General features: G+C 65.1%; 57 protein-coding genes (2 of these 57 cut by a window edge). 28 read left to right on the plus strand and 29 right to left on the minus strand.

Annotated features, from left to right (window positions below; genetic code table 11):
• Both AC59JP_RS08535 and AC59JP_RS08540 read right to left on the minus strand, forming a co-directional pair.
• A protein-coding gene (locus tag AC59JP_RS08535) for a dienelactone hydrolase family protein (RefSeq protein WP_497325321.1) crosses the window boundary here: on the minus strand, window positions 1-507 show its 5' portion. The gene continues 393 nt to the left of window position 1, outside the view; 507 of the gene's 900 nt are visible here — the first part of the coding sequence; the start codon lies at window positions 505-507; its stop codon lies off the left edge, out of view.
• A gap of 21 nt (window positions 508-528) precedes the next feature.
• Window positions 529-1,431 carry an oxidoreductase gene (locus tag AC59JP_RS08540; RefSeq protein ID WP_497325322.1) on the minus strand — a complete coding sequence of 301 codons (903 nt, stop codon included), beginning with the start codon at window positions 1,429-1,431 and terminating at the stop codon, window positions 529-531.
• 53 nt (window positions 1,432-1,484) lie between these two features.
• Between AC59JP_RS08540 and AC59JP_RS08545 the strand changes: the two genes are divergently transcribed.
• Window positions 1,485-2,567, plus strand: a complete 1,083-nt coding sequence (locus tag AC59JP_RS08545) for a PLP-dependent cysteine synthase family protein (RefSeq protein WP_497325323.1) — start codon at window positions 1,485-1,487, stop codon at window positions 2,565-2,567.
• Here the strand turns inward: AC59JP_RS08545 and AC59JP_RS08550 are convergent.
• A complete protein-coding gene (locus tag AC59JP_RS08550) occupies window positions 2,553-3,353 on the minus strand; it encodes an alpha/beta fold hydrolase (protein ID WP_497325324.1) in 801 nt (266 codons plus the stop codon). The genes AC59JP_RS08545 and AC59JP_RS08550 overlap by 15 nt on opposite strands.
• A gap of 10 nt (window positions 3,354-3,363) precedes the next feature.
• Complete coding sequence (locus tag AC59JP_RS08555) at window positions 3,364-3,996, minus strand: DUF2461 domain-containing protein (RefSeq protein WP_497325325.1); 633 nt, start codon at window positions 3,994-3,996, stop codon at window positions 3,364-3,366.
• Window positions 3,997-4,049: 53 nt separating this feature from the next.
• On the opposite strand from AC59JP_RS08555, the gene AC59JP_RS08560 reads away from it, so the two are divergent.
• Complete coding sequence (locus AC59JP_RS08560; RefSeq protein ID WP_497325326.1) at window positions 4,050-4,523, plus strand: VOC family protein; 474 nt, start codon at window positions 4,050-4,052, stop codon at window positions 4,521-4,523.
• Here AC59JP_RS08560 and AC59JP_RS08565 read toward each other — a convergent pair.
• The 3 genes from AC59JP_RS08565 to AC59JP_RS08575 are packed head-to-tail and all read right to left on the minus strand — an operon-like array spanning window position 4,520 to window position 5,529.
• Window positions 4,520-5,251 carry an enoyl-CoA hydratase/isomerase family protein gene (locus tag AC59JP_RS08565; RefSeq protein WP_497325327.1) on the minus strand — a complete coding sequence of 244 codons (732 nt, stop codon included), beginning with the start codon at window positions 5,249-5,251 and terminating at the stop codon, window positions 4,520-4,522. The two genes, AC59JP_RS08560 and AC59JP_RS08565, sit on opposite strands and share 4 nt — an antisense overlap.
• A 42-nt stretch (window positions 5,252-5,293) precedes the next feature.
• On the minus strand, window positions 5,294-5,422 hold the full coding sequence (locus AC59JP_RS08570) for a hypothetical protein (protein WP_497325328.1): 129 nt from the start codon (window positions 5,420-5,422) through the stop codon (window positions 5,294-5,296).
• Entirely contained in the window at window positions 5,419-5,529 is a 111-nt protein-coding gene (locus tag AC59JP_RS08575; RefSeq protein ID WP_497325731.1) for a type IV toxin-antitoxin system AbiEi family antitoxin domain-containing protein, read from the minus strand. The genes AC59JP_RS08570 and AC59JP_RS08575 overlap by 4 nt, the downstream gene beginning before the upstream one ends.
• Window positions 5,530-5,683: 154 nt before the next feature.
• Here AC59JP_RS08575 and AC59JP_RS08580 point away from each other — a divergent pair, with 154 nt between their 5' ends.
• The 5 genes from AC59JP_RS08580 (at window position 5,684) to AC59JP_RS08600 (ending at window position 10,442) form a co-directional block, all read left to right on the plus strand.
• Window positions 5,684-6,271 (plus strand): DJ-1/PfpI family protein, encoded by a 588-nt coding sequence (locus tag AC59JP_RS08580; protein ID WP_497325329.1) that lies wholly within the window; start codon window positions 5,684-5,686, stop codon window positions 6,269-6,271.
• Entirely contained in the window at window positions 6,268-6,753 is a 486-nt protein-coding gene (locus AC59JP_RS08585; protein ID WP_497325330.1) for a MarR family winged helix-turn-helix transcriptional regulator, read from the plus strand. Before AC59JP_RS08580 ends, AC59JP_RS08585 begins: the two co-directional genes overlap by 4 nt.
• Before the next feature lie 9 nt (window positions 6,754-6,762).
• Window positions 6,763-7,758, plus strand: coding sequence for a helix-turn-helix domain-containing protein (locus AC59JP_RS08590; RefSeq protein WP_497325331.1), 996 nt, complete (start codon window positions 6,763-6,765; stop codon window positions 7,756-7,758).
• Between the two features lie 98 nt (window positions 7,759-7,856).
• Window positions 7,857-9,317, plus strand: coding sequence for an aldehyde dehydrogenase (locus tag AC59JP_RS08595; protein ID WP_497325332.1), 1,461 nt, complete (start codon window positions 7,857-7,859; stop codon window positions 9,315-9,317).
• Window positions 9,318-9,329: 12 nt separating this feature from the next.
• A complete protein-coding gene (locus tag AC59JP_RS08600) occupies window positions 9,330-10,442 on the plus strand; it encodes an NDMA-dependent alcohol dehydrogenase (RefSeq protein WP_497325333.1) in 1,113 nt (370 codons plus the stop codon).
• Here AC59JP_RS08600 and AC59JP_RS08605 read toward each other — a convergent pair.
• Entirely contained in the window at window positions 10,429-11,310 is an 882-nt protein-coding gene (locus AC59JP_RS08605) for a cytochrome c oxidase assembly protein (protein WP_497325334.1), read from the minus strand. The genes AC59JP_RS08600 and AC59JP_RS08605 overlap by 14 nt on opposite strands.
• Before the next feature lie 130 nt (window positions 11,311-11,440).
• On the opposite strand from AC59JP_RS08605, the gene AC59JP_RS08610 reads away from it, so the two are divergent.
• On the plus strand, window positions 11,441-12,919 hold the full coding sequence (locus AC59JP_RS08610) for an LCP family protein (protein ID WP_497325335.1): 1,479 nt from the start codon (window positions 11,441-11,443) through the stop codon (window positions 12,917-12,919).
• 12 nt (window positions 12,920-12,931) lie between these two features.
• On the opposite strand, the gene AC59JP_RS08615 is transcribed toward AC59JP_RS08610, so the two are convergent.
• The 3 genes from AC59JP_RS08615 to AC59JP_RS08625 all read right to left on the minus strand — a co-directional run bounded on the left by AC59JP_RS08615 (window position 12,932) and on the right by AC59JP_RS08625 (window position 16,708).
• Window positions 12,932-13,966 carry a 2-oxoacid:ferredoxin oxidoreductase subunit beta gene (locus tag AC59JP_RS08615; RefSeq protein WP_497325337.1) on the minus strand — a complete coding sequence of 345 codons (1,035 nt, stop codon included), beginning with the start codon at window positions 13,964-13,966 and terminating at the stop codon, window positions 12,932-12,934.
• Complete coding sequence (locus AC59JP_RS08620) at window positions 13,966-15,819, minus strand: 2-oxoacid:acceptor oxidoreductase subunit alpha (RefSeq protein ID WP_497325732.1); 1,854 nt, start codon at window positions 15,817-15,819, stop codon at window positions 13,966-13,968. The genes AC59JP_RS08615 and AC59JP_RS08620 overlap by 1 nt, the downstream gene beginning before the upstream one ends.
• 109 nt (window positions 15,820-15,928) lie before the next feature.
• Complete coding sequence (locus tag AC59JP_RS08625) at window positions 15,929-16,708, minus strand: putative protein N(5)-glutamine methyltransferase (RefSeq protein ID WP_497325338.1); 780 nt, start codon at window positions 16,706-16,708, stop codon at window positions 15,929-15,931.
• A 188-nt stretch (window positions 16,709-16,896) separates the two neighbouring features.
• Here AC59JP_RS08625 and AC59JP_RS08630 point away from each other — a divergent pair, with 188 nt between their 5' ends.
• Complete coding sequence (locus tag AC59JP_RS08630) at window positions 16,897-17,610, plus strand: YoaK family protein (RefSeq protein WP_497325733.1); 714 nt, start codon at window positions 16,897-16,899, stop codon at window positions 17,608-17,610.
• 10 nt (window positions 17,611-17,620) lie between these two features.
• Here AC59JP_RS08630 and AC59JP_RS08635 read toward each other — a convergent pair whose 3' ends face one another.
• From AC59JP_RS08635 to AC59JP_RS08645, 3 genes are all read right to left on the minus strand, one after another.
• A complete protein-coding gene (locus AC59JP_RS08635; protein ID WP_497325339.1) occupies window positions 17,621-18,130 on the minus strand; it encodes a CsbD family protein in 510 nt (169 codons plus the stop codon).
• Window positions 18,131-18,212: 82 nt separating this feature from the next.
• Entirely contained in the window at window positions 18,213-19,499 is a 1,287-nt protein-coding gene (gene nhaA, locus AC59JP_RS08640) for a Na+/H+ antiporter NhaA (protein WP_497325340.1), read from the minus strand.
• 96 nt (window positions 19,500-19,595) lie between these two features.
• Window positions 19,596-20,234 (minus strand): DUF1275 family protein, encoded by a 639-nt coding sequence (locus AC59JP_RS08645; protein WP_497325342.1) that lies wholly within the window; start codon window positions 20,232-20,234, stop codon window positions 19,596-19,598.
• A 64-nt stretch (window positions 20,235-20,298) separates the two neighbouring features.
• Between AC59JP_RS08645 and AC59JP_RS08650 the strand changes: the two genes are divergently transcribed.
• From AC59JP_RS08650 to AC59JP_RS08705, 12 genes are all read left to right on the plus strand, one after another.
• Window positions 20,299-20,757: a Fur family transcriptional regulator gene (locus AC59JP_RS08650; protein ID WP_497325343.1), complete on the plus strand. Its 459-nt coding sequence runs from the start codon at window positions 20,299-20,301 to the stop codon at window positions 20,755-20,757.
• 25 nt (window positions 20,758-20,782) lie between these two features.
• Window positions 20,783-22,960: a catalase/peroxidase HPI gene (katG, locus tag AC59JP_RS08655; RefSeq protein WP_497325734.1), complete on the plus strand. Its 2,178-nt coding sequence runs from the start codon at window positions 20,783-20,785 to the stop codon at window positions 22,958-22,960.
• Between the two features lie 103 nt (window positions 22,961-23,063).
• Window positions 23,064-24,068, plus strand: a complete 1,005-nt coding sequence (locus AC59JP_RS08660; RefSeq protein ID WP_497325344.1) for an aldose epimerase family protein — start codon at window positions 23,064-23,066, stop codon at window positions 24,066-24,068.
• 113 nt (window positions 24,069-24,181) lie between these two features.
• On the plus strand, window positions 24,182-25,183 hold the full coding sequence (locus AC59JP_RS08665) for an ABC transporter substrate-binding protein (RefSeq protein ID WP_497325345.1): 1,002 nt from the start codon (window positions 24,182-24,184) through the stop codon (window positions 25,181-25,183).
• An 11-nt stretch (window positions 25,184-25,194) separates the two neighbouring features.
• Window positions 25,195-26,811, plus strand: coding sequence for a sugar ABC transporter ATP-binding protein (locus tag AC59JP_RS08670; RefSeq protein WP_497325346.1), 1,617 nt, complete (start codon window positions 25,195-25,197; stop codon window positions 26,809-26,811).
• Window positions 26,808-27,875 carry an ABC transporter permease gene (locus AC59JP_RS08675; protein WP_497325348.1) on the plus strand — a complete coding sequence of 356 codons (1,068 nt, stop codon included), beginning with the start codon at window positions 26,808-26,810 and terminating at the stop codon, window positions 27,873-27,875. The genes AC59JP_RS08670 and AC59JP_RS08675 overlap by 4 nt, the downstream gene beginning before the upstream one ends.
• 71 nt (window positions 27,876-27,946) lie before the next feature.
• Complete coding sequence (yjfF, locus tag AC59JP_RS08680) at window positions 27,947-28,909, plus strand: galactofuranose ABC transporter, permease protein YjfF (protein ID WP_497325735.1); 963 nt, start codon at window positions 27,947-27,949, stop codon at window positions 28,907-28,909.
• Window positions 28,906-29,961, plus strand: coding sequence for a LacI family DNA-binding transcriptional regulator (locus tag AC59JP_RS08685; RefSeq protein WP_497325351.1), 1,056 nt, complete (start codon window positions 28,906-28,908; stop codon window positions 29,959-29,961). Before yjfF ends, AC59JP_RS08685 begins: the two co-directional genes overlap by 4 nt.
• Window positions 29,951-31,621: a ribulokinase gene (gene araB / locus AC59JP_RS08690; RefSeq protein ID WP_497325353.1), complete on the plus strand. Its 1,671-nt coding sequence runs from the start codon at window positions 29,951-29,953 to the stop codon at window positions 31,619-31,621. Before AC59JP_RS08685 ends, araB begins: the two co-directional genes overlap by 11 nt.
• A complete protein-coding gene (locus AC59JP_RS08695; protein ID WP_497325355.1) occupies window positions 31,618-32,295 on the plus strand; it encodes an L-ribulose-5-phosphate 4-epimerase in 678 nt (225 codons plus the stop codon). The genes araB and AC59JP_RS08695 overlap by 4 nt, the downstream gene beginning before the upstream one ends.
• A 38-nt stretch (window positions 32,296-32,333) precedes the next feature.
• The gene (gene araA / locus AC59JP_RS08700; RefSeq protein ID WP_497325356.1) at window positions 32,334-33,818 is read left to right on the plus strand and encodes an L-arabinose isomerase; all 1,485 of its coding nucleotides are present in this window, start codon (window positions 32,334-32,336) and stop codon (window positions 33,816-33,818) included.
• Between the two features lie 53 nt (window positions 33,819-33,871).
• On the plus strand, window positions 33,872-34,537 hold the full coding sequence (locus AC59JP_RS08705) for a class I SAM-dependent methyltransferase (RefSeq protein ID WP_497325357.1): 666 nt from the start codon (window positions 33,872-33,874) through the stop codon (window positions 34,535-34,537).
• A gap of 1 nt (window position 34,538) precedes the next feature.
• On the opposite strand, the gene AC59JP_RS08710 is transcribed toward AC59JP_RS08705, so the two are convergent.
• The 3 genes from AC59JP_RS08710 to AC59JP_RS08720 form a co-directional block, all read right to left on the minus strand.
• On the minus strand, window positions 34,539-35,003 hold the full coding sequence (locus AC59JP_RS08710; protein WP_497325359.1) for a (2Fe-2S)-binding protein: 465 nt from the start codon (window positions 35,001-35,003) through the stop codon (window positions 34,539-34,541).
• Window positions 35,004-35,009: 6 nt separating this feature from the next.
• Window positions 35,010-37,151, minus strand: coding sequence for a molybdopterin cofactor-binding domain-containing protein (locus tag AC59JP_RS08715; RefSeq protein ID WP_497325360.1), 2,142 nt, complete (start codon window positions 37,149-37,151; stop codon window positions 35,010-35,012).
• A gap of 152 nt (window positions 37,152-37,303) precedes the next feature.
• Window positions 37,304-37,936 (minus strand): TetR/AcrR family transcriptional regulator, encoded by a 633-nt coding sequence (locus AC59JP_RS08720; RefSeq protein WP_497325361.1) that lies wholly within the window; start codon window positions 37,934-37,936, stop codon window positions 37,304-37,306.
• Window positions 37,937-38,060: 124 nt separating this feature from the next.
• On the opposite strand from AC59JP_RS08720, the gene AC59JP_RS08725 reads away from it, so the two are divergent.
• Genes AC59JP_RS08725 through mhpA form a run of 3 tightly spaced genes read left to right on the plus strand, consistent with a single transcriptional unit; the run spans window position 38,061 to window position 41,619 of the window.
• Window positions 38,061-39,185 (plus strand): VOC family protein, encoded by a 1,125-nt coding sequence (locus AC59JP_RS08725; RefSeq protein ID WP_497325362.1) that lies wholly within the window; start codon window positions 38,061-38,063, stop codon window positions 39,183-39,185.
• Window positions 39,182-40,117: a fumarylacetoacetate hydrolase family protein gene (locus AC59JP_RS08730; protein ID WP_497325363.1), complete on the plus strand. Its 936-nt coding sequence runs from the start codon at window positions 39,182-39,184 to the stop codon at window positions 40,115-40,117. Before AC59JP_RS08725 ends, AC59JP_RS08730 begins: the two co-directional genes overlap by 4 nt.
• Complete coding sequence (gene mhpA, locus AC59JP_RS08735; protein WP_497325364.1) at window positions 40,114-41,619, plus strand: bifunctional 3-(3-hydroxy-phenyl)propionate/3-hydroxycinnamic acid hydroxylase MhpA; 1,506 nt, start codon at window positions 40,114-40,116, stop codon at window positions 41,617-41,619. The genes AC59JP_RS08730 and mhpA overlap by 4 nt, the downstream gene beginning before the upstream one ends.
• Here the strand turns inward: mhpA and AC59JP_RS08740 are convergent.
• The 9 genes from AC59JP_RS08740 to AC59JP_RS08780 form a co-directional block, all read right to left on the minus strand.
• Complete coding sequence (locus AC59JP_RS08740; protein ID WP_497325365.1) at window positions 41,597-42,223, minus strand: luciferase domain-containing protein; 627 nt, start codon at window positions 42,221-42,223, stop codon at window positions 41,597-41,599. The two genes, mhpA and AC59JP_RS08740, sit on opposite strands and share 23 nt — an antisense overlap.
• Window positions 42,224-42,271: 48 nt before the next feature.
• Window positions 42,272-43,294, minus strand: coding sequence for a class II fructose-bisphosphate aldolase (gene fbaA / locus AC59JP_RS08745; RefSeq protein ID WP_497325366.1), 1,023 nt, complete (start codon window positions 43,292-43,294; stop codon window positions 42,272-42,274).
• Between the two features lie 11 nt (window positions 43,295-43,305).
• Window positions 43,306-44,307 carry a LacI family DNA-binding transcriptional regulator gene (locus tag AC59JP_RS08750; RefSeq protein ID WP_497325736.1) on the minus strand — a complete coding sequence of 334 codons (1,002 nt, stop codon included), beginning with the start codon at window positions 44,305-44,307 and terminating at the stop codon, window positions 43,306-43,308.
• Between the two features lie 5 nt (window positions 44,308-44,312).
• Window positions 44,313-45,005 carry a nucleoside/nucleotide kinase family protein gene (locus AC59JP_RS08755; protein WP_497325367.1) on the minus strand — a complete coding sequence of 231 codons (693 nt, stop codon included), beginning with the start codon at window positions 45,003-45,005 and terminating at the stop codon, window positions 44,313-44,315.
• Window positions 44,966-45,784, minus strand: coding sequence for a PfkB family carbohydrate kinase (locus AC59JP_RS08760; protein ID WP_497325368.1), 819 nt, complete (start codon window positions 45,782-45,784; stop codon window positions 44,966-44,968). Before AC59JP_RS08760 ends, AC59JP_RS08755 begins: the two co-directional genes overlap by 40 nt.
• A gap of 107 nt (window positions 45,785-45,891) precedes the next feature.
• Window positions 45,892-46,689, minus strand: coding sequence for an ATP-binding cassette domain-containing protein (locus AC59JP_RS08765; RefSeq protein WP_497325369.1), 798 nt, complete (start codon window positions 46,687-46,689; stop codon window positions 45,892-45,894).
• Entirely contained in the window at window positions 46,686-47,681 is a 996-nt protein-coding gene (locus AC59JP_RS08770) for an ABC transporter permease (RefSeq protein ID WP_497325370.1), read from the minus strand. Before AC59JP_RS08770 ends, AC59JP_RS08765 begins: the two co-directional genes overlap by 4 nt.
• An 8-nt stretch (window positions 47,682-47,689) precedes the next feature.
• Window positions 47,690-48,688: a substrate-binding domain-containing protein gene (locus AC59JP_RS08775; protein WP_497325371.1), complete on the minus strand. Its 999-nt coding sequence runs from the start codon at window positions 48,686-48,688 to the stop codon at window positions 47,690-47,692.
• Between the two features lie 145 nt (window positions 48,689-48,833).
• Window positions 48,834-49,604 (minus strand): SDR family NAD(P)-dependent oxidoreductase, encoded by a 771-nt coding sequence (locus AC59JP_RS08780; RefSeq protein WP_497325737.1) that lies wholly within the window; start codon window positions 49,602-49,604, stop codon window positions 48,834-48,836.
• A 187-nt stretch (window positions 49,605-49,791) separates the two neighbouring features.
• Here AC59JP_RS08780 and AC59JP_RS08785 point away from each other — a divergent pair, with 187 nt between their 5' ends.
• From AC59JP_RS08785 to AC59JP_RS08800, 4 genes are read left to right on the plus strand one after another with little or no spacing between them, the layout of a single operon-like run.
• Window positions 49,792-51,147, plus strand: coding sequence for an MFS transporter (locus AC59JP_RS08785; RefSeq protein WP_497325372.1), 1,356 nt, complete (start codon window positions 49,792-49,794; stop codon window positions 51,145-51,147).
• A gap of 56 nt (window positions 51,148-51,203) precedes the next feature.
• Window positions 51,204-52,058: a transketolase gene (locus AC59JP_RS08790; protein WP_497325738.1), complete on the plus strand. Its 855-nt coding sequence runs from the start codon at window positions 51,204-51,206 to the stop codon at window positions 52,056-52,058.
• Complete coding sequence (locus tag AC59JP_RS08795) at window positions 52,055-53,044, plus strand: transketolase family protein (protein WP_497325373.1); 990 nt, start codon at window positions 52,055-52,057, stop codon at window positions 53,042-53,044. The genes AC59JP_RS08790 and AC59JP_RS08795 overlap by 4 nt, the downstream gene beginning before the upstream one ends.
• 43 nt (window positions 53,045-53,087) lie before the next feature.
• A complete protein-coding gene (locus AC59JP_RS08800) occupies window positions 53,088-53,747 on the plus strand; it encodes a GntR family transcriptional regulator (RefSeq protein ID WP_497325374.1) in 660 nt (219 codons plus the stop codon).
• A 28-nt stretch (window positions 53,748-53,775) separates the two neighbouring features.
• Here AC59JP_RS08800 and AC59JP_RS08805 read toward each other — a convergent pair whose 3' ends face one another.
• From AC59JP_RS08805 to AC59JP_RS08815, 3 genes are all read right to left on the minus strand, one after another.
• On the minus strand, window positions 53,776-55,239 hold the full coding sequence (locus tag AC59JP_RS08805; RefSeq protein ID WP_497325375.1) for a protein adenylyltransferase SelO: 1,464 nt from the start codon (window positions 55,237-55,239) through the stop codon (window positions 53,776-53,778).
• Window positions 55,240-55,704: 465 nt separating this feature from the next.
• Window positions 55,705-56,895: a CaiB/BaiF CoA transferase family protein gene (locus AC59JP_RS08810; RefSeq protein ID WP_497325376.1), complete on the minus strand. Its 1,191-nt coding sequence runs from the start codon at window positions 56,893-56,895 to the stop codon at window positions 55,705-55,707.
• A protein-coding gene (locus tag AC59JP_RS08815; RefSeq protein WP_497325377.1) for a dihydroorotase crosses the window boundary here: on the minus strand, window positions 56,892-56,990 show its end. It continues 1,365 nt past the right edge of the window; the window shows 99 of its 1,464 coding nt (coding positions 1,366-1,464); its start codon lies off the right edge, out of view; the stop codon is at window positions 56,892-56,894. The genes AC59JP_RS08810 and AC59JP_RS08815 overlap by 4 nt, the downstream gene beginning before the upstream one ends.

Genomic DNA, 56,990 nt, shown 5'->3' on the forward strand with positions numbered 1-56,990 from the left:
GGCTTTCATGTCCGCGGTGAACCGTTCCGTCGTGATGTCGGAGAGCTTCGCCGTCGCTTCCGCGGGGTCGGTGAAGGACGCGGTCCCACCCTCCTCCGACAGGAGGTCGATGGCCAGTGACGAGTACCCCGCACCTGCCAAACGTCCTGCGATGGAACGGATGTGGTCCGTCAGACCTTTGTTCTCGTGGAGAACGAGAACAGCGCCCTTGGGGTTCGCGGCGGCCGCCCACGAGCCCTGCAGCGTTGCCGTCGGGCCGGGGAACGTGATCGCCTCGGTGTCCACGGCAGTCGCCATCCCGGGCGGCAGCGAAGCCGTCGTCGGCTCGGTAGTCGAAGTCTGCGCACCCGGACTGCTGTCGGTGGAGCATGCGGCGAGCAGCGTCGTGGCGGCCCCGGCGGTGATACCCATCAGGGCCAGGCGTCGCAACGCTTCGCGGCGCGTGAACAGCCCCTCCGCATGATCGACAGCGATTTCCTCTGCGATGTAGCGCTTGAACGGCGTCATGACTCGATAGTGCCCGAACGGTCAGGCGATGGGCGGATCTCGTCGCAAACTCGTGTAAGTCACACCGGTCAGCTTCTCGGAGAGGTTCCAGAGCTCGGTCGCGACCTTGAGGTCACGAGAGGCCCGGTTCGACGAGACGACCTTCGGGTAGCCCCGCATTTCGCGGAATCCACTGGGTCCGATGTACGACCCGCCCTCGACACCGGGCGCGGTGGCGGCGTACAGCTGGGGCAGCGCGCCGAAGTACGCGTTCTGGGCGAAGAACTTCGCTCCGAAGGTCAGCACGGCGTCCTGAATGGATTCGGTATGCGTCGTCAGATTGGTCGCGGAGATACCGGGGTGCGCAGCGACGGAGATGACGGACGACTTGGCCTCCGCCAGGCGGCGCTGGAGCTTGTAGGCGAACATCAAGTTGGCCAGCTTGGACTGACCGTATGCCGACCAGCGGCTGTAGCGACGGTGATCGTAGTTGGGGTCCTCCAACGAGATCGAGCCCGACTTGTGGGCAATCGAGGACAGCGTCACCACGCGGCTCGCGATCCGGCCGATCAGCAACCCGGTCAGCGCGAAGTGCCCCAGATGATTGGTGCCGAACTGCATTTCGAAACCGTCGGCCGTGCGCTTCTTCGGCAGCGCCATCACGCCGGCGTTGTTGATCAAAACGTCGAACTGCTCGGTGGACTCCGCGAACCGGCGCACGGACCCCAGGTCGGCAAGGTCGAGTTCACGCACCGATGCGTTGGGGCCGATCTCGCGCGCCACCGCCTCACCCTTCTCGGTGTTCCGACACGCGAGGACGACCTCCGCTCCGGCGTCACCGAGGGCGCGGGCGGTCGCAGCACCGAGCCCGCTGTTTGCGCCGGTCACGACGAATCGTCGACCGGTCTGATCGGGCATGTCGGCGGTGGTCCACTTGGCAGTCACCCCCGCGACTGTACCCGGGCGTGACAGAGCACCGTTCGTGACAGAGTGCAGGCATGGAACTCTCAGCCGACCGCGCATGGGTGGAGAACGCACTTCGACTGGTCGAAGCCGACGCGAACCGCAGCGCCGACACCCACCTGCACTCGTTCCCGCTTCCCGCGGACTGGGGTATCGATCTGTATCTGAAGGACGAGTCGGTGCATCCCACCGGATCGCTCAAGCACCGCCTCGCGCGCTCGCTGTTCCTCTTCGGTCTCGCGAACGGTGACATCGGTCCGCGCACAACACTTGTCGAGGCATCGAGCGGTTCGACCGCGGTGTCGGAGGCATATTTCGCTCGACTGATCGGGCTGAAGTTCGTCGCTGTGATGCCCGCCTCGACCTCACCGACCAAAATCGCCCTCATCGAGCGCTACGGCGGCCTCTGCCAGCTGGTCGACGTGGCCGGCATGGTCTACGAAGAGGCGGAACGGTTGGGTGCGCAGGACAATTGGTTCTATCTCGATCAGTTCAGCAATGCCTCGGTCGTGACCGACTGGCGAGGCAACAACAACATCGCGTGTTCGATCTTCGACCAGATGGCGCTCGAACGTCATCCTGTTCCCACGTGGATCGTCGTCGGCGCGGGTACCGGAGGCACGAGCGCCACCATCGGTCGCTACTGCCGATACAAGCGCGTCCACACGCGCGTCGCCGTCGTCGACCCCGAGGGATCGGCCTTCCACGAAGCCTGGGTGACGGGTCGACGCGACGTCACCGGAACCGGCTCGCGCATCGAAGGAATCGGCCGTCCCCGCGTCGAACCGTCGTTCGTTCCGGCGGTGATCGGCGAGATGATGAGAATTCCCGACGACGCGTCCGTTGCCGCAATGCGGTTGCTGGACAGCATCACCGGACTGCACGCGGGAGGATCGACGGGCACCAATCTCGTCGGCGCCTTCCGCCTCGCAGCCGCGATGAAGGCGCGAGGCGAACAGGGCAGCATAGTCACGCTGGTCTGCGACGGCGGCGAGCGTTACGAGGGAACGTATTACAGCGACGCGTGGGTTGCCGCGCAGGGCATGGACCTTGCAGCCCGACGCGCAGAACTCGACGCGTTCCTCGCAGAGGGTACGTGGAGCTCAGCGGCCGACTGACGGAAGCGTGCTTCCCGCCAACAGGATCGACGCGATCAATTCGGGGTTGTCGCTCATCGGTACGTGACCGACCCCCGGTACCGAAATCAGTCGCGCGTGAGGGAAATGGCGTAGCACGTTCACTCGATTGCGGTGCGGGAGAATGAAATCGCGAGTACCCCAGGCGACCGTGACGGGCGCGGGAGGGTCCGTGAGCGGAGGGAGCGCGAACGGCGCGTCGACGCCCGACGCGAGGGTCGTGTTCGTCAGCAGTGACTGCATGTCGACCACCGCTGTGCCGTACGAGATGCGACTCGGGTGCGCGAAGAACGGTGCCAGGGACGGGTAGCGGACCAGCCGACTGCGGAACGCCGTCTGAGCCTTGTTTCCCAACGCGCCGGCCGCGGCCCGTAGAGCACCGAACTTGGCCAGGGTGCGCGCCTGACTCGACGGGCCGTTCCAGAAGCCGGCGGGCGAGAGTGCAGTCGCCGTTGCCACGTCTCCGCGAGCGGCCAAACACAGAGACAGATACCCGCCCAACGAGTTTCCGGCAACGTGGACCGGCCCACCGGCGGGACCGACGTCCCGGATCAGCTCGGCCAGGGCCTCGACGAACGCGTCGAGTCGCTCGGCTCCGAACACGTCGAGATCGTCGGATTCACCATGGCCCGGGAGGTCGACGGTGACCACCCGGCGGTAGGGCGTCAGCAAGTCGAGAACCGGGTCCCAGGCCTGGCGACGATGCACCACGCCGTGCACGAGGAGCAGCGTGTCACCGGTGCCGGCGATGTCGTGAGTGAGGCTCATGCCGCAGAGACTAGTTCCCCAGCACTTGACCGGACCACTCCACCAACGGAGTCAGCTTCCGCCATTCGGCGCGAATAGTGCTCAGCGCCTTCGGTGTTTCGAGCCACGGCGGACTGCCGAACTTCTTGCTCGCGGTCAGCGACTTGTGACGCAGCAGATCGATGCGCGGATGGTCCACCTCGTAGCCGCGGGGTTTCGTCTTGAGTTGGTCGCCGCCGCGCTCGAAACCCTTCTTTTCGACGGCGCGCATGATCGACTCGAGTTCGGCTCCGCGGACGTCGTCGTCTACTGCTGCACGGAATCGAGCGATGGTTTCCGGTGTGCTGGCGTAGAAACCGCCCGCGATGAAGAGCCCTTCCGCGTCGATGTGAAGGTAGTACCCGACCGACGGCAGCACGTCGACGAACAGACCCTGATGTGTTTTGAAGGGCGTCTTGTCCTTCGAGAATCGGACGTCGCGGTAGGGCCGGAACAGCTTGGCCGTTCCGAATTCCTTCTCCAGCTCTGCCGCCAGGGCAGCCATGGGTGCGCGCACCGACTCGTCGTAGATCGCCTTGTGCGCGGTCCACCACGGCTTGCTGTTGTCGGCTTCCAGATCCTCGTAGAAGTCGAGTGCGGCGAAAGGTATCCCGGTGAACGCCATAGCAGCGACGATACGACGCGATGAGTTTCCACAGGAGTGAGAGTCGACACGACATGCAAAAAATAACCACGTCCCTATGGTTCGACTCCCACGCTGAAGAGGCCGCCAACTTCTACGTGTCCGTCTTCGCGAACTCGAAGATCCTCGACACGAGCCGCTACGGGGAAGGGAGCATGGGACAGCCGGGAAGTGTGATGACCGTCGACTTCGAACTGTTCGGCCAGCGGTTCAACGCGATCAACGGCGGCCCGATGTTCACGTTCTCGGAAGCCATCTCGCTCTCCGTCAGTTGCGCCGACCAGAACGAGGTCGACGACTACTGGAACAAGCTGACCGCCGACGGAGGATCGGAATCACAGTGCGGGTGGCTGAAGGACAAGTTCGGATTGTCCTGGCAGATCGTGCCCGTTCAATTGATGGAACTGATGGGTGACCCCGATCCGGCGAAGTCCCAGCGGGTCATGAAAGCCATGCTCGGAATGCGCAAGATCAGCGTGCCGGACCTGCAGGCTGCGTGGGAGGGTTAGCGCCCCTCGAGGAACTCCGTCATGCGGCGGTGTTTCTCGTCGTCGGTGAACAGCATTGCCTGGGCCAAGAGGTCGATCTGCGGGTGCGCAGCCGGGTCGGCGTCGGTGACCAACTTGGTGGCGCGCAGCGCGATTGGTGAGAGCTTCTGCATCTTCTGCGCGAGCGCCGTGGCCGCCGCGAGTAGTTCGGACGGATCTACGACGGAGTGCAGTAGTCCGAGTTGCAAGGCGCGGTCCGCGTTCAGCCGGTCCCCGGCGAGCAGGATCTGCTTGGCGACGCTTTCGCCTACCAGTCGCACGAGCCGAAACGTTGCGCCCGCCCCGGCGGTGATACCGAGGCCGGGCTCGGGCTGCGCGAAAAATGCTCTCGGCGTTGCGATTCGGATGTCGCAGGCGTAGGTCAGTTCGGCGCCGCCTCCGATGGCGTATCCGTCGACAGCGGCGATGGTGGGCATCGGCAGCCGCCTGACGCGCTCGAACGCGGTGAGGTTGATGCCCTGCAGAGCCTCGTGACGCCCGCGGTCTCGCATCTGCGCGATATCGGCCCCTGCGGCGAACATTCCGTCCGCTCCGCCCGTCACGATGGCGATGCGTGGGTGCGCTTCGAGGTCGGCGCACACGTCGTGAAGCTCACCGATCATCGCCGCGTCGATGGCGTTGCGTCGGTCGGGGCGGTTCAGCAGGACGGTGACGATGCCGTCCGTCTCGGTGATCTCCAGTGCGGTCATCCATGCACGGTAATCCGGTGCCAACAACCGCGGCAGGCGCGGTCAGTGGCACCGGATTCGGTTCAGAGTTGCCACGATCTGAGCTACGACGTGCTCGGGGCGCTCGGTCAGGTCTGCCCAGGTGTATCGCAGATCGGTCCAACTCTGGGCGATGACGTTCTGCCGCGTCACGCACCGGATCGCACGAGTCGGTCGATCGAGTCGTCGCTCAGGCCGCAGCTGCGCGCTTGGGCACGCGAGATCACTCCGTCGTGACGGATCAGGAACGGGACGAGCATGCCTGGTTGGACGCCGGCCCACCGAGGACGGTTCCGTCCGCGGAATCGGGTGCCAATAACCGCGGTGAGCGCGGTCAATGACACCGGATTTCCGTTGACAGCATCCTGTCAACTCGGTAAATTGACAGCACACTGTCAACCAAAGGGAGCGGACATGAAAACCGTGGCGCTGTACGCAACAGACACGATCGCCGACTGGGAGTACGGCTACGTCGTCGCGGGCCTGAGCAAGGCCGACGGGTTTCGTCTCGTCGTTGCGAGCGATGGACCGACCGACGAGGTCAGGACGATGGGCGGCCTGCGAATCCGGCCCGACACAACGCTCGAAGACGTACGCAATGCAGATGCGCTGATCCTCCCCGGCGCTCAGACGTGGGATCACGGCCACGACGCCGCTCTGTCGCTGGCCGCATCGGTGCTCGACGACGGGGTTCCGGTCGCGGCAATCTGCGGCGCGACTCTCGGACTCGCCCGAGCAGGCATTTTGAACGATCGCCGTCACACCAGCAATGCCGCCGAATTCCTCACGCAGGCAACGGAATACGCAGGCGCCGACCACTACGTCGAGGCACGGACTGTCAAAGACGGCGCGCTCATCACCGCGCCGGCGACCGCTCCGGTGGATTTCGCGAAGGCCGTGTTCGAAGCACTCGACGTGTTTCCGCAGCACATCACCGACGCCTGGTACGGGCTGTACACCACCGGCGATCGGAAGTACTACGACCAGCTCGCGTCCGCATGAGATCGCCCGACGGCGACGCCCTCACCGATCTCGTCCTCCCGGTCTTCGAGCTGAACGGCGAATTCCTCGCTGCCGCACAGGACATCACCGAACCGTCCGGCCTCACCCCGGCGTGGTGGCAGGTTCTCGGTGCGACGATGAAGGAACCACTGACGGTCGCGGACATCGCGCGTCGTGTCGGCCTGGGTTTGGCCAGGCAGAGCGTGCAGCGCACCGCGGACATTCTCGTCGACAAGGGATGGGCCGAATACGTCGACAATCCGAAACACAAGCGGGCGAAACTGCTGCGGCCCACCGCGACGGGGATGGCGACGGTCCGGGAGCTCGGTGACCGTCAACACGCGTGGGCCGACGCAGTAGGGCGCGCGGTGGGCGCCGCGGAGTTGCAGGCGTTCGCTACGACGCTGGAGAAAATAGTCGACGCATCGCGTGCGTACCGGAAGGACGCGATAACCGACATGGGAACCACACGACGCATCTAGGCTCCGATCATGACCGAGGTTTTGCGCGCGGAGATCGCGAGGTCGTGGCAGCGGTCGCGGTCGAGCGGCCTCGAGCCGGCGGATTCGCTCGATCGCATCAGCGTGTCCGACGTCGACCGGCGCAGCCGTTTGCTGGCCGCCGCCAATCCGGTGCTCGACCGGATGGAAAGTGTGCTGGCGGGTAGCGGGTACTGCGTCCTTCTCGCCGATCGCGACGCCCGGTTGGTCGACATGCGCTTCGGCACCCATCGGCTTCGCGACGCTGTGACCGCGACGGGCGCCGTGGTCGGTCGACCGTTCACCGAGCAGACCTCGGGCACCAATTCCATTGCGACGGTTCATCAGACGCGTACGCCCCTGGCCGTCCGGGGCGAGGAGCACTACATCGAGGGCATGAGAGGGTTCAGCTGTTACGGCTACCCGCTGCTTCACCCGATGACCGGCAGCATCGAGGGCGTTCTGGACATCACGTTCCTCGCCGACGAGGACAATCCTCTGCTCGAACCGATGCTCGTCTACGCTGCGCGCGACATTCAAGGCCGCCTCGTCGAGGTCACGCGCACCAGTGAACAGAGACTGTTCGCCGAGTTCCAACGTGTGTCGAGCCGGCGACGCGGCGCTCCGGTCGTTGCCATCGCCGAGGAGCTCCTCCTCGAGAACACTGCGGCCGGACGGTTGGTGGGCACCGCTGATCACAACGCGCTCCGCGCCCTGACGGACGGTGCCGTTCACCGACGCGGATCCGTCCCCTGCATCGAACTGAGTTCCGGAGTCCACGCCGCGGTGCGATGGGAACGTCCGGAGGCGGGGGTGGGAATCGTCATCGAGATCGATCCCATCGACGACGGCAACGCGCATCTGACCGTGCTGGATCGTGCCATGCGCGAGGCCATCGTTGCGGAGCTGGACCGCCACGACGGCAACAAGCGGACGACGGCGGAAACCCTCGGAATCAGCCGCACGACGCTGTACAAGCGGATGCGCGAACTCGGGATCGACGGCTGAGCGATTCATTCGTGCCGGCGATCAATCGGCCCGTAGTTCGTTCGAGAATGTCCAGAACCTGAACACACTCGAAGAGTGATCCAGGTCACGATGGGTACATGACCCAAACCATGGAGCAGTTGCACATCGACACGTTGTTCATCGGCGGTGAGAACGTCGCCCCGCAGTCCACCGGCCGCATCGAGGTTCGCTCGGCCAGTTCGGAAGACGTGATCGGATCGGTCCCGGAAGCGTCGGAAGCCGACGTCGACGCAGCGGTGGCCGCAGCCCGCCGGGCGTTCGACGACCCGAACGGATGGAGCCAGTGGGAGCCCGCACGACGGGCCGACGCGTTGGACAGGCTGGCCGACGAGGTCGAGCAGCGCGGCGAACGCATCGCACAACTGGTGTCGGCCCAGAACGGGATGCCGATTTCCATCGCCATGCAGCTCGAGGCCGGCTTCCCCGTCGCCCTGATTCGGTACTACGCCGGCCTGGCACGGGAAGCGACCTTCGAGGAGACGCATCCGCACCTGATAGGCGGAACCACCACTGTTCGACGTGAACCCATCGGAGTGGTGGGTGCGATCGTCCCGTGGAACTTTCCGCAGACCTTGGCCGCCTTCAAGCACGCTCCCGCTTTGGCGGCGGGCTGCACCATCGTGATCAAGCCGTCGCCGGAAACCGTGCTCGACGGAGTCCTGTTCGCCGAGGCCGTGCAGGCTGCGGGCATTCCCGCCGGAGTGGTCAACATCGTTCCCGGAGGCCGTGAGATCGGCTCCTACCTCGTGTCGCACCGTGACGTCGACAAGGTGGCATTCACGGGCTCGACCGCCGCGGGACGGTCGATCGCGGAGACCTGCGGTCGACTACTGCGCCCCGTCACCCTCGAATTGGGCGGTAAATCGGCATCGATCATTCTCGAGGACGCGAACCTCGATCTCGCCAGCATCGGTGAAAACCTCTTCGGCGCAACGCTTCTGAACAACGGGCAGACCTGTTTCCTCGGCACCCGAATTCTCGCGCCGCGCAGCCGGTACGACGAAGTGGTGGGCATGTTCGAGGCGTTCGCCAACTCGCTCGCCGTCGGCGACGCGTTGGATCCGGCCACCCAGATCGGACCGATGGCCAGCGAACGTCAACGTGACCGCGTCGAGGGCTACATCGCCAAGGGCACCGGCGACGGTGCGCGACTCGTCACCGGCGGTGGCCGACCGCAGAACCTGGACAAGGGCTGGTTCGTACAACCGACGATCTTCGCCGACGTCGACAACGGCCAGACCATCGCGCAGGAGGAGATCTTCGGCCCCGTCCTGGCCGTCATTCCGTACGGCGACGAGGACGAAGCCATCCGCCTCGCCAACGATTCGGACTTCGGGCTCGGCGGCAGCGTCTGGACGGCGGACGACGACCACGGTTACGAGGTGGCGAAGAAGATCCGCACCGGCACGATCGGCATCAACCACTACATGGTCGACCCGTCCTCACCGTTCGGCGGCGTGAAGGACAGCGGGATCGGGCGCGAACTCGGACCCGACGCCCTGAAGAACTTCCAGCAACTCAAGTCCATCTACCGGTAGAGGGGATCACACATGAAGACCAAGGCAGCAGTGCTGTTCGAAGCTCACAAGCCGTTCGAGATCCTCGAACTCGACCTCGACAAGCCCAAACCCGGTGAGGTGCTGATCAAGTACACCGCTGCCGGACTGTGCCACTCGGACCTGCACCTGTTGGACGGCGACCTTCCCCCGCGCTTCCCCATGGTCGGCGGGCACGAGGGCTCCGGCGTCATCGAAGAGATCGGCGAAGGCGTCACCAAGGTGAAGGTCGGTGACCACGTCGTCTGCTCGTTCATCCCGAACTGCGGTACGTGCCGCTACTGTTCGACCGGCCGCCAGAGCATCTGCGACATGGGCGCGACCATTCTCGAAGGCTGCCTACCCGACGGGACGTTCCGCTTCCACGACGGCAAAGGTTCCGACATCGGCGGAATGTGCATGCTGGGAACGTTCTCCGAGCGCGCCGTCATCTCCGAGCACTCCGTGGTCAAGGTCGACGACTGGCTGCCGCTCGAGACAGCGGTGCTCGTCGGATGCGGTGTTCCGTCGGGCTGGGGCACTGCGGTCTACGCGGGCGGTGTGCGAGCCGGTGATTCGGTGATCATCTACGGCATCGGCGGACTCGGCATCAACGCCGTCCAAGGCGCGGTGATGGCCGGCGCACGGCACATCGTCGTGGTCGACCCTGTGCAGATGAAGCGTGACCAGGCCATGAAATTCGGTGCGACACATGCCTTTGCCGATGCGGCGTCCGCTCAGGAGAAGTTGACCGAGCTCACCTGGGGCCAGGGCGCCGATCAGGCGCTGATCCTCGTGGGCACCGTCGACGAGGACGTCGTGACCGCGGCGGTTGCGGCCGTCGGCAAGGGCGGAACGGTGGTCATTACCGGCCTCGCCGATCCGACGGCACTGACTGTGCACGTTTCGGGTACCGACCTGACACTGAACCAGAAGACCATCAAGGGTGCACTCTTCGGATCGGCCAACCCGCAGTACGACATCGTGAAGCTTCTGCGCATGTACGACCAGGGTCAGCTGAAGCTGGACGAACTCATCACCACGACCTACTCGCTCGAACAGGTCAACGAGGGCTACCAGGATCTGCGCGACGGCAAGAACATTCGCGGGGTGATCAACTTCGCCTGAACCGCTCCTGCAACTGAGGGTCGCTGAGCCACCAGGGTGTCGACGCCGCCGTATCCGATTCGGGTGCGGCGGCGTCGAGCTGTAGGTCGACGGCTACCGCCTTCTCCTTCTCGTCGCTGCTGAACGCACGCAACAATGCGAGCAGAAACGGCATACCGAGCACGTCGCCGAGGATCCAGAACACTCCGGCACCGATGATCTGATCCGTCTGAACCGACGGTCCCCAGGCACGGCCGAGTCCGGTGTAGTACTCGAGCTGCACGATCGGGCCGAGCCACAACACGATGCCCAGAACGCCGTCACCGAGCATCTCGACGATGGTGATCAGCAGTGACACCAATTGCGAGTATCGCCGCGGCACCGGGTCGGCCTGCAACCGAGCGTAGAAGTAGCCGAACCCCACCACCACGAGCAGCAGCTGCGTTGCGAGGTCGACGAGCCCGTTCGTCAGCGCGGCGTGCAGCCACGGGGTCACGAACAGCAGCCAGGGAGTGGCGAGCATCGCGATGGATGTGGTGACGGGGTGCGCGAGCGTCCGCCACATCCGTGTGTCGAGCCGGCTCTGCGGCACACCCAGCACGGTCAGCGGTCTGCCCATCGCCAGCCCGAACGGGACCACCATCATCAGCAGAATCACCTGCAGCGCCCGGACCCAGAAGAGAGTGTCCGCGTAGACGCCGACGAACGAACACGTCGCGACGACGAACACCGCCAGTCCGAGAACGAGGAAGGACAGGCGTCTCGCGAGGGTCACCGACGGTCCCCGACCTCGCACGTACGCGACACCGGCGACCGCGGTGAACAGTATCGGCACGGGTGCGGCGCGCCACGACGTCAGGGCGGTCTCGAGGGTGAGCGGGTCGACCATGAAATCCAGTGTGCACGCGACTGTGTGGGCCGACTTCCGTTGTGTCCCAGTACGTCCCGAAAGTCCGTTATGCGCTGCGGTCACACACTTTTCTCAGCTTGCGCTCGTAACCTCGGCCTTCGGAGAGACGATGACACCACACAAGCAGGCGAGACATCGCCACGAGGCACCGCGACGGACGTTCCGCATCGTGGGTCGCGTTGCCACGTCCGTGTTGGCGGTCTCCGCTCTCGTCGTCACCGGAATCGGCTGGTGGGGAGTCGGAAGCGCGGGCTCGAGTATCACCACCTCCGATGCCCTCCCCTCGGGCGCTCCGACCACCGACTCCACCGGAGCGATGAACATTCTCCTCATGGGGCTCGATACCCGTAAAGATCAGGACGGCAACGATCTTCCGATCGCCATCCTCGATCAGCTACACGCGGGCGACGGCGAGGAGGGTGGCTACAACACCAACACCCTGATCCTCCTTCACGTCCCGGCGGGTGGCGGCAACGTGACCGCGTTCTCCATACCGCGTGACGATTACGTTGCGGTGTCGGGCATTCCGGGCAACGACCATGTCAAGATCAAAGAGGCCTACGGGTTGAAGATGGCGGCGACGCAGCAGCAGCTCATCGACGAGGGCGTGACCGACCCACACACGCTCGAGACGGAGGGCCGCGAAGCCGGGCGCAAGGAAACCCTGCAGACCGTCAGCGACTTCACCGGCGTCCCCATCGACCACTTCGCCGAAGTCACTCTGGCCGGATTCTACGATCTCGCAACAGCTCTCGGCGGCGTGCAGGTGTGCCTGAATCAACCCGTCGACGACTCGGCCTACTCGGGAGCGGTGTTCCCGGCCGGAGTCCAAACTCTGAACGGATCGCAGGCCCTCGCGTTCGTACGGCAGCGGCACGGCCTGACGAACGGTGATCTGGACCGAACTCACCGGCAGCAGGCGTTTCTGGTGTCGGTGATGCACTCGCTGGAATCGGCCGGCACGTTCGGTGACGTGAGCAAGCTGTCGTCGCTGTTGGACGTCGTCCACCGCGATGTGGTGGTGTCGTCAGGATGGGATCTCGAATCGATTGCGTCGCAGGCCAACGCGCTCGGTAGCGCGACGGTGAGCTTCTCGACTCTGCCTATCGAGCGATACGACACCATCGACGGTCAGGACGTGAACATCGTCGACCGATCGGTCGTGCGGCACACCGTTCTCACGGCGTTAGGGCTGCCCGACACCACTCCCCCTCCCACGAGCACCGTCGACGTGATCAACGCCGACGGGCGGCCCGGACTGGGCGGACAGACGATGTCGACCCTCACCGCGCAGGGGTTCAGGGCCGGCACCGTCCAGAACGGATCGTCGTCGTACACGACCGTCCACTACGGAACCGGCGCCGACGAGGACGCGACGACGGTGGCCACCGCCCTGGGCGGGGTCACGGCGGAAGCCGACGAGTCGGTGCCGGCCGGGCACATCAGGGTGACGCTCGGCCGGGGTTATCAACCTCCGAGCGCGCAGGCCCCGAGCACGCCGGCGTCACCGGCCCCCGTTCGGTTGGCGACCAACCAGGACAACGGAAACCCGGTCAGCAGCAACAGCCCCGTACCGTGCGTCGATTGAGACCGGCGTCGATCAGACCGTCCAGGTGTCGCGGCCCAGAAGCAGTTGCTGCAGTGACGAATCCGACGTCGGCTGATCCGCCTTCGCCTGCGCGACCTGGTCCCGCGCCGCGTCGTCGTAGGTGGCGCGCGAGACGCTACGGAACACTCCGGTCAGGGTGTGTGTGAGGTCCTGATCCGAGAGCCTCGACAACGCGTAGGCGTACTCCGGGTCGTCGGTGTGCGCGTCGTGCACCACGATGTCGGCCGCGTCGACGTCTGCGGTCGAGCGCACCGCAAGCCCGAAACCTTCTCGTACGACGCAGAATTCCCCGTTCGCCCCGAACACGATGGGCTCTCCGTGTACCAGGGGAATCAGGCGCTGCTCGTACCCTTCCTTGCGCAGAACGTCGAACGAGCCGTCGTTGAAGATGGGGCAGTCCTGGAAGATCTCGACGAACGCAGTGCCGCGATGCTGGGCGGCCTCGCGCAGCACGGCGGTCACGCCCTTGCGGTCCGAGTCGAGGGCACGCGCTGCGAACGTCGCTTCGGCACCCAACGCGAGGGACAAGGTGTTGAACGGGTGGTCCAGTGATCCCATAGGAGTCGACTTGGTGACCTTGCCGACCTCCGAGGTCGGGGAGTACTGGCCCTTGGTCAGACCGTAGATCCTGTTGTTGAACAACAGGATCGTCATGTTCACGTTGCGGCGCAACGCATGGATCAGGTGGTTGCCGCCGATCGACAGCGCGTCACCGTCGCCGGTGATCACCCACACCGCCAGATCCGGGCGAGTGACCGCGAGTCCGGTGGCGATCGCGGGTGCACGGCCGTGAATGGAGTGGATGCCGTACGCATCCAGGTAGTACGGGAACCGGCTCGAGCACCCGATACCCGAGACGAACATCATGTTCTCCTTGCGGAGCCCGAGCTCGGGAAGGAAGCTCTTGATGGTCGCGAGGATGACGTAATCGCCGCACCCCGGGCACCAGCGCACTTCCTGGTCGGATGCGTAATCCTTTGCCTTGAGCACGGTGTCGGTTGTCGGCACACCCATGAACGCAGTCATCACTTCACCTCCGCCGACGCCAGTGCGCGGCTCCGTTTGTCGTGTTCCTTCTCGCGCAGCGTGCCGTCCACGGCAGCGGAGATGACGTCTGTCAGTTCGTCTCCGGTGAAGGCCATACCCTCGACCTTGGTGACCGAGACGATGTCGACGAGGTATCGCGCTCTCAAAATCAAGGCCAGCTGACCGAGGTTCATCTCGGGGAGCACGACCGTGTCGTATGCACGCAGCACATCACCGAGGTTGGCGGGCAACGGATTCAGTGATCGCAGCTGAGCGTGCGCCACGGACGTTCCGGCACGCCGCGCGCGACGGCACGCCTCGCCGATGGGTCCGTAGGAGCTGCCCCACCCGATCATCAGGACGCGGGCGTCACCGCTGGGATCGTCGACAACGATGTCGGGCACCTCGATGCCGTCGATCTTCGCCTGGCGCAGCCGGACCATCAGGTCGTGGTTGGCGGGGTCGTAGGAGATGTCGCCGGACCCGTTGGCCTTCTCGAGACCGCCGATGCGGTGCTCGAGCCCGGCGACGCCGGGCAGTGCCCATGCCCGTGCCAGCGTGCGTGGGTCACGGGCGTACGGCTTGTAGCTGCGGGAAGGCCGGAGGCCGGTCGGAATGTCGGCGTCCTGCGTGGTGAATTCGGGGTCGATGGGGGCCAGATCGGCAACGTCCGGAACCGACCACGGCTCACTGCCGTTCGCGATGGCGCCGTCCGAGAGGATGATCACCGGCGTGCGGTAGGTGAGCGCGATCCGGGACGCCTCGACGGCGATGTCGAAGCAGTCGGCGGGAGACCTCGGCGCCAGCACGGCGACCGGCGACTCGCCGTTACGGCCGAACAGCGCCTGCAGGAGGTCGGCCTGCTCGGTCTTGGTGGGCAGGCCGGTGGAGGGCCCACCGCGCTGCACGTCGATGATGACCAGAGGAAGCTCGGTCATCACCGCGAGGCCGATCGTCTCGCTCTTGAGCGCGAGTCCCGGACCCGACGTGCTGGTGACTCCGAGCGCGCCTCCGAACGACGCCCCCAGTGCCGCACCGATTCCTGCGATCTCGTCCTCGGCCTGGAACGTGGTGACACCGAAGTGCTTGTGCTTGCTGAGCTCGTGCAGAATGTCCGACGCCGGCGTGATCGGGTACGTCCCGAGGAACACCTGTAGTCCCGAAAGTTGGCCCGCAGCAACGATTCCGTACGACATGGCCGTGTTACCGGTGATCTGTCGGTAGGTGCCGGCGGGCAGAGAGGCGGCCGCCACTTCGAAGGTGGCACCGAAACTTTCGGTCGTCTCGCCGTAGTTCCACCCCGCGCGGAACGCGAGCAGGTTGGCCTCGGCGATGTCTGGCTTGGAGGCGAACTTCTCGCGCAGGTAGCGCTCGGTGTTCTCGGTGGGCCGGTGATACATCCAGCTCAGCAGACCCAGCGCGAACATGTTCTTCGCGCGTTCGCCGTCCTTCTTGCTGACCCCGGACGGCTCGACCGCGCCGATGGTGAGCGTAGCCATGGGAACGTCGTGCACCACGTACTCGCTCAGCGACTCGTCGTCGAGCGGGTTGACCTCGTATCCCACCTTGGTGAGATTGCGCTTGGTGAACTCGTCCGAGTTGACGATCAACATGCCGCCGCGAGGAAGGTCCGCGATGTTGGCCTTCAGCGCCGCCGGATTCATCGCGACGAGAACATCCGGCCGGTCCCCTGCCGTCAGGATGTCGTAGTCCGCGATCTGAATCTGGAACGAGGAGACGCCGGGAAGAGTGCCCTGAGGGGCCCGGATCTCGGCGGGGAAGTTGGGCTGCGTGGCAAGGTCGTTGCCGAAGGCCGCGGCCTCCGATGTGAACCGGTCTCCCGTGAGCTGCATTCCGTCGCCGGAATCGCCCGCAAAGCGGATGACCACCTTTTCCAATTTTGTCGATGACACGGGCCCACCCTCCAGTGACGTTTCTCACCTCGACAATGGCACACCCGGATCAGGCAGTCGGTACCGACCCGATCACCACCGTGCTCCCGAACTCCTCGGACGACGCAATGCGTGTACTCAATCCGCCGGCCTCGAGCGCAGCCGCCGTCGCGGACGCCTGCTGCACACTCGACTCGATCAACACGTGACTCCCCGCCGCCAGCCACCGACGCGCCTCGGCAGCGACCCGCCGATGGACGTCGACACCGTCGTCTCCCCCGTCGAGCGCCACCCGCGGTTCGTGATCACGCGCCTCCGGCGGCATGTGCTCGATCTCGTCCGACGGAACGTAGGGCGCATTCACCAGCAGAAGCGCCACCCGGCCGACCAACTCGCGCGGTAGCGCGTCGAAGAGGTCGCCCTCGAACACACGGCCACCCACCGGCTCGACGTTCGCACGGGCGCACTGCACGGCCGCCGGGTCCACGTCGGAGGCGACCAGGGCAATACCGTCGATCATGCGGGAGAGGGCGACCCCCAGCGCGCCGGTGCCGCAGCACAGATCCACCACGAGGTCACCGGCAGCGGCCATCGATGCGGCGCAGTGAACCAGGAACTCGGTTCGTTTGCGCGGCACGAACACCCCCGGTTGCACGACGATGCGGAGTCCGCAGAACTCGGCCCACCCCAGGATCTGCTCGAGTGGCAAGCCGTCGACGCGTCGACGCACCTTGTCGGCAAGGTCGAGCTCCGACGTCGAGGACTCGATCAACAGACGCGCTTCGTCTTCGGCGAAGACACACCCGGCGCGTCGAAGTGTTGTGACGATGTCGTGCTGAACGAAGGACACAAGGAAGAATATCGAATCAGTCGGTACTGTTGAGCTGAATCCAAAACAGACAAATTCGACAGGGGGCGAGCTGCATCATGGGAATTCGCCGGCGGGTGATTCTTCGGAAGTCGAAAAGGGTCTTGGGAAGTGGAGTCGGGTCCACGAAAGAGGTCGTCGTCACGACGGTCGTGTCCACGAAAGACGTCATTGCCGATCTCACGGTCGGTGAACACAAAGAAACAACCGAAGTTCGTCTGTCGTCGGTATTGGCCGTCCTCGCGGGTTTCGTGGGCGCCGCGTCGTTCATTCACTCGGCCGGCTACTTCGTCACCTTCATGACCGGCAACACCGAGCGCATGGTTCTCGGCTGGTTCGTCGGAGATGCCGTACTTGCTTACGGCGCAATGGCTCTCGTTGCCATGTTCATCGCCGGAGTGGTGATCGGATCGCTGTGCAGACGACATCTGTGGTCGAACCACCCGCACGGCGCGACCAACCTGACCGCGTTGGCGCTCTTCATAGCCGTGATCTTGGACATTCGGTTCAGCGGAGCCAATACTTCGTTCTCACCGTCGATCAGCTTGCTGTCGATATCGTTCGTCGCATTTGCGATGGGCGCATTGAACACGTCGTTCGTGAAGAACGGGGAAGTGTCGATACCGCTGAGTTACGTCACCGGAACACTGGTGAAACTCGGGCAGGGTATCGAGCGACATATCAGCGGCGGCACCATCAAAGAGTGGTCCGATTACGGAATTCTCTACGCCTCGTTCGCGGCCGGTGCATTGTTGGGCGGAATTGTCGGAGTGGTCGTCGGCGGCGGGTGGATGCTGTTGTCCGCAGCGATTGCAGCCACGGCCACCAGCATCTACACCTACCGACGCGACGCCAAGACCGAACCCTTGGCGCCGCTGAAGTAAGACGGTTGCGTCAGGAAGCGGACTTCCAGCCAGTTGCGAACGCCTCGGCGATACCGGGGAGGCTGGCAGCACGCTTCTTGGCGCGACGGCGGCGAATCACGACGGCCACCACGACAGCGGCGGCAGCGGCTGCTACGCCCGCGATGACGTTCTTGTTGTTCGAGGCAGCTTCGGCGACATCGTTGGCATCGAGATCCCGAACGGCCGACTTGACCTCGGACTTCACCTCGGCAGCCTTGTCCTTGGCGGCATCGGCAACCTCGGACGCCTTCTCCTTGACGTCTCCCGCAACGTCCTCGGCCTTCGCCTTTGCGTCGTCGGCCTTGTCCTTGGCCACCTCGGCCACGTCCTCGGCGGTGTCGCTCACGGAGTCGCCGACCTGCTTGCCCTTGGCCTTGGTCTGATCGGCAGCGCCCTCGGCCTGCAGATCCTTGTTGTCGGTCACGTCGCCGACCGTCTCCTTGGCCGAACCGGCCACTTCTTCAGCCTTGTGCTTCGCCTTGTCGATGAAGTCAGCCATGGTTGTCATCCCTTCGTTGCGGTGTCGTCTACTTGGTCGGCACTTAGTACCCGAACCGCACGTATTCAATCGGTGACGTAGATCACCGTTGGAACACGTCAGGGATTCCGTCGTTGTCGTCGTCTCGCGTTTCCACTTCCTCCAGGCGCCTGTACGCCCCGTTCCGGGCCCTCAGTACGAGCGACGCCAACGTCGCGGCGACCACCGATCCGACCAGCACACCGACCTTGACGTGATCGTCTCGTTCGGTTCCGGCGCCGAACGCAAGGTCCCCGATCAGCAGCGACACCGTGAATCCGATGCCGGCAAGCATCGCCAGTCCGAGAACGTCCACCCAGGTGATGCCGTCGTCGAGGGAGGCCCGGCTGAATTTCGCGACGAGGTAGGTCGTGACGAAGATGCCGAGCGGTTTGCCGACCACGAGTCCGAGGACGATGCCGATCGCGATCGGGTCGGTCAGTGCACGTGCCAGGCCGGACCCGCCGCCGACGGCCACGCCCGCGGCGCAGAACGCGAACAGCGGTACAGCGACGCCCGACGAGATCGGGCGGACGCGATGCTCGAAGTGCTCTGCCATTCCGGGCCGTTCGTCGCTCCGGTCTCTGCGCAGAACCGGGACCGCGAATCCGAGGAGCACGCCGGCAACGGTCGCGTGTACACCCGATTCGTGGACCAGCACCCAGGTCACCGCAGCCAACGGAAGCAGGATCCACCACGACCGATTGCGCTTCTGGACGGCGAAGGCAAACAGGGCGAGCGGAATGACGGCCAACCCGAGAGCGACGAAATTCAAGTTGTCGCTGTAGAAGATCGCGATGACGGTGACCGCCAGAAGGTCGTCCACCACGGCGAGCGTCAGAAGGAACGTGCGCAGCGCCGACGGAAGGTGGGTGCTGATGACCGCGAGGATCGCAACGGCGAACGCGATGTCGGTGGCCGTCGGAATCGCCCAGCCCCGCAGTGCCCCGTCACCCGTACCGAGATTCACGAGCACGAAGACCAGCGCGGGGACCGCCATTCCTCCCACCGCCGCAGCGATCGGCAGAGCCGCTCGCGCAGGGTTGCGGAGGTCCCCGGCCACGAACTCTCGCTTGAGTTCGACGCCGACCACGAAGAAGAAGATGGCCAGCAGGCCATCGGCGGCCCAGGTGGAGATCGTGAGATCGAGGTGGAGCGACGACGGTCCGACGGTCGTCTGCATCAGCGAGAAATAGGCGTCGGACCACGGGGAGTTCGCCCAGACCAGAGCAACCACGGTGGCAACCAGCAGCAGCGCACCGCCGACGGTTTCCCTGCGCAGGATCTCCGCGATGCGTGCGCTTTCGGACCATGATCCGCGAGAGAACAGCGGGAGGCGATCGGATGACATGGGAGCCCTTCGTTTCGGCAGCACAAATTCGTTGCCGACCAGACTTCCCGGCGCACCGGTTACAGAGCCTATAGAAGTCGGAGTTCGAGCGCGCGTTCAGCGCTTGCGGTTGATGGACACTCGGTTGATCGACACGAAGGCCACGAGAACGAGGAAGAACGGCACGAGCACTGCGTACACATCCGCGTACATGACAGCCACACCCGTACAGATCGCGCCGATCAGCAAGGCGCACAACGCCATGGCGGCCGCACGGTTGACGGTCCGCTCGGACACCAGCCCGCTCACCAGACCGGTGAGGGTGCCGGTGAAGTAGGTGGTGCTCACGCCGGGCAGGTGGACGCGGGTGAACGCGGCGCTCTGCACGCCCATCGCCGTGGCGGCGAGTGACAGAGCGGCGTACTGCGCCGCGCCGCTGGGGTGCGCGTTCGACCCGATCCACATCACCGCAAGAGCGAGCACGAGTCCGAATTCCAATCCGATTGCGGCGGAACGGAACCGGACAACGGTGTGGCCGACGGCGACGCCGAGAGCGTATGCGAGAACCGCAACGGCGGCGTGGGAGAGTGCAGTCCAGTTCTGCACACCCACGGACGCCCCCACGACGACCACGTTGCCGGTGATGACGCTGGCGAACGCTCCGCCGAGTCTCGTCAGGGCCAACGCGTCGACCGATCCCGACGCGGCGGAGAGCGTGAGTCCCAGCATCAGGTCCGATCGCTTGGGCTCTGTCACCGAAGCATCTTCTCATCACCACGAAGTCTTGACTTGATCCAGAAAAGGAGGCCATAGTGGTGGCGTGGCCTCGAGCGATTCCTATGCGGAGCAACTGCGCTCCGCGGAACTCCGCGTAACCCGCCCGCGGGTCGCGGTGCTCGAGGCTGTGGGCGCACATCCGCACGCTGATACCGAGACAGTTCTCGCAGCTGTACGTACCTCGCTGCCCGAGGTGTCTCGGCAGGCCGTCTACGACGTCCTGAACGCACTCACCGTGGCTCGCCTAATACGCCGGATACAGCCGTCCGGTTCGTCGGCGCGCTACGAAACACGAGTCGGTGACAACCACCACCACGTCGTCTGCAGATCGTGCGGAAACATCGCCGACGTGGACTGCGCGGTGGGTGAGGCACCGTGCCTCACCGCCTCGGAACCTCATGGCTTCACGATCGACGAAGCCGAGGTCATGTACTGGGGTCTGTGCCCCGATTGCTCGGCCCAACACGCAAATGTCAACGCTCGGAAGGACAGTCGTGACTGAAGACCACACAACACGCGAAAAAGAGATGAACGAGGACCAGCCGCAGGATGCTGCCGCCGGCTGTCCCGTCATGCACGACAAGATGCCGATGCCGGTCGAGGGTGGCTCGAACCACGAGTGGTGGCCCCAGGCCCTCAACCTCAAGATCCTGAAGAAGAACCCGGCCGTCGGCGATCCGATGGGCGCCGACTTCGACTACGCCGCCGAGTTCAACTCTCTCGACCTCGCCGAGGTCAAGCGTGACATCGAAGCGGTCATGACCAACTCGCAGCCGTGGTGGCCCGCCGACTTCGGTCACTACGGCCCTTTCTTCATTCGCATGGCGTGGCACGCGGCCGGCACCTACCGCAAGCAGGACGGACGCGGCGGCGCCGGAGCCGGCATGCAGCGCTTCGCACCGCTGAACAGCTGGCCCGACAACGCATCGCTCGACAAGGCGCGTCGCCTGATCTGGCCGGTCAAGCAGAAGTACGGCAAGAAGCTCTCCTGGGCCGACCTCATCGTGCTCACCGGCAACGTTGCCATCGAGTCGATGGGACTGCCCACCTACGGATTCGGCGGCGGACGTGAAGACGTCTGGGAGCCCGAAGAAGACGTGTACTGGGGCCCCGAGCAGACCTGGCTGGGCGACGAGCGCTACCACGGTGATCGCACGACCCTGGACAACCCGCTTGCCGCAGTGCAGATGGGCCTGATCTACGTCAATCCCGAAGGCCCCAACGGCAACCCGGATCCCGTGCAGTCCGCGCTGGACATTCGCGAGACCTTCGGCCGCATGGCCATGAACGACATCGAGACCGCAGCCCTGGCCGTCGGCGGACACACCTTCGGCAAGACGCACGGTGCAGCCGACCCCGACAAGCACATCGGTGCGGAGCCCGAGGGCGCCCCCATCGAGCAGATGGGCCTGGGCTGGAAGAACAGCTTCCAGAGCGGTGTCGGCGCCGACGCCATCACCAGTGGCCTCGAGGTCATCTGGACCCCGACACCCACGCAGTGGGACAACAGCTTCCTCGAGACGCTGTACGGATTCGAGTGGGAGCTCTACAAGAGCCCCGGCGGCGCGCACCAGTGGCGTCCCAAGAACGGCGAAGGCGCGGACCTCGTTCCCGACCCGGCCGACCCGTCCAAGCGTCGCCACCCGTCGATGCTCACCTCGGACATCGCGATGCGCGTCGATCCGATCTACGAGCAGATCACCCGTCGCTGGCTCGACCACCCCGAGGAACTCGCAGAAGAGTTCCAGAAGGCGTGGTTCAAGCTCACCCACCGCGACATGGGACCGGTCTCGCGGTACCTCGGCCCCGAGGTTCCCGCCGAGCCCCTGATCTGGCAGGACCCGATCCCGGCCGTCGATCACGAACTGATCGGTGACGCCGAGATCGCCGAGCTGAAGTCGAAGATCCTCGACTCCGGTCTCACGACGCAGCAGCTCATCTCCACCGCATGGGCCGCGGCATCGTCCTTCCGCATCAGTGACAAGCGTGGCGGCGCCAACGGTGGCCGTCTGCGCCTGCAGCCCCAGGCGGGCTGGGAGGTCAACGAGCCCGACGAGCTGGCACAGGTCATCCGTGTCCTCGAGGGAATCCAGGAATCGTTCTCCGGAACGGTGTCCTTCGCCGACCTCGTCGTCCTCGGTGGCGTTGCCGCACTGGAGAAGGCCTCCGGCGTCTCGGTGCCCTTCACTCCCGGTCGCACGGACGCGACGCAGGAGCAGACGGACGTCGACTCGTTCTCCGACCTCGAGCCCAAGGCCGACGGCTTCCGCAACTTCCTCGGCAAGGGGCAGAAGCTGCCGGCGGAGTACTCGCTCGTCGACCGGGCGAACCTGCTCTCGCTCAGCGCACCCGAGCTGACCGTCCTCGTCGGTGGTCTGCGCGTTCTCGGTGCGAACTACCAGAACTCGTCGCACGGCGTCCTGACCGACAAGGTCGGCACGCTCACCAACGACTTCTTCGTCAACCTCCTCGACATGGGTACCGAATGGGTTCCCACCGCCGAGGACGGCATCTACGAAGCCAAGGATGCCGCCACCGGTGAGAAGAAGTGGACGGGAACGCGCAACGACTTGGTGTTCGGCTCCAACTCCGAATTGCGTGCCGTCGCAGAGGTTTACGCGTGCGACGACGCCAAGGACAAGTTCGTCGCCGACTTCGTCGCCGCATGGGACAAGGTCATGATGCTGGACCGCTACGAGCTCTGAGTATCGGTTCCACACGACGCCCCGCGAGCCGCATGGCTCGCGGGGCGTCGTGCTGTGTGGAGTTCTCGCACGGAGGCCCTGCCCGGGCTTTACTGTCGTCGGCGTGAACCCAGACCCGAAGAACACCGTCACCATCGGCTCCGAATCCGGCATCGAAGTCGACGTGCTCCCTTACGGCGCGACGCTGCAGCGAATGGCGGTGACCTGCGGCGACGGGGTGCGTCGCGACATCCTCGTCGGAGTGGCCGGCGAAGCCGAACTACGTTCGTCGACAGCATATTTCGGCTCGACCGTCGGTCGATACGCCAACCGCATCGCACACGGTCGCTTCGATCTGGACGGTCGCGACATCGTGCTGACCGTGAACGACGGCGAACATCATCTGCACGGCGGCACCGATGGATTCGACTCCCGCCCGTGGACGGTCACGCAGCGGACAGCCGATGCAGTCACGCTCGAACTCGTCAGCCCCGACGGAGATCAGGGTTACCCCGGGGAGGTCCATGCGCGCGCCGCGTTCTCCGTCACCGGAACCACGGTGCGCCTCGAACTGACCGCGACGACCACTGCACCGACGGTGGTCAACCTGACCAGCCATGCCTATTTCGATCTCGACGGCACCGGAACGGACGATCACGAACTCCAGGTGTTCGCATCGTCCTTCGTTCCGGTGGGCGTCGGCGCAATTCCAACCGGTGGCACCGACGATGTCTCGGGCACGGCCCTGGATCTGCGCACGGCGAGTCGCGTCGGCGACCGGGCACGGGCGGCGGATGCGAAACTGTCGGCGACCCGCGGAATCGACCACAACTACGTCGTCGACGGGAGCGGTTTTCGCCGCGCTGCCCGGCTGAGTTCGGCCAGAAGCAGGACCGCACTCGAGGTGTGGAGCGATCAACCGGGCCTGCAGGTCTACACCGGTAATTTCCTCGACGGCGGCGACATCTCGCGCCGCGGCACCAGGCTGCGACAAGGCGACGGGATCGCTCTCGAGCCGCAGTTGTTCCCCGACAGCCCCAACCAGCCGGCGTTTCCGTCCGCGGTACTGCGACCTGGTGAAACATACCGTTCGGTCATCGAATGGAGGTTCTCGACGCTCCAAGAGTGAGCGTTAACATTTTTCCCGACCAATGTTCGCAAAGGTCTTGACGGCGCCCAATGTTAACGCTCACACTCTGTTGCACACGTCACAGTGGAGTGGCGAATTATCGAGGAGAACCCATGGCGTCGAAGAAGCTTTGTGCAGTCAGCGCACTCGTCCTGAGTAGCGCGCTCGCGCTCGGTGCGTGCAGCAGCGGAGGAGGAGATTCCTCGGGCGGGGGCGGAGCAGGCGCCACCGTACTGGGCTTCTCGCAGGTCGGCGCGGAGAGCGGCTGGCGTACGGCGAACTCGACGTCCATCCAGGAAGCCGCTACCGCTGCCGGAATCGATCTGAAGTTCTCCGACGCCCAACAGAAGCAGGAAAACCAGATCAAGGCCATTCGCACCTACATCCAGCAGAAGGTCAGCGCCATCGCGTTCAGCCCGGTCGTCGAGACCGGTTGGGAACCGGTGCTCCAGGAAGCCAAGCGCGCGAACATTCCCGTCATCCTGACGGACCGAGCGGTCGACACCACCGACGATTCGCTTTACGCCACGTTCCTCGGGTCGGACTTCGTCGAAGAGGGCAAGAAAGCCGGAGATTGGCTGGTGCAGAACAGCGCCGTTGCCGATACCACCGGCGACGGCAAGATCAACGTCGTCGAACTGCAGGGCACAACGGGGGCCGCGCCGGCCATCGACCGCGCAGAGGGATTCCGGGATGCCATCGGCAGCGATTCGAAGATCGCCATCACGGCCTCTCAAACCGGAGACTTCACCCGCGACGGCGGCAAGCAGGTCATGGAGTCCTTCCTGAACTCGAACCGCGGACAGATCGACGTGGTCTTCGCTCAGAACGACGACATGGGACTCGGCGCAATCCAGGCCATCGAAGCAGCCGGCCTCGTTCCCGGAAAAGACATCAAGATCATCACCGTCGACGCGGTCAAGGACGGAATGCAGGCACTGGCCGACAAGAAGATCGACTTCATCGTCGAATGCAATCCTCTGCTCGGGCCGCAACTGATGGACCTCACGAAGAAGGTCATCAACGGCGAGGAGGTTCCCAAGCGAGTCGTCACCGAGGAAACCACGTTCACGCCCGAACAGGCAGCCTCGGTTCTCGCCGACCGCCAGTACTAGAAAGTTCCGATATGACCACCGACGTCGTTCTCGACACACCCATCGTCGAGATGCGGGACATCTCGATCACTTTCGGATCGGTACGGGCGCTCGACGGGGTGTCGCTTCGCCTGTTCCCCGGTGAAGTTCACTCGCTGATGGGCGAGAACGGCGCCGGGAAATCCACCCTCATCAAGGCGCTCACCGGCGTCTACCCCATCGACGGCGGAACCGTCACGGTCGACGGAAGACAGCGTGAGTTCGGGAACCCGGCCGCGGCTCGAGAAGCCGGAATCAGCACGGTCTACCAGGAAGTGAACCTGCTTCCCAATCTGAGCGTGGCCGAGAACATGCTTCTGGGACGCGAGCCGAGGCGCCTCCCCGGCGCGTTTCTCGGAGCCATCGGCGGTATCGACCGGCGTGCGATGAACCGACGGGCGAAGACGACGCTGGACCGACTCGGACTGAACATCGACCCGTCGTCGATCCTCGGTGACCACCCGATCGCCATCCAACAGCTGGTGGCCATCGCACGGGCGGTCGATGTCCAGTCACGGGTACTCATCCTCGACGAACCCACCTCGAGCCTGGACAAGGACGAAGTCGAGACGCTCTACGGTGTCATCGATCGCCTACGCAGCGAAGGCACGTCGATCGTCTTCGTGTCCCACTTCCTCGACCAGGTCTACCGAATCTCCGACCGCATGACCATCTTGCGGAACGGTCGCCTGGTCGAGGAGCGCTCCGTCGCAGACACCCCGCAGCTCACCCTCGTCGAATTGATGATCGGCCGGGAGCTCGACACCTTGCGTGAACTCGACAGTCGCGAACCCGTCGTGGTCCCCCGCGACGCAATGCCGGTCATGGAAGTACTCGGCCTGAGCCGCAAGGGCGCTCTGGAAGCGACCGACCTGCGTCTGCATGCGGGGCAGGTCGTGGGCGTCGCAGGTCTGCTGGGATCCGGGCGCACCGAACTCGCCCGACTGCTGGCCGGCGCCGACCGAGCCGACTCGGGATCGGTGGAAGTGCATTCGATTCGGAGCCGCATCCGCACACCCCGACAGGCTGCCGACCGGCGCATCGCACTGACCAGCGAAGACCGCAAGGCGGATGGTGTCGTCGGTGATCTCAGCGTGGCGGACAACATGATGCTCGCGCTCCAGGCCAAGCGCGGGTGGCTTCGACCCATCCCGCGGTCGACGCGCAACGCCCTCGTTCGCAAGTACATGGAGGCGTTGGACATCAGGCCGGCCGACCCGACCACTGCGATGCGCAACCTGTCGGGAGGCAATCAACAGAAGGTGCTGCTCGCGCGCTGGCTGGTGACCGAGCCGGAGCTGTTGATTCTCGACGAACCGACGCGCGGAATCGACATCGGCGCGAAGGCACAGATCCAGACACTCGTGGCCGACCTCGCGACGCGGGGAATGTCCGTCGTCTTCATCTCCGCCGAACTGGAAGAGATCCTGCGTCTGAGCGATCGCATCGTCGTCATGCGCGATCACCGCAAGATCGACGAGAGGGTCAACGACGGGGTCTCCGTCGGCGACGTGCTCGCCACCATCGCGGCCGGCGTCCGCACGGACGAGTCGGCGCGACCCGAGTCATCCTCCATGACAACAACTCTCGACAGGAACGCCGCATCATGACCCAGACCGTCCCCCCGTCGACCACCGCGCCGAAGCCCGTCGTCACGCGGGTCCTCGCGCAACCCATCGTCTGGCCCCTGCTCGCCCTGCTGGCTCTGGTCGTCGTCAATGTAGTTGTCACACCGGACTTCCTGGACATCCGCATCGAGAACGGTGGGCTGTTCGGCAATCCGGTCGACATCGTCCGGAACTCGGCGCCGCTGGTTCTCGTCGCACTCGGAATGACACTGGTGGTCGCCACCCGCGGAATCGACCTGTCCGTCGGTGCCGTCGCCGTGATCGCCGCGGCGGTGGCGTGTACACGAATCGCAGCGGCGCCCGACGAGGGCGCCACCACGACGATGATCATGGCCGTGGTCTGGGCACTCGCCGCCTGCCTCCTGCTCGGCCTGTGGAACGGACTCCTCGTGTCCGTCTTCGGTATTCAGCCGATCATCGCGACGCTGATCTTGATGGTGGCGGGCCGAGGCCTTGCCATGCTGATCACCGACGGACAGATCACGACGGTCAACAACTCCGCGTTCACCGAGCTCGCGTCGGGAACGCTTCTGGGGCTTCCCATCGCGGTGCTCATCGCCGCAGCCGTCGTCGCGGCGACGGCTCTGCTCACCCGCAGAACCGCTCTGGGAATGCTCGTCGAGGCGGTCGGAATCAACCCCGAGGCGAGCAGACTCGCAGGGGTTCGTTCGCGGACCATCGTCTGGACCGTCTACGTCTTCGCTGCGGTCTGCGCCGGCATTGCGGGACTGATCATCGCGGCCAACACGAACTCGGTGAACGCGAACAGCCTCGGTCAGTGGATCGAGCTGGACGCCATTCTCGCCGTCGTCATCGGAGGCACCGCACTGACGGGTGGTCGATTCTCGATCGCCGGAACCGTCGTGGGCGCACTGCTGATCGGCACACTGACCCGCACCATCACCAACGTCGGCATCCCGTCCGAGGCCAACTACCTGTTCAAGGCGATCGTCATCGTCGTGGTCTGCCTGCTCCAGTCACCACGAGCGCGAGCGTCGCTGCGCACCCTCCTGCGTCCCACCACTGCGAAGGCGGCACGATCGTGAGCGATCTCCTGACAGCACCACCCGCGTCAACCCCACCCGCATCTCCCCCGGACCGATCCCTCGTCGATCGTGTGCGCCGATACTCGCCACCGTCACGATTCCTGCCGGTGATCGCCACGATCGCCCTGTTCGTCGGACTCTTCGGGCTGGGTGAGTTCCGCTACCCGGGATTCGCGGATCCGCAGGTCTTCCTGTCGCTCCTCATCGACAACTCGTTCCTCGTCGTGCTCGCGGTGGGAATGACCTTCGTCATCCTGACCGGCGGCATCGACCTCTCCGTGGGATCGGTTGTCGCGCTGTCGACCATGATCGCCGCTCGCACTCTGCAGCTGGGCTGGCCGCCACTGCTCGTCATGGCAGTCGTGCTGCTCTGCGGACTCCTGCTCGGCACCACGATGGGCGTCCTGATCCACTACCTGCAGATCCAGCCTTTCGTCGCCACGCTGGCCGGAATGTTCCTCGCGCGCGGGCTCTGCTACATGATCGGGGTCGAGTCGATTCCGATCACGGACGACACGTTCTCGTCCATCGCATTCGCCGTGATCGAACTCCCCGGCGGCTACACGATCACCTGGAGCGTCGTCATTGCGCTCGTGACCGTCGCGATCGCCGCATACGTGCTGGCGTGCACACGGTTCGGGCGGTCGGTGTACGGCATCGGAGGCAACGAAGCGTCGGCGGTCCTGATGGGGCTGCGGGTCGCGGCCGTGAAGGTCGGCGTCTACGCGATCAGCGGATTCTGCGCGGCGCTCGGCGGCCTGCTGTTCTCCTTCTACGCCCTCTCGGGCTACAGCCTCCACGCGGTGGGCATGGAACTCGATGCCATCGCAGCAGTGGTGATCGGCGGAACGTTGCTCACCGGTGGTCGTGGTTACGTGATCGGATCCCTCATCGGCGTCCTGATTCTCGGTGCCATACAGACTTTCATCGCTTTCGACGGAACACTGAGCTCATGGTGGACACGAATCGCGATCGGGATCCTGCTTCTGGTGTTCGTGGTGGCGCAACGCCTGATCACGGTGAGGCGCAGATGACCACGGACAGCATCGACGGAGCAACGCTTCCCTCGACACGAACGCCCGTCATGGCCGACGTCGCCCGCCTCGCCGGCGTCTCTCATCAGACGGTCTCGCGCGTCATCAACGGACAGACCAATCTACGTCCGGAGACACGCGATCGAGTTCAGCGCGCGATCGACCAGCTCGGTTACCGGCCGAACAGGGCAGCTCGAGCGCTGGTGACCAGAAGGTCTGCGACCATCGGGATCATCGGTTCCAAGGGCGGCTTCTGGGGACCGAGCACCACGCACCGCACCGTCCAGAGTGCGGCGCGCGAAGCCGGATACTCGGTCAGCGCAGTCAGTTTGAGCACCCTGTCGCGTGACGAGCTCGTCGGAGCACTGCACCACCTCCACGACCAGGGTGTGGAAGGAATCGTCCTCATCGCCGCCACCGACGACGCTGTCGCTGCGGCGCGTTCGGAAGAATCCGTCGTTCCCGTCGTGGTAGTCGAAGGGGATCCGGCCGTGTCGCGCTGGACCGTCGGCATCGACCAGACGGGCGGCGCGCTGCTCGCGACCCGACACCTGGTCGACGCAGGCCATCAGCGCATCGTCCATCTCTCCGGTCCGCACGGCTGGACGGAATCCCGAGGCCGCGAGCAGGGATGGCAACAGGCACTCGACGAGGCCGGTCTGCCCTGGACCCCGGTGCTGCGCGGCGACTGGTCGGCGCGCAGCGGATACGAATGCGGGTTGCGTCTTGCGGAGGACCACACGGTCACCGCCGCCTTCTGTGCGAACGACCAGATGGCGCTCGGTCTTCTGCGCGCGTTTCACGAAAGCGGCCGCCGCGTGCCGCAGGACTTCAGCGTGGTGGGCTTCGACGACATTCCCGAGGCGGCGTACCTCATCCCACCCCTGACCACGATCCGGCAGGACTTCACCGAAGTCGGGCGGCGCGCAATCGGAATTCTGCGCGCAGCCCTCGACGGCTCCACACCCCCGCAACGATCGATCGCACCGGAACTCGTGATCCGCTCGAGTTCCGGTGCGGCACCACATCGAGGAGATCCAGATGTCGGATGACCGATACACAGTCGGAGTGGACTTCGGCACTCTCTCCGGGCGAGCCGTCGTCGTTCGGGTGTCCGACGGAGCCGAAATGGGTTACGCCGTGCATGAATACGCGCACTCCGTGCTCGAGGAGACACTTCCGGGTGGATCGGCTCGCTTGCCGGACGCCTGGGCCCTGCAGGTTCCCGACGACTACCGTCAAGTCCTTCGCCACGCGGTCCCCGCGGCCCTCGAAGTCTCAGGAGTCGATCCGGGACACGTGGTCGGTATCGGTACCGACTTCACGGCCTGCACGATGGTGCCGACGTACGCGGACGGCACTCCTCTCAGCGAGGACCCGCGGTTCGAGGATCGTCCGCACGCCTACGTGAAACTGTGGAAACACCATGCAGCGCAGTCCCAGGCGGACCGAATCAACGAGCTGGCGGCCCGACGAGGTGAGACTTGGCTTCCCCGATACGGAGGCTTGATCTCCTCGGAGTGGGAGTTCGCGAAGGCCCTGCAGATTCTCGAGGAAGACCCCGAGATCTTTTCTGCGATGGACAGGTGGGTCGAGGCTGCGGACTGGATCGTGTGGCAGTTGTGCGGCACCTACGTCCGCAACGCGTGCACCGCCGGATACAAGGGAATGTTGCAGGACGGGCAGTACCCGTCGGAAGACTTCCTCGCCGAACTCGATCCGCGTTTCGCCTCGTTCGTCGAGGACAAACTGGACCAGCCTCTCGGCGAATTGGGTTCGAGCGCCGGGACCTTGACCGCAGAGGCAGCCGCGTGGACTGGGCTCACCGAGGGCATCGCCGTCGCAGTCGGCAACGTCGACGCCCACGTCACCGCGCCCGCAGCGGCCGCCGTGGAACCTGGCCGAATGGTCGCCATCATGGGAACCTCCACCTGCCATGTGATGAGTTCGACCGTCCTGCAGGACGTTCCGGGAATGTGCGGAGTGGTCGACGGCGGCATCGTGGCCGGCTTCTTCGGCTACGAAGCCGGCCAGAGCGGGGTCGGTGACATCTTCGGATGGTTCACTCGCACCGGCGTTCCCGCGTCCTACACCGACGCCGCGTCGGAGGCGGGCGAATCAGTACACGACCACCTCACCCGTCTGGCCGGAGCTCAGGAGGTGGGTGAGCACGGCCTCGTGGCGCTCGATTGGCACAGCGGCAACCGATCCGTCCTCGTCGACCACGAGTTGTCCGGCCTGATCATCGGAACCACCCTCGCGACGAAACCCGAGGACACCTACCGAGCGCTCCTCGAGGCCACCGCCTTCGGGACGCGTGTCATCGTCGAAACGTTTCGGGAAAGCGGTGTGCCGGTGGATGAGTTCGTCGTCGCCGGCGGTTTGGCTCGCAACCCCCTGCTGATGCAGATCTACGCCGACGTGTTGCGAATGCCCCTGTCCGTCATCGCGTCCGAACAAGGGCCCGCCCTGGGGTCGGCCATCCATGCCGCTGTGGCCGCGGGGTGTTACTCCGACGTACCGTTGGCATCGAAATCGATGGGCAAGGTTCGTCGAGCAGCGTATGTTCCCGACGATTCGCGCTCGGCCCGCTACGACGACCTGTACGCGGTGTATCGGGAGCTACACGATCGGTTCGGCCGCGACCCGGTGACGATGCGGCGCCTGCGCGCACTCCGACGCGACGCACTCGCTCTGGCGGCCACGCGATGACCGCGGTCGACGAGGTACAGCAGACCATCGCCGCGGTTCGCAGCGATGTGTGCGCTCTACACTCCGAACTCGTCCGTTATCAGCTCGTGGTGTGGACCGCCGGCAACGTCTCCGCACGCGTACCCGGCCGGGATCTGATGGTGATCAAGCCGAGCGGAGTGTCCTACGACGACTTGACTCCCGAGAACATGGTGGTGTGCGACCTGCACGGTCGCGTTGTCGACGGCGAACATTCACCCTCGTCCGACACCGAAGCGCAGGCGTACGTGTATCGCCACCTTCCGCACATCGGCGGTGTGGTGCATACACATTCGCCGTACGCGGTGGCCTGGGCCGCGAGGGGAGCCTCGATTCCGGTCGTCACGACGATGTGTGCCGACGAGTTCGGCGGCGACATCCCGGTGGGTCCGTTCGCGACGATCGGCGACGATTCCATCGGCCGCGGAATTGTGGACACCCTCGCCGGCAGCCGCTCGCCCGCTGTCCTCATGCAGAACCACGGCGTATTCAGTGTCGGGCCCACGGCCCGCGCCGCCGTCAAGGCAGCCGTCATGTGTGAAGACGTCGCACGGTCGGTGCACCTGTCCTACCAACTCGGACGACCGCTCTCGATCCCGGCAGCGGCGGTCGACGCACTCTACGACCGCTATCAGAACGTGTACGGCCAGCGCTGATTCGGCGCATCACACACTTACTTCACGGAGGTTCACACATGTCCGAAGTCTGGTTCCTCACCGGCAGCCAAGGCCTCTACGGTCCCGATACTCTCGATCAAGTTGCCGTCCAATCACGAGAAATAGCAAGCAAACTCGACACCGCTCTCCCTCTCTCGGTGGTGTGGAAGCCCGTATTGCTCGATGCCTCGTCGATCCTGCGCTGCATGCGCGAGGCCAATGCCGCCGACGAATGCGTCGGCGTCGTGACCTGGATGCACACGTTCTCGCCCGCCAAGATGTGGATCGCGGGACTCGATGCGCTCGACGTTCCCCTCCTCCACTTGCACACGCAGGCCGGAATGTCGTTGCCCTGGTCGACGATCGACATGGAGTTCATGAACCTGAACCAGGCCGCACACGGTGACCGGGAATTCGGTCACATCGAATCCCGCGTCGGTGTCCTGCGAACCACGGTTGCGGGACACGTCGACAATCCTGCGGTACTCCTGCGCGTCGAGCAGTGGGCACGAGCGGCGTTGGGCCGCGCCGAACTTCGGTCTCTGTCGTTGGCTCGGTTCGGCGACAACATGCGCGACGTGGCCGTGACCGAAGGCGACAAGGTGGAGGCGCAGTTGCGCTTCGGAGTGTCGGTCAACACATACGGCGTCAACGACCTCGTCGAGGTGGTCGACGCGGTGAACGAAGCGGACGTGCTTGCGCTCGTCGACGAATATACCGACCTTTACGACGTGGATCCGTCGCTGCGCAAAGGCGGTGACCGTCACGAATCGTTGCTGTACGGAGCCCGCGTCGAAGCCGGCCTCCGTCGGTTCCTCACCGACGGTGGATTCAATGCCTTCACGACGAACTTCGAGGATCTGGGCGGGCTCCGGCAGCTACCGGGACTTGCCGTGCAGCGCTTGATGGCCGACGGGTACGGATTCGGCGGCGAGGGTGACTGGAAGACCTCGATGTTGTTGCGCGCCATGAAGGTGATGGCCGACGGTCTCGACGGCGGTACATCATTCATGGAGGATTACACGTATCACCTGGTTCCCGGGGAAGAGAAAATCCTGGGCGCCCACATGCTCGAGGTGTGTCCGTCGATCACCACAGCCAGGCCGACTCTGGAGATCCACCCACTGTCGATCGGCGGACGAGAGGACCCGGTTCGGTTGCGATTCACCGCGGACCCCGGCCACGGGATCGTGGTGGGGCTATCGGACGTCGGAGAGCGATTCCGTCTGACGGCCAACGTGATCGACGTGGTCGAGCCGGACGAAGCACTTCCGAAACTCCCCGTTGCGTGCGCGGTCTGGGAACCGCAACCGTCGCTGTCCGTCTCTGCCGAATCCTGGCTCACCGCCGGCGCTCCCCACCACACCGTTCTGAGCACGGCCATCGGTCTTCCTGTGCTCGAGGCGTTCTCGGACATGATCGGAGTCGAGCTATTGACCATCGATTCCGGAACGACCACCCGAGGATTCGCGCAGACGCTGAGGTGGAACGCGGCGTATCACCGGCTCGCTGCTGCGCTGTAGCAATCTGGAGCCTATCGGGCGACGACCGCCTCACCGCCCGTTAGGCTCCACGCGTGGACGTTCCCGCGGCATACGACGCCATCGCCCGCGACTACGCCGCACATTTCGACGGCGCCCTGGCCGGGAAGCCCTTCGACGTCGCGATCCTGCGCTCGTTCGCCCGATCCGTGCGCTCGTCGCAGGGCCGCACCGTTCTGGACGTCGGATGCGGGCCGGGTGATGCCACCGCGATCCTCACGGACTGCGGCCTCGCGGCGGAGGGCATCGATGCCTCGCCCGCGATGGTCGAGATCGCGCGGACAGCACACCCGGATGTGACGTTCGCGGTTGCGGACATGACCGCGTTGCCGTTCGACGACGATTCGTTCGACGCGGTCTGCTCCTGGTACTCCATCGTCCACACTCCCACCGACGAATTGCGGCGCGTTCTCGTCGAGCTTCGCCGCGTCCTGTCGGAGGACGGTTGGCTACTGCTCGCGTTTCAGACCGATGCGCCGAACCTGTTGCTGAGCAATGTTTTCGAGTCGAATGTCGATCTCGAATTTCTTCGGCACGACGTCGATACGGTCCAGGAATTACTGATGGAGTGCGGCTACGTGCTGCACCGGGACGCCCTCCGCACCGCGGACAAGTCGTCGGGTGAAACCGCCTCCCAGGCGTTCGTGATCGCGCGCGCAGCCGATCATTTCGCAGAACCTGTTGTGCGGCAGAGCTGTTGAGCTAGCCCTCCTGCATCGCCCGTGCCGCGGCCTTGATCGCACGACGGATCCGGTAGTAGGTGCCGCACCGGCAGACGTTCTCGATGGTGTCGATGTCGGCGTCCGTCGGATTCGGGATGCGCTTCAACAGCGCTACCGCCGCCATGATCTGCCCCGGCTGGCAATACCCGCATTGCGCGACGTCCTCGTCGATCCATGCCTGCTGGACGGGGTGCAGACGGTCACCGTCGGCGAGACCGGCGATCGTGGTCACTTCCTTGTCGACGACCTCCGACACCGGCGTGATGCACGCCAGGATCTCGTTGCCGTCGAGATGACTGGTGCATGCGTGACACACTCCGATACCGCAGCCGTACTTCGGTCCGCGAACACCGAGCACGTCGCGCAACGCCCACAGCAGAGGCATGTCGTCCGGGACGTCGACCGACACCGGGTTTCCGTCGACCACGAACTGTTTATCGGACACGATCACTCATTTCGGGAAGGGTTCGAAGTCGACGTCGAACAGAATCGGGAAGGACGTGGGCTCGGTTCCGGTCGCACGCGCGTACGCGTTGGCCACGGCGGCCGACGCCGCGGGCATGCCCAGTTCCCCTGCGCCGCCCGGTGTGTCACCCGACTCGATTACCACGACTCGAAAGTCCGTCGGCGAGTGACGTTGTCGCGCATAGTGAAACTGCGAGTAACTACCCTCCAGGGGTAGCCCCCGGTCGTAGTGCATTCCGGCGCTCAGCATCGTCGAAATGCCGTCCATCAGGCAGCCGAGGAGTTGCGATTCGAGACCACGCGGGTTGACTGCCACACCCACGTCGACCACGACCAGCGCGTTCGTTACCCGTGGTGAGCTCAGATCACGTGCATCGATTTCCACGAGATACGCCGCCGACGACTCGTACTCCGCATGAAATCCGATTCCGTGTGCGCGACCGGGTCCGAGGTCCTTGCCCCAGTCCCCCTCCTCGGAAAGACGTCTCAGCACTGCACGGTGACGATCGTCTTCGGCTGAGTCGATCCGGAACTGCAGTGCGTCGACGTCCAACGCTGCGGCCACTCGATCGACCATGATCTCGGCCGAGGTTCGAACGGTGCCCGAGAAGACCGATCTCCAACTGCCGGTGGGCATTCGGATGGGAACCTCGACCAGGGAGCGCATTGCTCGAGCCGCGAACGAGTAGGGATCGCGCACACTCTGGAACAGGAACTGCCCGATGACCGGGGACGGTGCGAGCGCGTCGGAGATGATGTCGCCCATTCCGCCGGCGAAGTCGGTGGCCACGGCGGCGACACATTGCTCCCAGGACACGACACCACCGCCGGACAGGACGGCGTCGAACGCGGAGTGGACAGCCGATCGGACCCGGCCGTGCCGCATGTCGTCGACTCGCGACCACATCAGTCGCACCGGTTTGCCCATGGCACGTGAGATCAGGGCGGCCTCCATCGGGCCGTCCATATGCAGTCGGCGCCCGAACGATCCGCCGCCGTTCGTCACGTGGGTGGTCACCTTGTCGGCCGACAATCCCAGGGCCAGTGCGATTTTCTGCGTCGCGAAGATGGGGAACTGCATCGATGCCCAGATGTCGGCGCGATCGCTGCGCACGTCGGCGACAGCCGAGTTGGTCTCCATGGCCGCATGGGATACCGGCGCGAAATCGAAGTCGACGTTCAGACGCCTCTCACCCGATCGCAACGCGGGCGCCGCGAACGGCGGGACGGCTGCGCGAAGTGTGTCCTGCATGGACTCGGTCGACTGGTCGTCGATGGTTCCCGCGTTCCAGGTGACGTCGGCGGCGTCCTTCGCCGCGAGAGCCTGACCGAACGTGCGAGCCATGATGGCGACGCCCGTTGCCACCACGGCGACGTCGAGAACGCCGGGCATCGCTCGAATTGCCGCTTCGTCGACCCAGCGAACCGTCCCGTTGACGGTGGGTGGCCGACGGACCATGACGGGCATGGCGTCGGGAACCTTCAGATCCAGGGCGTACTCGAGGCGGCCGGTGACGATCGCGCGCCGGTCGGCACGCGCCGTCGGGGTTCCGATCACGGAGAACGTGTCGGGGGTCTTGGGCGGCGAAACGACGAAGATCAGTGCGGGATTCGCTGCAGCGGCTGCCAATTCGCCGAAGTGCGCGGTTCTACCGTCTCGGGCCGTGACCACACCGTCGAGTACGACCAGGGTGTCGGCGTCGACACCCCAGCGGTCGGCCGCGGCACGGACCAGGCGGGCTCGCGCAGTCGCCGCGATCGTTCGCACCGGGTTCCACAGCGTGCGAATCGACATCGATCCGCCGGTGCTCTGGTTACCGGTCAGCTCTTGACGTCCGGGCGAGAGGGACGCCACGACCTTGTCGACGGAAATGTCGAGTTCCTCCGCCACCAGCATCGCCACGGACGTCGTGAGACCTTGACCGATCTCGGCGCGAGGCAACTCGAAGTGGACTGATCCATCGGGCTGGATCTCGAGCGCCACCAGGAAGGGACCGGTGGGCATGGCCGGCAGGACCTCGTCCGGGCCGCCATCGACCGCCGGCGGCGCGGCCGAGGCAATCGGGCGACTCACCAGAACGAGAGTGGGTGCCGCCACCAGTACCGTCAGGAAGGATCGGCGAGACACAGCTCGACTCGCGCGTGGTGACTCGGTCACACTTGCCCCCCGGGTCGAGGCGTGACCCTACGGGCGATGGACCGCCGCCAGGTGCGCTCGGGAGCTTTCGTGGTCGACGAACAGTCGATCCAGCCGAATCCGGTTACCGAGCACAACGGGCCTCAGTCGAGATCCAGATGTGCCAACGTTCTTGCTGTCTCCGCGTCCGCGCCGAACCCGATCAGTAGTTGCTCGGCGCAGCGGTCGATGTCCTCGTCCCCCACTGCCGTCTCGTCCTCGAGCCACAGGTGGATCAGTGCCAGCAGGTTCCCGCCTGTGACCGCCGTGGCGAGTTCGATGTTGGGGATGGTGAGCTGGCCGGCGTCGACGGCTGCGGTGAGGTCGCGCTGCGCTCGGGGTCCGAGCCCGGTCGGAGAATCGAGCAGCGCGAAGCCCGAACGCGAGATGATCTCGGCCTCCTGCCGGTGCATGAACGCGACGCGGGCGGACATCCGAAACGACGTGACGAAGGTTTGCGCAGGGTTGCCCGAGTCGTCACCGAAGGTGTCCATCAGCTCGCCCCACTGCTCGAGCACCTGCTCGACGGCGGCCGCGAACAGCGCGGGCTTGTCCTCGAAGTGGTTGTAGAACGAGCCGAAACCGACGTCTGCCGCCGCTGTGATCTCGGCGATGCTCGCGGTGGCGGCGTTGCCCTCGGCCAGCATCGTGCGCGCCGCATCCAGCAACGCCTGCCTGGTCTGGGCTTTACGGCGCTGCAATCGCGACACGGGGGCGTCGCTTTCGTTCGTGGCCATCCAACAGCTCCGTCCTGATCCGTCCGACTGTCGATCCTACGAGCTAGGGGCCACTGGACATCCTTGACACGGCCAACCATCAGTGTTGATAATATTATCAGTTCCGATCGACAGGATGATTCGCATGAGCTCCTCCACACTCGACACCGACGTCCACCACGGCCTCCACTCGAACGAGAGCGGCTTGGCGTCGGAACATTCGGGGCGGCATCGCAATCCGGTCATCAAGGTTCAGGATCTTGCGTGGCTCGAGTTCGAGAAGCCCGATCTTCGACGCACTGCGACATTTGCGCGAGACTTCGGCTTCACCGTCACCGAGCAGACCGAGGATCTACTGGTTCTGCAGGGCACGAAGTCGACAGCGCCGTGCCTGCGTATCCGCCGCGGCCCCACATCGCGCTTCCTCGGTCACACTTTTCAAGCCGCGGCCGACGGTGACCTCGAACGGCTCGCTCGACACGCCGAGACCGTGGTCAAGCCCTACGCAGGCGGCAAGATCGTCCGCCTCACCGACCCGAGCGGCTTCCCCGTCTCGGTCGCGTACGGCCAACCGGTCACGCGGTTGTCGATTCCACTGCCCTCGGCCACCCTGAATTTCGGTGAACTGCGACCGCGCATCAACGTCCCCCAACGACCCGCGAAGCAACCCGCACGCATCGAGCGGCTGGGGCATGTCGTGTTGGAAACCAACCGCTTTCGAGCTGCGCTGGACTGGTATCTCGAGACGCTCGGCATGATCGTCAGCGATTTCCTCTTCCTCGACGACATGCGTGACCGCGGCCCCACCATGGCTTTCATGCGGTGCGACCGGGGCTCCGTTCCCGCCGACCACCACACCATCGCCATGCACCTCGGCCCTCGGGTCGGATACGTGCACTCGGCGTACGAGGTGACCGACCTCGACACCGTCGCGATGGGCGGCGAATACCTGAAGTCGCGCAACTACTCTCGTGTCTGGGGCATCGGACGCCACATCCAAGGAAGCCAGATCTTCGACTACTGGCGCGACCCCGATCATCTGATGTTCGAGCACTTCGCCGATGGCGACCTGTTCGACAACTCGATCGAGCCGGGATGGGCGACGATGTCCGCGAGCGGCCTGTCGCAATGGGGGCCGTCCGTCACCAGGGACTTCCTCGGAACAGCACCGAAGGATGTCGACTTCCGCTCGCTCGTCGCATCGATCCGCACAGACACCGAAATCGACGTTCCCGTTCTCCGATCCCTGATGAAAGCGATGAATTCATGAGCACCTCCGTACTGAGAACGTCCGACGCCTGGTGGGTGGAGAGCGGCGGCCTGGCACAGAAGATCGACACCACCGCGGCCACCACCGCCGAGCTTCTGGACGAACGCGACGCCATTGCCGCGGCCGCCGACTCCTCCGGCGGCACACCCGTGTCGGAACTCGAGCTCGTCTCGCCGGTCACTCGTCCCTGCCGGATCATCGCGCAGATGGTCAATTTCCGCTCGCACGCCAAGGATTCGGGCTTCGACCCCGACAACGTGCCTCCCACGTTCTTCCGTAAGTCGGGTGCGTCCATGACAGGACCGACGGACACGATCGTCAAGCCCGAGCACGTGAAGCTTCTCGACTACGAGGTCGAGCTGGGCCTGGTGATGGGCGCACCACTGAACATCGGCGACATCGTCACGCCGGCAACGCTTCCCGACTGGGTCGCGGGCCTCGTGGTCACCAACGACGTCAGCGCACGCGATGTTCAGCTGACGAAAACGCAGTTCTACGAGGGCAAGTCCTACCCCACCTTCACTCCGGTCGGACCCAAGCTGGTCCTGCTCGAGCGCGACGAGTTCCGCTACCTCGACGATTTACGGCTCACGCTGTCGGTCAATCGTGTGGTGCGGCAGGATTCGACCATGGCCGACATGATCGTCCCTCCCGCCCGAGCCCTGACCTTGCTCGCACGCTTCCAGGAGCTGAGTGCGGGCGATCTCCTGCTGACCGGCACACCGGGCGGCACCGCGCTGAAGGCGCCGCCGAAGATCGTCGAGAAGTTGGGTGCACTCATTCCGCCGCACAAGAAGTGGGAGATCTTCTTCAAGCGCCAAGCCTCGAATCCCGACTACCTGGTGGACGGCGATGCGGTCACCGCCACCATCAAGAGCTCGGACGGAGTGCTCGACCTCGGAACACAGACGAACGGCGTGAAGGCTTCATGACGGGCGCGCCGGTCGTCATCGTCGGCGCCGGCCCGTCGGGTCTGGTGGCCGCTACGCTGCTGGCGCAGTACGGTATCGAATCGATTGTGCTGGAACGGCATCCGCAGCACTATCCCTTACCGCGGGCAGTTCATCTCGACGGCGAAATCTACCGATTGCTTCAGCATCTGGGCCTCGACGGCGAGTTCTCGGCCATCAGCCGACCTGCTCGCGGAATGCGCTTGGTCGACGCCGGTCTGAACCTCATCGCCGAACTCGATCGAAGCGCGTCGACGGGAGTCCACAGCTGGCCCGAGGCCAACATGTTCGATCAGCCCGAGCTCGAGCTGATGCTGCGGTCGAATCTGAAGCAGCATCCACAGGTGCGACTCATGACCGGCGTTGAGGTACTCCGGATAGATCGTCCCTCCGACGTCGACGCGCCGATCGTCGTTCACCTTCGCGACGAGAACACCCGAGAGCAGAGCACTCTGAACGCGACGTACGTGATCGGCGCGGACGGAGCGAACAGCGGTGTTCGCGCCGGCATCGGCTCGGAACTCGACGACCTGCATTTCAGCGAGAACTGGCTGGTCGTCGACGTCAGACTCGACTTCGATCTTTCGGTGTGGGACGGGGTGTTCCAGATCTGTGACGCCGACAACCCCGCGTCCTTCATGCAGATCGGGCCCGATCGGTACCGATGGGAATTCCGTCTTCCCGAGGGCGAGAGCGGCGTGGTCCCCTACCCCGAGGAGCACATCCGAGAGCTACTGAGTCGGTGGATTCCGCCGTCCGAGCCGGGTGTCGAGATCATTCGGTGCACGTCCTACACCTTCCGCGCCCGCGTCGCGAACACCTGGCGGCGGGGGAACATCTTCCTGCTCGGCGACGCAGCACATTCCACCCCTCCCTTCATCGGCCAGGGCATGGGCGCTGGCTTGCGCGACGCGTTCAATCTGGCGTGGAAGCTGGCGTGGGTTCTGCGCGGCGACGCAACTGTCGAGCTCCTCGACACTTACGAGGCCGAGCGAAAGCCGCAGGTCACCAACGTCATTCGGTCGGCCGTACTGATCGGGTGGGCCATGACCGGCGGGTCGGGTCGACGCGGTCGGTTGGTGCAGAAGGCGCTGTCGAAGACCTTCGCTCTCCCTGGAGTGTCCACGCTCGCGTCCAGATTGCCTGTTCCGCCGCTCGGCCGCAGCGCACTCGTGACGCGGCGACGCCTCATCGGAACCATTGCTCCCCAGGAGCGGATCGATACCGGGAGGTCCGACGAGCTGTTGGGAGAGGGCTTGTCGGTGATCTACCGCGGCGCCCTCGGACCGGACATGGCGCGCGTCGCCAATCGACTGAACGCGACCCTCGTTCCCGCCGAGGGTCGGCCGGTGTGGATCGCCTGGCTGAAGAAGCACCGCACCGACGCGGTGTTGCTTCGACCCGACCGAGTGGTCGCCGCAACGGAGTCGTCCCTGAACGACGTGTCGTGGGACGCGCTGTTCACCGGTCCGGCAACGCAGTAGCGACCACACGCTCCACGATGGCCGTCAGACGCCGAAGGTCGTCGTCGTTCCGGGGTGAGTACAGCAGGACATAGGATTTCGGCAGTCCCAGCAGTGGCCGGCCGGCGAGGGGATGCAGTTCGCCCCACCCGCGGTCGATGAGTAGCTGAGCATCCGCAGGGTCCGCGACGACGTGCAGTGAGCCGTCGCCGCCGTGAACATGGGCTATCTCGCCGCCCGACGACCTCACCCGATCCACCGCCCGGAAATCCTCGCGTACGTAGAGCGCCTGCCCGCGTCGCTCGAAACGACTGCGCTGCAGGCACAACCGTGGATCCGATCCCGCCGATTCGACCACCTCCGACATCGCGGAGACAATCGCGCCGTCGGCCACGTCCGTGGTCTGGCGGTGCGGAATGGGGAAGGGCGCCACCTGTGGGCGCGGTCCCGGCCTTACCGGCAGGTCCCAGGACGGGATGCGCGCCGCCTTGCTCCCCCGGACCGTCATCGGGTCGCGACCGAGCGGCCCCAGTGCCGTGGCAATTGCCCACCCCACCGGATTGGCGGGGAGTCCGCCGGGCCCGAGGCTCATCCAGTCGCGATAGTTGTCGACGAGTCTGCGCACGAACCGAAGCCTAACGACGGAAGTAGACCCACGTCTACTATCTCGCTCCTAGCGCATCGTCCGTCCGGCCGAGCCCAGCATCTGCGTGGCCTCGACAACCCGTGCCGCCATGGCGTTCTCGGCCGGTTTGCCCCAGGACCTCGGGTCGTAGGCCTTCTTGTTGCCGTAGCCGCCGTCGACCTTGAGCACCTGGTCGTACTTGCCGATCATGTGTCCGGCGATCGATCGGGTGAAGGCGTACTGGGTGTCGGTGTCGATGTTCATCTTCACGACGCCGCTCGCCACGGCCGACGCGATGTCTTCCGCACTCGACCCGGACCCGCCGTGGAACACCAGATCGAACGGCTTCGACGTGCCCGTCTCACGGCCCACGACGGTTTGAATCTCCTCGAGGATCTCGGGCCGCAGGTGCACCGAGTCCGGGTTGTAGACACCGTGCACGTTGCCGAACGTGAGCGCTGTGAGGTACCGGCCGCGCTCACCCACTCCGAGCGCGGCGACGGTGGCCCGCGCGTCGTCGACCGTGGAGTACAACTGGTCGTTGATTTCGTGCGAGATACCGTCCTCTTCGCCGCCGACAACACCCACCTCGATCTCGAGCACGGTGTTGGCCTTCACCGAGGCATCGAGCAATTCGTGTGCGATGGAGAGGTTTTCGTCGAGCGGAACCGCGGATCCGTCCCACATGTGCGACTGATACAGCGGGTCCAGTCCGCGGCTGCGACGTTCGACGGAGTCGGCGATCAACGGCCGAACCCAGTCGTCGAGGTTCTCGGCCGGGCAGTGGTCGGTGTGCAGAGCGACCGTCACCGGGTAGTGCGAGGCCACCTCGTGCGCGTAGAGCGCGAGTGCCTTGGAACCGGCGAACCGGTTCTGAACACTGTTGCCGGACAGATACAGTGCCGTACCGAGCGAGACCTGGATGATCCCGTCGCTCTCCGCGTCGGCGAAACCCTGCAGTGCGGCATTGAGCGTCTGCGAACTGGTCACGTTGATGGCCGGGTAGGCGAACCCACCCTCCTTCGCGCGGTCGAGCATCGCGGCGTATCGGTCGGGTGTTGCGATCGGCATCGAGAATCTTCCTATCGGTGAGCGTCGGCGCAACCACACGAGTTGCGATGGTGAAACGTTGTCGGCACCCGAATGTGCTGCGGCGGACCGTCGTGCCCTCGGATGCGTTGCAGGAGAAGCTCGACGGCGGTGGCTCCGATGGTTTCCACGTCTTGCGCCGCCGCGGTGAGCTTGGGCTCGAACAGATCCGACCATTCGAAGTCGTCGTAGCACACCAGGGCGAGATCGTCGGGAATCGACAACCCCACCGACTGAGCGGCTTTCAACACGCCGATGGTCATCGAGTTGTTCAGCGACACCAGTGCCGTGGGCCGGTTCTGGCTCGACAGCAGCGCGCGCACCTGGCGCTCAGCCACATCGGTGTTCGACTCCCCGTCGACGATCAGGGTGGGGTCCACCGTGAGGCCGCGCCCGGTCATGGCGGCGGCGAAACCGTCGAATCGCTCGGTGGTCGAGGAGATTCCGGCGATGCCGCGCACGACGGCGACGCGGCGGTGACCGAGATCGAGGAGGTGATCGGTCAAGGCCCGCGCCGACTCGAGGTTCTCCGGGCCGACCTGATCGCTGCCGACGTCCACCCCACGGTCGATCAGAACCAGCGGCGTTCCGGTGCGCATGATGCCGGGAAGGGTCGAGTTCTCGGACCCGGCCGCGGGTGCGACGATCATTCCGTCCACCTGACGGTCGAGAAGCGAGTCCGTGACGCGTTTCTCCGAACCGACGTCGTCGTGCGAATCACCGACGATGAGCACGTAGCCCGCATCGGAGAGCGCCCGCTCCACCGCGTAGACGAGGCTGCCGAAGTACGGGTTGGTCAGCACCGAGATCGACAGTCCCACTTGGTGGGTGCGGCCGGCCGCGAGCGATCGGGCCACCACGTTGCGCCGGTAGCCGGTCTGCTCGATGGCGGCCTCGACCCGTAACCGGGTGGCCGTGTTGACCTTGCGTGTGCCGTTGAGCACGTGCGACACGGTGGAAACCGAGACGCCGGAGATGCGGGCGACGTCGCCCATGGTGGTCACCGCAGACGCACAATACGGTCGGCGCGGACGGCGGTCGATTCGATCAGTTGGGCGTTGCGTTCGTCCGACCCGAGTGCCCAGAAGGCTGCCTGCTCCGGGGTTTTGCCGTAGGACTCGTGCCGGCGGACGAGCCGCGTGTGGCGAATCTCGGTGTCGGGCGACAGAAACCAGACCTCGTCGATGTGGGATCGCGCCGACGGCCAGGCGTCGGACTCGAGCAGAAGGTAATTGCCCTCGGTCACCACGAGCGGCACGTCGGACGGCACCGGGATGGACGAGCCGATCGACTCCTCGATCTCGCGCCGGAACCTCGGCGCGTAGACGGCGGGGTCGTTCGGGCGTTGCGCCCTGATTGCGGCGATCAGCCGCGTGTATCCCCCGTCGTCGAAGGTGTCGTGGGCGCCTTTGCGATCGAGACGACCCAGGTCGACGAGCACCTCGTTGGCGAGGTGAAAACCGTCCATGGGCACCAGTACGGCCGTCTCCGGTCCGAGTGCAGCGACGAGCTGTTCGGCGACCGTGGACTTTCCGGCCCCCGGCGCACCGGTGAGTCCGAGAATACGGCGCTCACCGGCCTCGGCGAGCTTCCTCGCCGACTCGACCAGCTGGTCCAGCGTGGCATCCTGCACGTCCTGCTGATTCACCGTTGTCACTTTCCACGCTCGAGGGTATGTAGTTGTGTAAGCCATTCTCGCGGCCCGATCACCGAACACCGTAGTGCGGCCACACGGTTGGAGCGATCGATGCGCTCGGCGACACCGGTCGTCGCCTGCGTCGAGAAGTAGCAATAGGCGCCGTGGAACACGTCCCCGGCACCGAGTGTGTCCACGGCGACCACCGGCCGCACCGGCACCGTTCCCGACGCGCCGTCGGACCACCAGTCGACCGGATCACCGCCGTGGGTGGTGACCACGGTACGCACACCGCTGCGAACGAGTTCGGCAGCGGTGGATTCGGAGTCGGCGCTGCCCGGTACCCGGAAGTCGTTGGAGCAGACCATGTCCGTCACCGACGGCACGAGATCGCTCATCACCGACTTCCACCGGCCGGCGTCGACCACCGTGGTGGTGGTAACCCGTGCTGCCGCAAGGCGAACGGCAGCACGGGCGATCAGGGGGTGGTGCCCGTCGACGAGCACCACATCGGACTCCGCCACGAGGTCACCGAGATCGTTCGGTGGCGACGCATCGGACCCGACGGCGTCGAGGGAGACGACCGATCGGTCGCCCGTCGCCTCGACAACCGATACCGCGGACACGGGCACCGCTCGCGTGGTGCCCGCGGCCGCGTCGACCACTCGCACACCGTGAGCGGCGAGGTCGGCTCGGACCAGATCGGCGATGGGATCCTCACCGAGTGCGGTCACGAGGATCGCGTCGCCGCCCAGTGCGGCAAACGTGACGGCCGCGTTGGCAGCCGGTCCGCCTGCCGCGACGAACTGGGCGGACGACGTGATCTTCTGGTTCACCTCAGGGGGTCTCGCGATGCGATGAATCACATCGAGAGTCGCCAGCCCGACGAACAGGCCGACGGGCTCGCCGGATGAAAGACGACCGGCCTCCGGCCTACCCGCGATCACCCTCGGAGGCCGGCGCGTTCTGAATCGGTCGGCTCCTCTGCACCTGTCATGAGCGCGACCACTTCCGACATCGATCGCGTCTTGGGGTCGACGACCCCGGCACGCTGCCCGAGTCGGTGGATGTGAATGCGATCGGACACCTCGAACACGTGGGGCATGTCGTGGCTGATCAGCACCACCGGGATGCCGCGATCGCGGATCGAGCGGATCAGGTCGATGACCTGACCCGATTCGCGAACGCCCAGAGCAGCTGTCGGTTCGTCCATGATGATCACGCCGCGGCCGAAGGCGGCCGCACGTGCCACCGCGACGCCCTGTCGCTGTCCACCGGACAACGTCTCGACCGCCTGGTTGACCGACTTGATGCCGATCTTCAGATCGGCGAGATGCTGCGACGCTTCCTGCCTCATCCTGGGCATGTCCAGTCGACGAAAGACGCTGCCCGCAATGCCTTTACGACGAACTTCGCGACCGAGGTACAGGTTCGAGGCGATGTCGAGAGCCGGCACCACTGCGAGATCCTGGTAGACCGTTTCGATCCCGGCCGCTCGGGCGTCTCGCGTGTTCTTGAACGACACCGGCTCGCCGTTCATCAGAATCTGGCCCTCGTCCGGCACCACCGCACCGGCCAGAGCCTTGATGAGACTGGACTTTCCGGCGCCGTTGTCTCCGATGACCGCCAACACTTCGCCCTGGTGCAGTTCGAAGTCGGCGCCGTTGATCGCGGTCACGTTGCCGTACTTCTTCACCAGCCCGCGCGCTTCGAGAACGGGTGTGCCGCTCGCTGTCGTCATTGTGATCTCCTGCGTGCGAATTGATCGACCGACACCGCGACGATCACGAGGATTCCGGTGGCGATGTTCTGATAGAGACTGTCGACTCCGGCCTGGGTGAGGCCGTTGCGCAGGACGCCGACGATCAACGTTCCCACCAGGGTTCCACCGACGCCGCCGCGTCCGCCGAACAAGCTCGTTCCGCCGATGACCACAGCGGTGATCGTCTCGAGGTTGGCGTTCTGATACGCGTTCGGGTCGGCGTTGGGGATGCGACCGAGCGCGGCCCAGGCGGCGATCGCGGCGATCACGCCGGTCACGATGTAGACCGAGAACAGCACGCGACCGGACTTGATGCCCGACAGAGCCGAGGCCTGCGGGTTGCCGCCCACCGCGTAAATGTGCTTGCCCCAAGAAGTTTGGGACAGCGCGTACCACATCACGATGTACACGAGCACCATCGCGACCACACCGAAGGTGGTCGAGAACGACCCGACCTTGAACGACGTACCCAGAAAGGTGAGCGGGCCCTCCTCCACGCGGTAGGTCTCCGAGCCCGCGAGCAGACGAGTCGCCGCCTGGATTGCGGTGAACGTTCCGAGGGTCACGATGAACGGCGGGAGCCGCAACACGGTGACGAGGCCACCGTTGATCGCACCGAACGCCACACACACTGCAAGCGTGGATCCGAGCGCGACGACCGGGCCGTTGGCGCCGGCGCTCTGCGCCATCACGATGGTGCCGAACACGGCGACCGCACCGATGGACAGGTCGATCCCGGAGGTGAGGATGATCAGCGTCTGGCCGACGGCGAGGATGCCGACGACCACGGACTGCTGCAGGATCAGCGAGACGTTCTGCGGATTCAGGAACGAATCCGAGACCGAGCTGAAGACGATGATCGCGATGACCAGCGCCACCAACGGGCCGAGCAACGGTTCACGCAGGAGGTTCCCCACGTTGAACCGGCTCGCCACCGTCGGCGTCGCTGTCGCTGGTGCGCCAGTGGTCATGGAAGCGATCAGCCCCAGCAGTTCTGTGCGCCCCAGGTGGTGTCCTGCGACTCGAGACCGGCGACGGGCTTGTCGGTGACGAGCTGCGAACCGGTGTCGTTGAATCCGCTCGGCTTGGTGCCGTCCTGCGCGAACTTGACCACGGCGTCGACACCCTGCTCGGCCATCTTGGCGGGGAACTGCATCACGGTCGCGCCGATCTTGCCGGCCTTGACGTCCGCGACACCGGTGCAGCTGCCGTCGATGGAACCGATCGTGACCTGACCGGCCTTGCCCGCGGACTGAATTGCCTGGTACGCGCCCGCCGCTGCCGGCTCGTTGATGGTGTAGAGCGCGTTGGTCTGCGGGGCGCGCTGGATCAGGTTCTCCATCGCGGTCTGCGCCTTGGTCTGGTCGCCGTTGGTGTTCTCCTGGCCGACGATCTCGGGCGAGTCGTTGGTGAGGCCCATACCTTCGAGGAATCCGTCGTGACGGAACGTGTCGACGGTTCCACCTGCGGTTCCGTCGAGCATGATGACCTGCGGCGCCGTGGTGCCGAGTGCAGCCTTGACCCACTTGCCCTGGCTGACGCCGGCGGCCTTGTTGTCGGTGGCGAAGGTGGCGTCGACCGCGTCCTCAGGGTCGGTCGCGGTGTCCAGAGCGATCACGACGACGCCGGCGTCGCGCGCGTTCTTGATGGCGTCGAGCACGCCGGTGGAGGAGTTCGGGGTGATCAGAATGCCCTTGACGCCCTGGCCGACCATGTTCTCGATGGCAGAAACCTGACCCTCGTTGTCGCCGTCGAAGGCGCCTGCGAGCGCAACGAGCTGAGCGCCACTCTTGTCGGCCTGAGCTTGTGCGGCTTCGCGCAACTTCACGAAGTACGGGTTCGAGTCGGTCTTGGTGATCAGACCGACCTTCACGGTGCTGGAGTCGGATCCACCGCAGGCGGTGAGACCGAGGACCAGTGAGCCGGCCATGAGGACCGTCCCGATCGTGAGTGAGCTTCTGCTGCGAGTAACGGACATGCGGACTCCCTTAGTCCCCGGTGCGGCGCCTACTGCTCCGCGATCTGCAGGAGCATAAGACTTGCGAAAACGCTTGCGCATGCGCTTTCGCAAAAATTCTCTCAGGAATTTTTCATGTCCGAATTGCCTGGTCGGCGGGACGTGCCTAGTGCATGTGGCTGCCGCCGTTGATATCGATCGTCGTGCCGGTCAGGTATGCGGCGTCCTCGGACGAGAGGAAGGTGATGACGGACGAGACCTCCCGGGTGGTGGCCGTACGCCCGAGGGGGATGCCCTGCGCGATGGCCTTCTCCTGATCGTCCGTGCTGCCGACGCGAATGTTCGTGTCCACTGCGCCGGGGGTGACCGCATTGACGGTCACGCCGGTGTCCTCGAGTTCGCGGGCGAGGGCTTTCGTGAACCCGAGAACCGCTGCCTTGGCGGACGAGTAGGGCACCTTGCCGAAGACGCCGCCGCCGCGTTGAGCCGACACCGAGGACATGTTGACGATGCGCCCCCACCCCTCGGCGATCATGCCGGGAAGGAAGGCCTTCGTGACCAGATACGTCCCCGTGGAGTTCACGGCGAACACCTTGTTCCAGAGTTCGAGGGTCGTCTCGAGGAACGGGACGGGTGAGGTGATTCCGGCTATGTTCGCGAGTGCGCCGACGGGAGGCAGTGCGCCCGAGGCGGTTTCGGCCTCGACTGCGGCATGGGCAGCCAGGACCGACTCCTCGCTGGACACGTCGATCGCATGGCCGAACGCCGGCACGTTGTACGTTCCGCCGATCTCGGCGGCAACCTTGGCCGAGACTTCGCCGTCGAGATCGAGGATCACCACGGCCCATCCGTCCTCGGCGTAGCGCTCTGCTGTCGCGCGCCCGATTCCCTTGTCCGACGTGGCTCCGGTGACGACTGCGGTTCTCTGTGTGCTCATGGCGTTGGGCTCCTCGTGATGCGTGGCGTGGGTGATGCGGACCACAGTAGGACTGTTATCGGTCATCAGTCAACCGTTATCGGTTGACTGTTGACAGTGACAGTGCAGTGGGTCACACTCGAATCGTTGACAGTCGACGGTCACTCGGACGAGTTTGATACCCACTACCTCTGCAGGACGGTTTCCCATGAGCACAGCTCTCCACATGCGTGGCCCGGTCCACGGCACCAAGGACGCCAAACGCGTCGCTGTCGGGTCCTCGATCGGCGCAGTCATCGAGACGTACGACTTCATCGGCTTCGCCACGGCCGCCGCGCTGTACTTCGGTACCGCGTTCTTTCCCGGCACCAGTTCCGTCACTGGAACTCTCGCGTCGTTCGCCACTCTGGGTGTCGGCTTCGCCGCTCGACCCCTCGGCGGAATCGTGGGTGGCCACCTCGGCGACAAGGTGGGCCGCAAACCCGTCCTCGTCGGATCGCTCATCTTGATGGGCATCGCGACGTTCGCCATCGGATTGCTCCCCACCTTCGCACAGGCCGGCGTGATCGCGCCCATTCTTCTGGTCGTCGTGCGCATCGTTCAAGGTCTCGCTTTCGGCGCCGAGTGGGGCGGCGCAATCCTCATGAGCTACGAACACGCGCCCTGGCGCAAGAAGGGCAAGTTCACCGGGATCGTGCAGGCCGGATTCCCGGTCGGACTGCTGTTGGCCAACCTCGTGTTCCTCGGCAGCGTGCACCTCGGCGGCGACTGGGCATGGCGAGTTCCCTTCCTCTTCAGCATCGTTCTCGTGATGGTGGGGTTGGTCATCAGGTCGAAGGTCCCCGAAAGCCCCGTGTTCGACGACGTCAAGGAGGCGGGTGTCACCAAGTCACCCATCGTCGAGTCGATCAAGCAGGACTGGCCGAACATCCTGCGCGGCATCGGTCTTCGCGTCGCCGAAACCGCCGGGTACGCCGTGTCGGTCACGTACATGATTTCCTACCTGCACACCGAGAAGCTCGCCTCGACGTCCGAAACCATCACCGCCCTCTGCATCGCCTCCGGAATCGGCATCTTCGCCACGATGGGGTGGGCCGCGCTGACCGACCGGATCGGACGGCGACCTCTCTACATCGGCGTCTGCACCTTTGCTGCGCTGTTCGGAATTCCGATGTTCCTGATCGTCAACACCGGCGTCTTCTTCCTCGTCGTCGCGACCATCGTGCTGTCCTACGCCGTGTGCCAGAACGCTCTCGCCGGCGCCCAGGGCGCTTGGTTCCCCGAGCTGTTCACCGCCGCCCGCCGCGCCTCGGGAGCTTCGCTGGCGTACCAGATCTCGGCCATGGTCTCCGGATTCACGCCGTTCGTCACCACCCTGCTGTTCGTGTGGCTCGGATGGCTCGGACCGGCACTGCTCTTCATCGCCTATGCACTCATCGGGCTCGGGTCGGCCATCGCCACCAAGGAAACGTGGGGATCGACGGAACGTCGTCTGGCTTCCGAGGCCGAACGCACCACACCCGAGCCCACCTCCACCCCTACACGACAGAAGGAAATGCTGTGACGACCACGATCGAGAACGCGACCGGCATCGACAGGGCGGCCCAATTCGCCTACCGCATGCGCCATCACGTCATCGACATGGGCGAAGCGCAGGGACAGGGCTACGTCGGTCAGGCACTCGGCGCCGCGGACATCCTCGCCGCCGTGTACGCCGAGCGACTGAACTACCGCGCCGACGACCCCCACTGGCCCGAGCGAGACCGCTTCCTTCTCTCCACCGGCCACTACGCCATCGGTCTCTACGCCGCACTCGCCGAGGCCGGCATCGTTCCTGTCGCCGAGCTCGAGACGTACGGGTCCGACGAGTCGCGCCTCCCGATGTCCGCGATGGCAACGTACACACCGGGAATGGAGATCTCGGGTGGCTCACTCGGACACGGCCTCACCGTCGCCGTCGGCATGGCGCTCGGGCTGCGTCTGCAGAACTCGCCGTCACGGGTGTTCAACTTCCTCTCCGACGGCGAACTGGACGAAGGCTCGACCTGGGAGGCCGCCATGGGTGCGCATCACCACCAGCTCGGCAACCTCATCGCCATGGTGGACATGAACGCACTGCAGGCCGACGGACCCACCGCCGGCGTGCTCGGTATCGAGCCCGTCCACGAGAAGTGGGCGGCAATGGGCTGGAACGTCTACCGCGTCGACGGAAACGATCCCGCTCAGCTCTCCGATGCGTTCGACTCCGCCTGTGCCGCAGCGGCTCCGGTCGGAAACCCGTCCATCGTCATCTGCGACACCAAGGTCGGATTCGGTGTCTCACTGCTGGAGACACGGGAGAAGGCGCACTTCATGCGTATCGACGACGACGAATGGGCGATCTGCCGTAGCCAACTCACCGAGCGGTTCGGCAGGCCGAAGGCCGACGCCGTTCTCGACCCGTCCTACCTGCAAGAAAACGAGGTCCAAGCATGACCACCACCACCGCACCCAAGCTCAAGACGTCGGCGATGATCGCGTCGTTCGTCGACCCCGGCCAACGCACGGCGGCCGCCCCGTTCGGTCACGCGCTGGTCGCCGCCGCGCAGGAGAACGACAAGATCGTCGGGCTCAGCGCCGACCTGGCCAAGTACACCGACATGCACATCTTCGCCCAAGCCTTTCCGGAGCGGTTCTTCCAGATGGGCATGGCCGAGCAACTGCTGTTCGGCGCAGCCGCCGGGATGGCCGAGACCGGACTGATTCCGTTCGCGTCGACGTACTCGGTGTTCGCCGCCCGCCGTGCGTACGACTTCCTGTGCCTCGACATCGCCGAGCCCAAGCTGAACGTCAACATCGTCGGCGGATTGCCAGGGCTCACAACGGGTTACGGACCCAGCCATCAGGCCACCGAGGACATGGCGATCTTCCGCGGTATGCCCGATCTGACCATCGTGGACCCCTGCGATTCGGTCGACATCGAGCAGGCGGTTCCGCAACTCGCGGCGTCGGACGGACCGACCTATCTCCGGTTGCTGCGCGGCAAGGTCGCGACCGTGCTGGACGAGTACGACTACACCTTCGAACTCGGCAAGGCCAAGGTCATCCGACCCGGTCGGGACGTCGTCCTGGTGTCGAGTGGGTTGATGACGATGAGGGCGTTGCAAGCCGCATCGAACCTCGAGAAGCACAACATCGACGTCGCCGTGGTCCACACCCCCACGATCAAGCCGTTCGACTCGGCCACGGTTCTCGCCGAACTCGATACGCCGCGTCTGGCGTTCACCCTCGAGAATCACACCAAGATCGGCGGGCTCTTCGAGACCGTGGCCTCCGCTGTCGTCGAACGCGGTCTGGGCAAGAAAATCGGTGCCATCTCGCTGCCCGACGAGTTCCTCGCGGCCGGTGCACTTCCGACCCTGCACGATCGCTACGGCCTGTCCACCGCTCGGGTCGAAGAGCGAATCATGGCCGAACTGTAGGCTGACTGTCGACAGGCAGCGGTCGACAGAGAGCGATTCCACCATGGCACAACCCGGCGCACTCCTCGGTCTGCAGAAGACGAATCTCCGTCAGCAGGCAGTCACAGCCCTGCGCGTCGCGATCACGAGCGGTGAGCTCCATCCCCGTAGCCCACTGGTCGAAACCGAACTGTCCGAACGACTTCAGATCAGCCGCGGGACTCTCCGTGAGGCGCTCCGGCAGCTGCAGCAGGAGGGCCTCGTGGTGACCGGCGCGCGGGGGCGGCTGTTCGTTCGACACCTCGACACGAAGGAAATACACGACATCTTCGCGGTTCGCGCTGCACTCGAGGCGCTCGCCGCGTCGGTCGTCGCGACTCGTGAGGACCGGGCAACGGTGACCACGGCGCTCCGAGACGTGCTGGCGCGCATGGGGAAGGCACGCCGGACCGACACCCTCGACGATCGCATCGAAGCGGATCTCGATTTTCATCGACTCCTCTGCGTGTCGGCGCAGAACGACACCCTGCTCCACTCGTGGACCAACCTCGAGGGGTCCATACGAATGTCGATCATGTACGCCGGGCGCGGAAAAGCGGTCGGGAACATGGATGTCGACCGGCACCTCGAGATGGTCGACGTGATCGACACCGGCGATCCCGTTGCCGCCGCGGACGCGGTTCGGTCGCACATGCAGTGGGCGGCGAACAATCTCGTCGGTTGACGCGCACGCCGGGCTGTGAACGACCGGTTCACGTGCCGCAGAACGTGCGGAAGCCGTCCTGGAACTCACGGGGCGCCGGCTCGGCGTACTGCGCCCACTCGGTGCGGCGATCGAAGGGATGGGACACCGCCGCGAGCAACCGGTCGAACGGTTCCATGTCGCCCGCCGTCGCTGCCTGCAGCGCCTCGTCGACGCGGTGATTGCGCGGTATGTAGATCGGGTTGACGCGGTCCATCGCGTCGGCGAGTGTGCCTCCGTTCTCCGTCCTCGCCTCGTCGTATCGCAGCAGCCAGGGCTCGGCGGCGCCGGCGGGGAAGATGGCCTGCAGCGCAGTCGAGTTGCCCCGCACGTGATCGGCCAGCGCGCGGAACGTCAGGGTCCAATCGGCCCGATGATCACGAAGCAGCGCGAGAAGATCGTCGACGAGAGCGTCGTCGAGGGTGTCGACGCTCGACCCCAGCTTCGCCGCCATCCCCGCCCTGTAATTTGCGTGGTACCGCGCACCGTAACCGTCCAACACCTCGGTGAGCGCCGTGATCGCGTCGTCCGGAATCGAACTGACCAGCGGCAGAAGCGTTTCGCCGAAGCGGGCCAGATTCCAGCCGAGAATCGCGGGCTGGTTTCCGTAGGCGTACCGGCCCCCGCGGTCGATGGAGCTGAACACCGCGGCGGGGTCGTAGGAGTCGAGAAACGCGCACGGTCCGTAGTCGATCGTCTCGCCGGAGATCGTGGTGTTGTCGGTGTTCATGACGCCGTGCACGAAACCGACGAGCATCCACCGCGCGACCAGGGCTGCCTGCGCCTCGACCACTGCCGTGAAGAACGCCAGGTACTTCTCGGCGTCGGGAAGGTCCTTCAGGTGCGGGTAGTGCCGTGAGATCGCGTAGTCGGCCAGAGGTTGCACGAGTCCCGGACGGCGCGAAGCGAATTCGAACGTCCCCACCCTGATGTGGCTCGAGGCGACCCGAGCCAACACGGCGCCGGGCTGCCGGCCCTCGCGGATCACGTCCTCCCCCGTCGATGCGACGGCCAACGAGCGTGTGGTGGGCACTCCCAGCGCGTGCATGGCCTCACTGATCAGGTACTCGCGCAACATCGGGCCGACGACTGCGCGCCCGTCACCACCGCGCGAGAACGGTGTCGGACCCGACCCCTTCAGGTGCAGGTCGACGAGAGAGCCGTCGTCGCCGCGCAGTTCACCGAGCAGCAGAGCGCGCCCGTCTCCCAGAAGGGGAACGAAGCCACCGAATTGGTGACCGGAGTACGCCATCGCCACGGGAGTGGCGCCGGCGGGAGCGAGGGCACCCGACAGCACGGCGGCGCCCTCGTCGGAGGTCAGCTCCGCGGGGTCCAGTCCGAGCGTGCGGGCCAAGTCGGCGTTCGCGACCAGGACACGCGGCGAGGGCGCAGGCGCCCCCTGCCAGGGGACGGTGAGACCGTCCACTTCCGTGATCATCGTGTTCTCGAACGCCAGCTGCGCCATACCACTCATGACTACAGGGTTACCACGAATCACGCCCGACCCGTGGGGTCGGGCGTGCAACCAGCGTAATTCCATTGAATGTGGCGAGGTCGGCCGACCGAAAAAACGAACGTAAACGGCACCGGCAAGAATTGTGGAAAGGCGATGCTTTCCATTGCACAGGGGCGCGGCTCGATCGCGTCGACGATCGAGCCGCGCGCCCGTAGGGCGACGATCAGCCCTGCTCAGGAACCCAGGTTGAGGTTGCGCAGGATCTCGGCGATGGCCGAGACGTTGAGGAAGTCGGCGAAGTTCAGGAAATTGGTGAGCGGCAGAATGTTGATCATGTAAATCCTTCCAGAAGGGATGACGCACCGTTGTGACGACGGCTATTTGTATCCCGAATGGTTGTGGCAATGACACCATTTCAGCGTTGTGTCATTTCACGAAACCGCGCGGTTTCGTCTGGGACGCCGCTCACCGAACACCGACCGATCAGGCCGCGCCGGCCTCCCTCAGTCGCTCGATTTCCTCTGCGGTCAAACCGAGTTCGCCCAGGATCGCGTCGGTGTCGGCGCCGTGCCGACGGCCGGTGTGCCTGATCTCCCCCGGGCTCTCGCTCATCCGCCACATGACGTTCTGCATCCGCACCGGACCGAGGTCGTCGTCCTTCACGGTGGTGACCATCTCGATCGCCGCGACCTGCGGATCGGTGAGCAGATCGCTCGGCTTGTACACCGGAGACACTGCGGCACCGGCCTTTTCGAACTCCGCGACGACGGTGTCCCGCGTGCGGGCGCCCACCCAACCACCGACGTAGTCGTCGAGCAGATCGGCGTGCGCCGCACGTTGGCGACCCGTGGCGAACCACGGCTCGTCGATCACCTCGGGATGCCCGACCAGCGAAAGCACGCGCTGCGCAATCGAATTGGCGCTCGTCGACACGGCCACCCAGTGCCCGTCCGAGGTCTTGTACAGGTTGCGAGGCGCATTGTTGCTCGACCGGTTACCGGTGCGCTCCTGATCGATTCCGAGTTGGTCCGCGTAGATGACACCCGGCCCCACCGCGGTCATGATCGGACTCAGCAGATCCAGGTCGATGACCTGACCGACGCCGCCGTTCTTCGTGCGGTGCAGCAGCGCCATCGACACTGCGGACGATCCCGCGATCCCGGCGAGCGAATCCGCTAGGCCGAACGCCGGAAGCGTCGGCGGCCCGTCCGCCGCTCCGGTGAGGTGAGCGAAGCCGCTCATCGATTCGACGAGAGTCCCGAACGCGGGACGCCCCGCGTACGGACCCGTCTGGCCGAAACCGGTGACACGCAACAGAATCAAGCCGGGGTTGTCCGCGGACAGCACGTCGTACCCCAGACCCCACCGCTCCAAGGTGCCGGGCCGAAAGTTCTCGACCACGACGTCCGCCTCCGCGGCCAGCCGCCGAAAGACGCTCGCTCCCTCGGCATTTCCGAGGTTCAGCGTCATGGTCCGCTTGTTGCGCGAGACCATGGTCCACCACAGCGGGTGGCCGTCCTTGTCGAGTCCGTGGCCGCGCATACCGTCCGGCTTGGTCGGGTGCTCGATCTTGATCACGTCGGCTCCGAAGTCGCCCAGAATCTGGGCGACGAGCGGTCCCGCCAGGATGGTGGAGACGTCGAGAACCTTGACGCCGTCGAGTGGCCCGGTCACTTGTACGGACGGTGCAGGTAGCGACCGACCGGGGAACCGGACACTGCGCCGTCGGCAAGAACCCGCTGACCGCGGACGAACGTGTCCGTCACCTT

The organism is Rhodococcus sp. 320_ES, assembly GCF_059691855.1.

Coding starts and splice junctions, on each gene's coding strand:
- AC59JP_RS08545 (WP_497325323.1), top strand. CDS start 1,485: ATGGAACTCTCAGCCGACCGCGCATGGGTGGAGAACGCACTTCGACTG.
- AC59JP_RS08550 (WP_497325324.1), bottom strand. CDS start 3,353: ATGAGCCTCACTCACGACATCGCCGGCACCGGTGACACGCTGCTCCTC.
- AC59JP_RS08555 (WP_497325325.1), bottom strand. CDS start 3,996: ATGGCGTTCACCGGGATACCTTTCGCCGCACTCGACTTCTACGAGGAT.
- AC59JP_RS08560 (WP_497325326.1), top strand. CDS start 4,050: ATGCAAAAAATAACCACGTCCCTATGGTTCGACTCCCACGCTGAAGAG.
- AC59JP_RS08565 (WP_497325327.1), bottom strand. CDS start 5,251: ATGACCGCACTGGAGATCACCGAGACGGACGGCATCGTCACCGTCCTG.
- AC59JP_RS08575 (WP_497325731.1), bottom strand. CDS start 5,529: ATGCTCGTCCCGTTCCTGATCCGTCACGACGGAGTGATCTCGCGTGCC.
- AC59JP_RS08580 (WP_497325329.1), top strand. CDS start 5,684: ATGAAAACCGTGGCGCTGTACGCAACAGACACGATCGCCGACTGGGAG.
- AC59JP_RS08585 (WP_497325330.1), top strand. CDS start 6,268: ATGAGATCGCCCGACGGCGACGCCCTCACCGATCTCGTCCTCCCGGTC.
- AC59JP_RS08590 (WP_497325331.1), top strand. CDS start 6,763: ATGACCGAGGTTTTGCGCGCGGAGATCGCGAGGTCGTGGCAGCGGTCG.
- AC59JP_RS08595 (WP_497325332.1), top strand. CDS start 7,857: ATGACCCAAACCATGGAGCAGTTGCACATCGACACGTTGTTCATCGGC.
- AC59JP_RS08600 (WP_497325333.1), top strand. CDS start 9,330: ATGAAGACCAAGGCAGCAGTGCTGTTCGAAGCTCACAAGCCGTTCGAG.
- AC59JP_RS08605 (WP_497325334.1), bottom strand. CDS start 11,310: ATGGTCGACCCGCTCACCCTCGAGACCGCCCTGACGTCGTGGCGCGCC.
- AC59JP_RS08610 (WP_497325335.1), top strand. CDS start 11,441: ATGACACCACACAAGCAGGCGAGACATCGCCACGAGGCACCGCGACGG.
- AC59JP_RS08615 (WP_497325337.1), bottom strand. CDS start 13,966: ATGACTGCGTTCATGGGTGTGCCGACAACCGACACCGTGCTCAAGGCA.
- AC59JP_RS08620 (WP_497325732.1), bottom strand. CDS start 15,819: ATGCAGCTCACGGGAGACCGGTTCACATCGGAGGCCGCGGCCTTCGGC.
- AC59JP_RS08635 (WP_497325339.1), bottom strand. CDS start 18,130: ATGGCTGACTTCATCGACAAGGCGAAGCACAAGGCTGAAGAAGTGGCC.
- nhaA (WP_497325340.1), bottom strand. CDS start 19,499: ATGTCATCCGATCGCCTCCCGCTGTTCTCTCGCGGATCATGGTCCGAA.
- katG (WP_497325734.1), top strand. CDS start 20,783: ATGAACGAGGACCAGCCGCAGGATGCTGCCGCCGGCTGTCCCGTCATG.
- AC59JP_RS08665 (WP_497325345.1), top strand. CDS start 24,182: ATGGCGTCGAAGAAGCTTTGTGCAGTCAGCGCACTCGTCCTGAGTAGC.
- AC59JP_RS08670 (WP_497325346.1), top strand. CDS start 25,195: ATGACCACCGACGTCGTTCTCGACACACCCATCGTCGAGATGCGGGAC.
- AC59JP_RS08675 (WP_497325348.1), top strand. CDS start 26,808: ATGACCCAGACCGTCCCCCCGTCGACCACCGCGCCGAAGCCCGTCGTC.
- AC59JP_RS08685 (WP_497325351.1), top strand. CDS start 28,906: ATGACCACGGACAGCATCGACGGAGCAACGCTTCCCTCGACACGAACG.
- araB (WP_497325353.1), top strand. CDS start 29,951: ATGTCGGATGACCGATACACAGTCGGAGTGGACTTCGGCACTCTCTCC.
- AC59JP_RS08695 (WP_497325355.1), top strand. CDS start 31,618: ATGACCGCGGTCGACGAGGTACAGCAGACCATCGCCGCGGTTCGCAGC.
- araA (WP_497325356.1), top strand. CDS start 32,334: ATGTCCGAAGTCTGGTTCCTCACCGGCAGCCAAGGCCTCTACGGTCCC.
- AC59JP_RS08720 (WP_497325361.1), bottom strand. CDS start 37,936: ATGGCCACGAACGAAAGCGACGCCCCCGTGTCGCGATTGCAGCGCCGT.
- AC59JP_RS08725 (WP_497325362.1), top strand. CDS start 38,061: ATGAGCTCCTCCACACTCGACACCGACGTCCACCACGGCCTCCACTCG.
- AC59JP_RS08730 (WP_497325363.1), top strand. CDS start 39,182: ATGAGCACCTCCGTACTGAGAACGTCCGACGCCTGGTGGGTGGAGAGC.
- mhpA (WP_497325364.1), top strand. CDS start 40,114: ATGACGGGCGCGCCGGTCGTCATCGTCGGCGCCGGCCCGTCGGGTCTG.
- fbaA (WP_497325366.1), bottom strand. CDS start 43,294: ATGCCGATCGCAACACCCGACCGATACGCCGCGATGCTCGACCGCGCG.
- AC59JP_RS08750 (WP_497325736.1), bottom strand. CDS start 44,307: ATGGGCGACGTCGCCCGCATCTCCGGCGTCTCGGTTTCCACCGTGTCG.
- AC59JP_RS08755 (WP_497325367.1), bottom strand. CDS start 45,005: ATGGCTTACACAACTACATACCCTCGAGCGTGGAAAGTGACAACGGTG.
- AC59JP_RS08765 (WP_497325369.1), bottom strand. CDS start 46,689: ATGACGACAGCGAGCGGCACACCCGTTCTCGAAGCGCGCGGGCTGGTG.
- AC59JP_RS08770 (WP_497325370.1), bottom strand. CDS start 47,681: ATGACCACTGGCGCACCAGCGACAGCGACGCCGACGGTGGCGAGCCGG.
- AC59JP_RS08775 (WP_497325371.1), bottom strand. CDS start 48,688: ATGTCCGTTACTCGCAGCAGAAGCTCACTCACGATCGGGACGGTCCTC.
- AC59JP_RS08780 (WP_497325737.1), bottom strand. CDS start 49,604: ATGAGCACACAGAGAACCGCAGTCGTCACCGGAGCCACGTCGGACAAG.
- AC59JP_RS08785 (WP_497325372.1), top strand. CDS start 49,792: ATGAGCACAGCTCTCCACATGCGTGGCCCGGTCCACGGCACCAAGGAC.
- AC59JP_RS08790 (WP_497325738.1), top strand. CDS start 51,204: ATGCGCCATCACGTCATCGACATGGGCGAAGCGCAGGGACAGGGCTAC.
- AC59JP_RS08795 (WP_497325373.1), top strand. CDS start 52,055: ATGACCACCACCACCGCACCCAAGCTCAAGACGTCGGCGATGATCGCG.
- AC59JP_RS08800 (WP_497325374.1), top strand. CDS start 53,088: ATGGCACAACCCGGCGCACTCCTCGGTCTGCAGAAGACGAATCTCCGT.
- AC59JP_RS08805 (WP_497325375.1), bottom strand. CDS start 55,239: ATGAGTGGTATGGCGCAGCTGGCGTTCGAGAACACGATGATCACGGAA.